This is a genomic window from Gallibacterium salpingitidis, from assembly GCF_001678495.1.
In the GTDB taxonomy this organism is placed as follows: Bacteria; Pseudomonadota; Gammaproteobacteria; order Enterobacterales; family Pasteurellaceae; genus Gallibacterium; species Gallibacterium salpingitidis.
Window position 1 is genome coordinate 1 of sequence record NZ_JTJL01000030.1, and the last position, 57,671, is coordinate 57,671.

At 37.5% G+C, this 57,671-nt stretch carries 57 protein-coding genes (1 of these 57 running past the window's edge); 19 read left to right on the forward strand and 38 right to left on the reverse strand.

Features of this window, described 5'->3' with window-relative positions; all coding sequences use genetic code 11:
• Positions 1 to 61 precede the first annotated feature (61 nt).
• The 12 genes from mnmA to QS62_RS06660 all read right to left on the reverse strand — a co-directional run bounded on the left by mnmA (position 62) and on the right by QS62_RS06660 (position 10,434).
• Positions 62 to 1,216, reverse strand: coding sequence for a tRNA 2-thiouridine(34) synthase MnmA (mnmA, locus tag QS62_RS06605; protein ID WP_066107741.1), 1,155 nt, complete (start codon positions 1,214 to 1,216; stop codon positions 62 to 64).
• 16 nt (positions 1,217 to 1,232) lie between these two features.
• Entirely contained in the window at positions 1,233 to 2,144 is a 912-nt protein-coding gene (locus QS62_RS06610; protein WP_066107744.1) for a DMT family transporter, read from the reverse strand.
• A 3-nt stretch (positions 2,145 to 2,147) separates the two neighbouring features.
• Complete coding sequence (locus QS62_RS06615) at positions 2,148 to 2,507, reverse strand: WG repeat-containing protein (RefSeq protein WP_066107975.1); 360 nt, start codon at positions 2,505 to 2,507, stop codon at positions 2,148 to 2,150.
• A gap of 55 nt (positions 2,508 to 2,562) precedes the next feature.
• A complete protein-coding gene (gene nqrM / locus QS62_RS06620) occupies positions 2,563 to 2,790 on the reverse strand; it encodes a (Na+)-NQR maturation NqrM (protein ID WP_066107747.1) in 228 nt (75 codons plus the stop codon).
• A complete protein-coding gene (locus QS62_RS06625; protein WP_066107750.1) occupies positions 2,790 to 3,845 on the reverse strand; it encodes an FAD:protein FMN transferase in 1,056 nt (351 codons plus the stop codon). The genes nqrM and QS62_RS06625 overlap by 1 nt, the downstream gene beginning before the upstream one ends.
• Positions 3,846 to 3,866: 21 nt before the next feature.
• Complete coding sequence (gene nqrF / locus QS62_RS06630) at positions 3,867 to 5,090, reverse strand: NADH:ubiquinone reductase (Na(+)-transporting) subunit F (RefSeq protein WP_066107753.1); 1,224 nt, start codon at positions 5,088 to 5,090, stop codon at positions 3,867 to 3,869.
• 13 nt (positions 5,091 to 5,103) lie between these two features.
• Positions 5,104 to 5,700 (reverse strand): NADH:ubiquinone reductase (Na(+)-transporting) subunit E, encoded by a 597-nt coding sequence (nqrE, locus tag QS62_RS06635; RefSeq protein WP_066107756.1) that lies wholly within the window; start codon positions 5,698 to 5,700, stop codon positions 5,104 to 5,106.
• A gap of 4 nt (positions 5,701 to 5,704) precedes the next feature.
• Positions 5,705 to 6,334, reverse strand: a complete 630-nt coding sequence (locus QS62_RS06640; protein WP_066107759.1) for an NADH:ubiquinone reductase (Na(+)-transporting) subunit D — start codon at positions 6,332 to 6,334, stop codon at positions 5,705 to 5,707.
• Positions 6,327 to 7,094, reverse strand: a complete 768-nt coding sequence (locus tag QS62_RS06645) for a Na(+)-translocating NADH-quinone reductase subunit C (RefSeq protein ID WP_066107762.1) — start codon at positions 7,092 to 7,094, stop codon at positions 6,327 to 6,329. Before QS62_RS06645 ends, QS62_RS06640 begins: the two co-directional genes overlap by 8 nt.
• The gene (locus tag QS62_RS06650; RefSeq protein ID WP_066107765.1) at positions 7,087 to 8,325 is read right to left on the reverse strand and encodes an NADH:ubiquinone reductase (Na(+)-transporting) subunit B; all 1,239 of its coding nucleotides are present in this window, start codon (positions 8,323 to 8,325) and stop codon (positions 7,087 to 7,089) included. The genes QS62_RS06645 and QS62_RS06650 overlap by 8 nt, the downstream gene beginning before the upstream one ends.
• A gap of 2 nt (positions 8,326 to 8,327) precedes the next feature.
• Entirely contained in the window at positions 8,328 to 9,668 is a 1,341-nt protein-coding gene (locus QS62_RS06655) for a Na(+)-translocating NADH-quinone reductase subunit A (RefSeq protein ID WP_066107977.1), read from the reverse strand.
• Between the two features lie 457 nt (positions 9,669 to 10,125).
• Complete coding sequence (locus QS62_RS06660; RefSeq protein ID WP_066107768.1) at positions 10,126 to 10,434, reverse strand: BolA/IbaG family iron-sulfur metabolism protein; 309 nt, start codon at positions 10,432 to 10,434, stop codon at positions 10,126 to 10,128.
• Positions 10,435 to 10,535: 101 nt separating this feature from the next.
• Here QS62_RS06660 and QS62_RS06665 point away from each other — a divergent pair, with 101 nt between their 5' ends.
• Positions 10,536 to 11,129, forward strand: a complete 594-nt coding sequence (locus tag QS62_RS06665; protein ID WP_066107771.1) for a YajG family lipoprotein — start codon at positions 10,536 to 10,538, stop codon at positions 11,127 to 11,129.
• 59 nt (positions 11,130 to 11,188) lie between these two features.
• Here the strand turns inward: QS62_RS06665 and QS62_RS06670 are convergent, their stop codons facing one another.
• Entirely contained in the window at positions 11,189 to 11,836 is a 648-nt protein-coding gene (locus QS62_RS06670) for a bifunctional 4-hydroxy-2-oxoglutarate aldolase/2-dehydro-3-deoxy-phosphogluconate aldolase (RefSeq protein WP_066107776.1), read from the reverse strand.
• A 350-nt stretch (positions 11,837 to 12,186) separates the two neighbouring features.
• On the opposite strand from QS62_RS06670, the gene QS62_RS06675 reads away from it, so the two are divergent.
• A complete protein-coding gene (locus QS62_RS06675; protein ID WP_066107779.1) occupies positions 12,187 to 14,319 on the forward strand; it encodes a TonB-dependent siderophore receptor in 2,133 nt (710 codons plus the stop codon).
• A 64-nt stretch (positions 14,320 to 14,383) separates the two neighbouring features.
• A complete protein-coding gene (locus QS62_RS06680) occupies positions 14,384 to 16,129 on the forward strand; it encodes an ABC transporter ATP-binding protein/permease (protein WP_066107783.1) in 1,746 nt (581 codons plus the stop codon).
• 43 nt (positions 16,130 to 16,172) lie between these two features.
• Here QS62_RS06680 and QS62_RS06685 read toward each other — a convergent pair whose 3' ends face one another.
• From QS62_RS06685 to QS62_RS06710, 6 genes are all read right to left on the reverse strand, one after another.
• Entirely contained in the window at positions 16,173 to 17,249 is a 1,077-nt protein-coding gene (locus QS62_RS06685; protein ID WP_066107786.1) for a fimbrial protein, read from the reverse strand.
• A gap of 12 nt (positions 17,250 to 17,261) precedes the next feature.
• A complete protein-coding gene (locus QS62_RS06690; RefSeq protein WP_066107789.1) occupies positions 17,262 to 19,766 on the reverse strand; it encodes a fimbria/pilus outer membrane usher protein in 2,505 nt (834 codons plus the stop codon).
• Between the two features lie 21 nt (positions 19,767 to 19,787).
• Positions 19,788 to 20,489 (reverse strand): fimbrial biogenesis chaperone, encoded by a 702-nt coding sequence (locus tag QS62_RS06695; protein ID WP_066107794.1) that lies wholly within the window; start codon positions 20,487 to 20,489, stop codon positions 19,788 to 19,790.
• A gap of 69 nt (positions 20,490 to 20,558) precedes the next feature.
• Positions 20,559 to 21,152, reverse strand: a complete 594-nt coding sequence (locus QS62_RS06700; protein WP_066107797.1) for a fimbrial protein — start codon at positions 21,150 to 21,152, stop codon at positions 20,559 to 20,561.
• Positions 21,153 to 21,419: 267 nt separating this feature from the next.
• A complete protein-coding gene (gene asnA, locus QS62_RS06705) occupies positions 21,420 to 22,412 on the reverse strand; it encodes an aspartate--ammonia ligase (RefSeq protein ID WP_066107800.1) in 993 nt (330 codons plus the stop codon).
• Positions 22,413 to 22,547: 135 nt separating this feature from the next.
• On the reverse strand, positions 22,548 to 22,808 hold the full coding sequence (locus QS62_RS06710) for a YfhL family 4Fe-4S dicluster ferredoxin (protein ID WP_066107802.1): 261 nt from the start codon (positions 22,806 to 22,808) through the stop codon (positions 22,548 to 22,550).
• A 222-nt stretch (positions 22,809 to 23,030) separates the two neighbouring features.
• Here QS62_RS06710 and pgk point away from each other — a divergent pair, with 222 nt between their 5' ends.
• Genes pgk through QS62_RS06725 form a run of 3 tightly spaced genes read left to right on the forward strand, consistent with a single transcriptional unit; the run spans position 23,031 to position 26,592 of the window.
• On the forward strand, positions 23,031 to 24,194 hold the full coding sequence (gene pgk, locus QS62_RS06715; protein ID WP_066107806.1) for a phosphoglycerate kinase: 1,164 nt from the start codon (positions 23,031 to 23,033) through the stop codon (positions 24,192 to 24,194).
• A 58-nt stretch (positions 24,195 to 24,252) separates the two neighbouring features.
• Positions 24,253 to 25,335 carry a class II fructose-bisphosphate aldolase gene (fbaA, locus tag QS62_RS06720; protein ID WP_066107808.1) on the forward strand — a complete coding sequence of 361 codons (1,083 nt, stop codon included), beginning with the start codon at positions 24,253 to 24,255 and terminating at the stop codon, positions 25,333 to 25,335.
• A 57-nt stretch (positions 25,336 to 25,392) separates the two neighbouring features.
• Positions 25,393 to 26,592, forward strand: coding sequence for a sugar efflux transporter (locus QS62_RS06725; protein ID WP_066107811.1), 1,200 nt, complete (start codon positions 25,393 to 25,395; stop codon positions 26,590 to 26,592).
• Between the two features lie 75 nt (positions 26,593 to 26,667).
• On the opposite strand, the gene QS62_RS06730 is transcribed toward QS62_RS06725, so the two are convergent.
• The 4 genes from QS62_RS06730 to QS62_RS06745 all read right to left on the reverse strand — a co-directional run bounded on the left by QS62_RS06730 (position 26,668) and on the right by QS62_RS06745 (position 29,992).
• The gene (locus tag QS62_RS06730; protein ID WP_066107813.1) at positions 26,668 to 27,069 is read right to left on the reverse strand and encodes a type II toxin-antitoxin system HicB family antitoxin; all 402 of its coding nucleotides are present in this window, start codon (positions 27,067 to 27,069) and stop codon (positions 26,668 to 26,670) included.
• 27 nt (positions 27,070 to 27,096) lie between these two features.
• The gene (locus QS62_RS06735) at positions 27,097 to 27,273 is read right to left on the reverse strand and encodes a type II toxin-antitoxin system HicA family toxin (protein WP_066107815.1); all 177 of its coding nucleotides are present in this window, start codon (positions 27,271 to 27,273) and stop codon (positions 27,097 to 27,099) included.
• Positions 27,274 to 27,417: 144 nt separating this feature from the next.
• Positions 27,418 to 28,407, reverse strand: coding sequence for an amidohydrolase family protein (locus QS62_RS06740; protein WP_066107817.1), 990 nt, complete (start codon positions 28,405 to 28,407; stop codon positions 27,418 to 27,420).
• A 256-nt stretch (positions 28,408 to 28,663) separates the two neighbouring features.
• Entirely contained in the window at positions 28,664 to 29,992 is a 1,329-nt protein-coding gene (locus QS62_RS06745) for a sodium-dependent transporter (protein ID WP_066107821.1), read from the reverse strand.
• A gap of 213 nt (positions 29,993 to 30,205) precedes the next feature.
• Here QS62_RS06745 and xerD point away from each other — a divergent pair, with 213 nt between their 5' ends.
• Positions 30,206 to 31,099 (forward strand): site-specific tyrosine recombinase XerD, encoded by an 894-nt coding sequence (gene xerD / locus QS62_RS06750; protein WP_066107823.1) that lies wholly within the window; start codon positions 30,206 to 30,208, stop codon positions 31,097 to 31,099.
• A gap of 45 nt (positions 31,100 to 31,144) precedes the next feature.
• Here xerD and QS62_RS06755 read toward each other — a convergent pair whose 3' ends face one another.
• The 3 genes from QS62_RS06755 to proC all read right to left on the reverse strand — a co-directional run bounded on the left by QS62_RS06755 (position 31,145) and on the right by proC (position 34,393).
• A complete protein-coding gene (locus tag QS62_RS06755) occupies positions 31,145 to 32,305 on the reverse strand; it encodes a globin domain-containing protein (RefSeq protein ID WP_066107826.1) in 1,161 nt (386 codons plus the stop codon).
• Between the two features lie 103 nt (positions 32,306 to 32,408).
• On the reverse strand, positions 32,409 to 33,578 hold the full coding sequence (locus tag QS62_RS06760; protein WP_066107981.1) for a 3-phenylpropionate MFS transporter: 1,170 nt from the start codon (positions 33,576 to 33,578) through the stop codon (positions 32,409 to 32,411).
• The gene (gene proC / locus QS62_RS06765; RefSeq protein WP_066107829.1) at positions 33,578 to 34,393 is read right to left on the reverse strand and encodes a pyrroline-5-carboxylate reductase; all 816 of its coding nucleotides are present in this window, start codon (positions 34,391 to 34,393) and stop codon (positions 33,578 to 33,580) included. The genes QS62_RS06760 and proC overlap by 1 nt, the downstream gene beginning before the upstream one ends.
• A gap of 66 nt (positions 34,394 to 34,459) precedes the next feature.
• On the opposite strand from proC, the gene rdgC reads away from it, so the two are divergent.
• The gene (rdgC, locus tag QS62_RS06770) at positions 34,460 to 35,365 is read left to right on the forward strand and encodes a recombination-associated protein RdgC (RefSeq protein ID WP_066107832.1); all 906 of its coding nucleotides are present in this window, start codon (positions 34,460 to 34,462) and stop codon (positions 35,363 to 35,365) included.
• A 38-nt stretch (positions 35,366 to 35,403) separates the two neighbouring features.
• On the opposite strand, the gene murB is transcribed toward rdgC, so the two are convergent.
• The 7 genes from murB to recO all read right to left on the reverse strand — a co-directional run bounded on the left by murB (position 35,404) and on the right by recO (position 43,848).
• Complete coding sequence (murB, locus tag QS62_RS06775; protein ID WP_066107838.1) at positions 35,404 to 36,438, reverse strand: UDP-N-acetylmuramate dehydrogenase; 1,035 nt, start codon at positions 36,436 to 36,438, stop codon at positions 35,404 to 35,406.
• Between the two features lie 3 nt (positions 36,439 to 36,441).
• On the reverse strand, positions 36,442 to 36,798 hold the full coding sequence (locus QS62_RS06780) for a diacylglycerol kinase (protein ID WP_066107841.1): 357 nt from the start codon (positions 36,796 to 36,798) through the stop codon (positions 36,442 to 36,444).
• Positions 36,799 to 36,809: 11 nt separating this feature from the next.
• Entirely contained in the window at positions 36,810 to 39,035 is a 2,226-nt protein-coding gene (gene relA, locus QS62_RS06785; protein ID WP_066107844.1) for a GTP diphosphokinase, read from the reverse strand.
• 229 nt (positions 39,036 to 39,264) lie between these two features.
• Positions 39,265 to 39,651: a (deoxy)nucleoside triphosphate pyrophosphohydrolase gene (locus QS62_RS06790; protein WP_066107851.1), complete on the reverse strand. Its 387-nt coding sequence runs from the start codon at positions 39,649 to 39,651 to the stop codon at positions 39,265 to 39,267.
• Between the two features lie 3 nt (positions 39,652 to 39,654).
• On the reverse strand, positions 39,655 to 41,694 hold the full coding sequence (locus tag QS62_RS06795; protein WP_066107854.1) for a DNA/RNA helicase domain-containing protein: 2,040 nt from the start codon (positions 41,692 to 41,694) through the stop codon (positions 39,655 to 39,657).
• 108 nt (positions 41,695 to 41,802) lie between these two features.
• On the reverse strand, positions 41,803 to 43,116 hold the full coding sequence (gene rlmD / locus QS62_RS06800) for a 23S rRNA (uracil(1939)-C(5))-methyltransferase RlmD (protein ID WP_066107857.1): 1,314 nt from the start codon (positions 43,114 to 43,116) through the stop codon (positions 41,803 to 41,805).
• Positions 43,117 to 43,128: 12 nt separating this feature from the next.
• Positions 43,129 to 43,848 (reverse strand): DNA repair protein RecO, encoded by a 720-nt coding sequence (gene recO, locus QS62_RS06805; RefSeq protein ID WP_066107860.1) that lies wholly within the window; start codon positions 43,846 to 43,848, stop codon positions 43,129 to 43,131.
• A gap of 138 nt (positions 43,849 to 43,986) precedes the next feature.
• Here recO and QS62_RS06810 point away from each other — a divergent pair, with 138 nt between their 5' ends.
• The 5 genes from QS62_RS06810 to QS62_RS06830 all read left to right on the forward strand — a co-directional run bounded on the left by QS62_RS06810 (position 43,987) and on the right by QS62_RS06830 (position 47,023).
• A complete protein-coding gene (locus QS62_RS06810; protein ID WP_066107862.1) occupies positions 43,987 to 44,241 on the forward strand; it encodes an FAD assembly factor SdhE in 255 nt (84 codons plus the stop codon).
• 122 nt (positions 44,242 to 44,363) lie between these two features.
• Complete coding sequence (gene rpoE / locus QS62_RS06815; RefSeq protein ID WP_066107864.1) at positions 44,364 to 44,939, forward strand: RNA polymerase sigma factor RpoE; 576 nt, start codon at positions 44,364 to 44,366, stop codon at positions 44,937 to 44,939.
• A 25-nt stretch (positions 44,940 to 44,964) separates the two neighbouring features.
• Positions 44,965 to 45,528 carry a sigma-E factor negative regulatory protein gene (locus QS62_RS06820; RefSeq protein WP_066107984.1) on the forward strand — a complete coding sequence of 188 codons (564 nt, stop codon included), beginning with the start codon at positions 44,965 to 44,967 and terminating at the stop codon, positions 45,526 to 45,528.
• A 104-nt stretch (positions 45,529 to 45,632) separates the two neighbouring features.
• Positions 45,633 to 46,592 (forward strand): MucB/RseB C-terminal domain-containing protein, encoded by a 960-nt coding sequence (locus QS62_RS06825; protein WP_066107867.1) that lies wholly within the window; start codon positions 45,633 to 45,635, stop codon positions 46,590 to 46,592.
• Positions 46,589 to 47,023, forward strand: a complete 435-nt coding sequence (locus tag QS62_RS06830) for a SoxR reducing system RseC family protein (protein WP_066107871.1) — start codon at positions 46,589 to 46,591, stop codon at positions 47,021 to 47,023. The genes QS62_RS06825 and QS62_RS06830 overlap by 4 nt, the downstream gene beginning before the upstream one ends.
• On the opposite strand, the gene greB is transcribed toward QS62_RS06830, so the two are convergent.
• The gene (gene greB, locus QS62_RS06835) at positions 47,018 to 47,506 is read right to left on the reverse strand and encodes a transcription elongation factor GreB (protein WP_066107874.1); all 489 of its coding nucleotides are present in this window, start codon (positions 47,504 to 47,506) and stop codon (positions 47,018 to 47,020) included. The two genes, QS62_RS06830 and greB, sit on opposite strands and share 6 nt — an antisense overlap.
• 3 nt (positions 47,507 to 47,509) lie before the next feature.
• Positions 47,510 to 47,920, reverse strand: coding sequence for a ribosome-associated heat shock protein Hsp15 (hslR, locus tag QS62_RS06840; RefSeq protein ID WP_066107877.1), 411 nt, complete (start codon positions 47,918 to 47,920; stop codon positions 47,510 to 47,512).
• A 132-nt stretch (positions 47,921 to 48,052) separates the two neighbouring features.
• On the opposite strand from hslR, the gene nudE reads away from it, so the two are divergent.
• From nudE to gnd, 6 genes are all read left to right on the forward strand, one after another.
• The gene (gene nudE, locus QS62_RS06845; RefSeq protein ID WP_066107880.1) at positions 48,053 to 48,595 is read left to right on the forward strand and encodes an ADP compounds hydrolase NudE; all 543 of its coding nucleotides are present in this window, start codon (positions 48,053 to 48,055) and stop codon (positions 48,593 to 48,595) included.
• A gap of 10 nt (positions 48,596 to 48,605) precedes the next feature.
• Entirely contained in the window at positions 48,606 to 49,415 is an 810-nt protein-coding gene (cysQ, locus tag QS62_RS06850) for a 3'(2'),5'-bisphosphate nucleotidase CysQ (RefSeq protein ID WP_066107882.1), read from the forward strand.
• A 102-nt stretch (positions 49,416 to 49,517) separates the two neighbouring features.
• Complete coding sequence (zwf, locus tag QS62_RS06855) at positions 49,518 to 51,017, forward strand: glucose-6-phosphate dehydrogenase (RefSeq protein WP_066107886.1); 1,500 nt, start codon at positions 49,518 to 49,520, stop codon at positions 51,015 to 51,017.
• A gap of 1 nt (position 51,018) precedes the next feature.
• Positions 51,019 to 51,732: a 6-phosphogluconolactonase gene (gene pgl / locus QS62_RS06860; RefSeq protein WP_066107888.1), complete on the forward strand. Its 714-nt coding sequence runs from the start codon at positions 51,019 to 51,021 to the stop codon at positions 51,730 to 51,732.
• A 4-nt stretch (positions 51,733 to 51,736) separates the two neighbouring features.
• The gene (locus QS62_RS06865) at positions 51,737 to 52,129 is read left to right on the forward strand and encodes a GNAT family N-acetyltransferase (protein WP_066107891.1); all 393 of its coding nucleotides are present in this window, start codon (positions 51,737 to 51,739) and stop codon (positions 52,127 to 52,129) included.
• 61 nt (positions 52,130 to 52,190) lie between these two features.
• Positions 52,191 to 53,645 carry a decarboxylating NADP(+)-dependent phosphogluconate dehydrogenase gene (gnd, locus tag QS62_RS06870; RefSeq protein WP_066107894.1) on the forward strand — a complete coding sequence of 485 codons (1,455 nt, stop codon included), beginning with the start codon at positions 52,191 to 52,193 and terminating at the stop codon, positions 53,643 to 53,645.
• 70 nt (positions 53,646 to 53,715) lie between these two features.
• Here gnd and QS62_RS06875 read toward each other — a convergent pair whose 3' ends face one another.
• The 3 genes from QS62_RS06875 to ispH all read right to left on the reverse strand — a co-directional run.
• Entirely contained in the window at positions 53,716 to 56,232 is a 2,517-nt protein-coding gene (locus tag QS62_RS06875) for an autotransporter family protein (protein WP_156550093.1), read from the reverse strand.
• A 53-nt stretch (positions 56,233 to 56,285) separates the two neighbouring features.
• Entirely contained in the window at positions 56,286 to 56,435 is a 150-nt protein-coding gene (locus tag QS62_RS11870; protein WP_082966150.1) for an ESPR domain-containing protein, read from the reverse strand.
• A gap of 311 nt (positions 56,436 to 56,746) precedes the next feature.
• A protein-coding gene (gene ispH / locus QS62_RS06880) for a 4-hydroxy-3-methylbut-2-enyl diphosphate reductase (RefSeq protein WP_066107899.1) crosses the window boundary here: on the reverse strand, positions 56,747 to 57,671 show its 3' portion. The gene runs 20 nt beyond the window's last position; 925 of the gene's 945 nt are visible here — the last part of the coding sequence; its start codon lies beyond the right edge, outside the window; it ends in the stop codon at positions 56,747 to 56,749.

The following is a 57,671-nucleotide window of genomic DNA, read 5'->3' on the forward strand; positions in this document are numbered from 1 at the left end:
CTTTTGTCTATTAGACCTAGAGAAATAAGCCTTTATAGCGCGCTATAAAGGCTTATCATCATTAGCGAATTTGTTCTTCAATAATCCCGCCACCTAAACAAACTTCTTCTAAATAGAAAACGGCAGATTGTCCTGGTGTTACCGCCATTTGTGGTTCATCAAAACGTACTTCAATTGTTTCATCATTCAATGGAATGATCTCACAAGGTACATCTTGCTGACGATAGCGAGTTTTTACTGTACAACGTAATCTTTGCGTTAATGCCTGACGATTTACCCAATGTAATTGGCTGGCAATTAATCCTTTTGAAAATAAACGAGGATGATCATGCCCTTGTGCCACAATTAATTCATTGTGTTCTAAATCTTTATCTACGACATACCACGCTTCATCGCCAGCATTTTTTAAGCCGCCAATACGTAAACCTTTACGTTGCCCTAGTGTGTGATACATCAATCCATCATGGCGCCCAATAACCTCACCATCTACGGTACGAATATCGCCCGGTTGCGCAGGCAAATAACGTGCTAAGAAATCTTTGAATTTACGCTCACCAATAAAACAAATTCCAGTAGAATCTTTTTTCTTTGCTGTTGCTAAACCCAATTCTTCAGCAATTTGGCGTACTACCGGTTTTTCCAATTCTCCTACTGGGAATAAGCTCTGTCCTACTTGTTTATTGCTTAATGTATAAAGAAAGTAACTTTGATCTTTATTACCATCTAAGCCACGCAACAATTGCGCATTGTTATCTTCACCACGACGACGAACATAATGCCCTGTCGCAATATAATCAGCCCCTAAATCTTCTGCTGCATATTCTAAAAAGGCTTTAAACTTAATCTCTTTATTACACAAAATATCTGGGTTTGGTGTGCGACCCGCTTTATATTCTTGTAAGAAATGTTCAAAAACATTATCCCAATATTCAGCCGCAAAATTGATTTTATGTAGATGAATACCTAAACGATCGCACACTGCTTGTGCATCGGCTAAGTCTGCTGCTGCTGAACAATATTCAGTTCCATCGTCTTCTTCCCAATTCTTCATAAACAGCCCTTCTACTTGATAACCTTGCTGTTGCAAAATATAGGCTGATACAGAAGAATCGACACCACCTGACATCCCTACAATCACTTTTTTCTGTTGATTTTCAGCAAATTGTTCAGGAGTAACAACGATTAAACTGGTGAATGTTTTTGAAATTAATGTCATTTTTCTTCCTTTGTTTTTAATTTATGTTTTTAGATGGCATTTTGTATAACTGATTGATTAGGATAATACCACCTATAATAAAGAATGCACCAATAAAGAAATTCAGCGTTGGTTCTTCTTGCAAAAATAACCAAGCAAGTAACATTGCAAAAATAGGCTCAGCCAGTTCAGTTACCTGCACTTTGGCAGCGCTTAAATAAACTAAAGCTTTTGTTGTACAGTAAAAACCTAATAAAGTGGGTAAAATCGCCAACGCCAATAAATTCAATATAATTACCAAATCCCATTGAATAGATTGATAATTTTGTAAAAATGGAATCATCAAATAGACTGAGCCAAAGAGCATCAGCATTTTTGTTAAAGGCAGACCGCCATTTAGCTTAAATTTTTTCACTAATACGGAAAATAGCCCATAACCACTGCCAGCCAAAATAGCATTCACGATAGCTAACCAATCTCCGCCACCTGACCACGAGATAACAAATATTCCAATAACGGCAATAATTGTGCCAATAATCGCTGAGATCGTGATGGTTTCTGCTAATAACACCCAGCCTCCAATTAATGCGGAAACAGCCGCCGACGCCATTAGCACCACAACCACATTGGCTGCCTGACCGTATTGATAAGCATTGGTTTCAAAGAAAAACAGCACGAAAATACCTAAAAATGCACAAAAAGCGATTTGTAGCCATAATGTTTTGGCTGATAAGTAATTAGTGCGGATACTTTGCTGTTGTTGCTGTTGAGATTGACGGCTTAATAATAAGCTCACTAAAACAAACGCAATTAACGTTTTAATAAAGGCAATAGCTTCAATATTCAAGCCTTTTTCTAACAAAACTTTGCTAAAAATGCCAATACTGCTATTCAACGCAGCAGCAGATAAGGCGAGAAAAATCCCAAGAGCTAAGGAACGATTTTCCACTTGTTACTCCATATTTTTAATATCATTCACTTTATCGCCATTCCTATCTATATAGTACCAATCATCACTCTGGCAATAATGATATTCTCCTTTTGAGTTAGGCACTTCTTTCACTTCTCCATATTCCGTTACTTTGGCTTTACCTGCATTAAAAGGTAAGGCACAAGTAAATCGTGGTTTAATCACTAATTCTCCTCTAGCATTAACATAACCAATACGTCCTTGCTGATCCACAACACGTGACATACCTTCCACTAAATAATCATCGCCATTATCAAACTGATAAGCTCGATACTGTTCTTTAGTAGTACAACTCAATACAAAAAGGATAAATATTAGAGAAGTGTGTAATCTTAATCTCATAAAATTAGGTTTAACTTTGAGGTACATCTTAGCAACATACCTCAAATTAGCCATTTTATAGAATACGTCCTGCTTCTTGTAATTTTGCTTGACGTTCAGCCTCTTTCGCCATCTTGGCTTTACGTTTGTCGCATGGTTCTGGGCAATCGCAAACTTTTTCTAACCCTAAAGAAGAAATACCACCGCAGCTACCACTGATAGTTCTACGTTTAATGATATAGCCAATTGCCATCGCAAAAATCACTACTACAAAAAATCCGAAGGTTACTAAAAATAATTTCATCACTTACTTCCTTCTTTCTTAGTGTCCATCAACTTAGCAAAAGCCTTAGACATCTTCGTTTCAAAACCTTTATCTGTTTTGATAATCAGATAAATCGCAAGATTCTCTTTTTCGGCTACGGCTAATGCTTTCTCTGCACCTAATACAAATAACCCGGTTGCATAACCATCTGCCAACATACAACTTGGATCGATTACAGTAATCGAAGCCAGGTTATGCTGTAATGGGTAACCTGTTTTAGGATCAATTTCATGAGAAAAGCGTTTACCATTCTCTTCAAAATAATTGCGATAATCCCCTGAAGTTGCCATTGATAAATTACTTAAACCAATAATTTGTTCTACTGCACGAGAACCATCGAACTCTGGTTTTTCAATCGCAATTTGCCATGGTTGACCTTTCTCATTCACACCTTTGGTATGAATTTCCCCACCAATTTCTACGAGGTAATCCGTCACACCAATACTTTCTAAATAACTAGCAACTTTATCAACCCCAAAACCTTTTGCAATAGAAGAGAGATCAACATAAAGTTCTGGGATCTTTTTGATTAAGGCTGGCTTACCTTCTGCCTCAGTTACGACTAAATTATCAATACCTGTCCATGCTTTACGAGTTGCAATCTCTTCGGCACTCGGTTCTTTATCCGTACGTTTTTCAGGTCCAAATCCCCATAGATTCACTAATGGACCAACCGTAACATCTAATGCACCTTCTGTCTTCTGATTTAAAGCTATCGCCGCTTGTACGACTTTGGCAAAATCTGCAGACACTGGGAATGGTTTATTAATTTCTTTACTTTGATTAAAACGACTTAATTCAGAATCCTGTTGATAAGTGGACATCTGATTATTCACTTCTTTCAGTGCTTCATCAATTTTTTGATGTGCCATTTCAGGACCAGTCTTAATACCATTATCAAGATATTTGATATGGTATGTCGTCCCCATTGTTTTCCCTGAAAGGGTAACAATCTCCGTTTGCTTACCACAAGCTACAAGAAAAAAGGCTAGTCCTACAAGGACCAGCCAATGAGTTAGTTTTTTTAATAACATAATTAATAAATATTTTATTTATCAACCACCGAAATCATCTAACAAGATGTTTTCGTCTTCTACACCAAGATCCTTCAGCATCTTAATTACTGCTGCATTCATCACTGGAGGTCCACACATATAGTATTCACAATCTTCTGGTGCTTCATGATTTTTCAGATAGTTTTCATAAAGAACATTGTGAATAAAGCCTGTATAACCAGTCCAGTTATCTTCTGGTAAAGGATCTGATAACGCTACATGCCATACGAAGTTATCATTTTCACGTTGTAACATATCGAAATCTTCTACATAGAACATTTCACGTTTAGAACGTGCGCCATACCAGAAAGAGATCTTACGTTTAGAGTGTAAGCGTTTTAATTGGTCAAAGATATGTGAACGCATTGGCGCCATACCTGCACCACCACCGATAAATACCATTTCTGCATCAGTATCTTTCGCAAAGAATTCACCGAATGGACCAGAAATTGTTACTTTATCACCTGGTTTTAATGACCAAATGTAAGATGACATTTGTCCAGGTGGTACATCTGGGTTTCTTGGTGGCGGAGTTGCAATACGCACGTTCAACATAATAATCCCTTTTTCTTCAGGATATGAAGCCATTGAATACGCACGAGTAATATGCTCATCAACTTTAGAAACATAACGGAATAAATTGAATTTTTTCCAATCTTCTTGATATTTTTCAGGAATATCAAAATCGCTATATTTTACAGTATGTGGATCAGCTTCAATTTGAATATAACCACCAGCGCGGAAAGGTACTTCTTCACCTTCTGGAATTGCTAATTTCAACTCTTTAATAAAGGTTGCTTTGTTATCATTAGAGATAACAGTACATTGCCATTTTTTCACCCCAAAAATTTCTTCTGGTAATTCAATATCCATACTATTTTTGACGTTAACTTGGCAAGATAGACGATAACCTTCTGCCGCTTCTCTTTTATTGATGTGTGACAACTCTGTAGGAAGAATATCACCACCACCACTTTTAACTTTTACGCGGCATTGACCACATGAGCCACCACCACCGCAAGCAGATGAAACGAAAATACCTTGACTTGCTAATGCACCTAGTAATTTTCCACCTGCTGGCAATGTAATTGCTTTAGCAGGATCATTATTGATACTAATGGTGATATCACCAGAATTAACTAGCTTTGATTTAGCAAACAGGATTAATACCGCCAATACTAAAATAATGACGGTAAACATCGCTATTCCTAATGTAATTTCCATGCTTTATCCCCTTTTACAACTGGATGCCTGAGAAAGACATGAAACCAAGAGCCATCAAGCCAACAGAAATAAAGGTAATTCCTAAGCCTTTTAACCCTTTTGGTACATCTGAATATTTCATCTTCTCAGTGATACCTGCTAACGCAACGATAGCAAACATCCAACCTAAACCTGCGCCAACACCATACACAACAGACTCACCAAAAGTATAGTCACGTTGTACCATGAAAGATACGCCCCCGAAAATCGCACAGTTTACTGTGATTAACGGTAAGAAGATCCCTAATGCGTTATAGAGCGCTGGGAAGAATTTATCTAACACCATTTCCAAGATTTGCACTAATGCCGCGATTACACCGATAAAAGTGATGAAGTTTAAGAAACTTAAATCAACGCCATCAACTAATGCACCATCTCGTAAAATAAGGTTATAAACTACGTTATTAACAGGAACAGAGATACCTAATACCACTGTTACTGCCACACCAAGTCCAAACGCTGTAGATACTTTTTTAGACACCGCTAAAAAGGTACACATTCCCAAGAAGAAGGAAAGCGCCATATTTTCAATAAATATGGATTTTACAAATAAACTAATATAGTGTTCCATGGTATTAATCCTTCTCTACTTGTTCTGGTTTCCAAGTTCTGAGACCCCAGATGATGAAACCGATAATAAAGAATGCACTTGGTGCTAATAAGAATAAACCATTGGTTTGATACCAACCGCCATCTTGAATAGTTTGGAAAACTGTTACACCAAATAATTTACCTGAACCGATTAATTCACGAATAAATGCCACAACAATTAACATTGCACCATATCCTAAACCGTTACCGATACCATCAAGGAAACTATCAATTGGATTTTCCTTCATCGCAAAGGCTTCAGCACGTCCCATTACGATACAGTTAGTAATAATCAAACCAACGAATACCGATAATTGTTTAGAAATGTTGTAAGCATAAGCTCGCAAAATTTGGTCAACAAGGATAACTAATGACGCAATAATTGCCATTTGCACAATAATACGAATACTGTTCGGAATGTAATTACGAATACAAGAAATAAAGAAACTTGAAAACGCAGTTACTAAACTCACAGAAATTCCCATTACAATCGCAGTTTCAAGCTTAGTTGTTACCGCTAATGCTGAGCAGATCCCAAGAATTTGTAAGGCAATTGGGTTGTTATTAATTACTGGGTTAAGCAATAACCCTTTTTTACTTTGTTTCTCAGCCATTGTTTAATACCCCTTCTTTAAGTTTAGCTAAGAAAGGACCAAAGCCTTTCGGGCCAAACCAGAATTTGAATGTATTGTTTACACCATTGCTGGTCAAAGTTGCTCCTGATAATGCATCAATACCATGTGCTTTATCAGATGAACCACCTTTACTTACATGTAATGCAACTTGGTTTTGTTCATTGAAAATTGTTTTTCCAACGAAAGTTGATTGCCATTTAGGGTTTTCAATCTCACCACCTAATCCCGGAGTTTCCCCTTGATCATAGTAAGTAATACCATCAATTGTGTTGCCATCTGGCTGTACTGCAATAAAGCCGTACATTACAGACCAAAGTCCAGTACCATAAACTGGTAATACGACTTGCTTAACTTTACCGTCATCACCTTTTACAAGATAAACTTCAGCATAATTAGCACGACGACCGATTTTGGCAATATCATCTTCACCTAATACAATACTGGTTGCAGGATCTTTCGCAGCCTTCGCTGCATCGAAATTCGCTTGGTTAGCAACAAAATCACCAGTATTTAAATCCACTAAACGTGGTTCAATATACTTATTAAATGAATCTGTTACATTGCTACCAGCTTTTAATAAACCTGCCACACTAAGAATATTTTTTTGTTTATCTAACAATTTTTGTTCTTGTTGACGTGGTTTTAACGATACCGCAGAACCCGCTACGATAACTGAGCACACTAAACTTACCAACACGACAACAACCAGTGTGCCGATAACACTATCTTTCTTAAACATTACGCGCTCTCCTACGTTTGATATTCGCTTGAACAACAATGTAATCGAACAATGGTGCAAATAAGTTAGCGAATAAAATAGCTAACATCATACCTTCTGGATAAGCTGGGTTTACAACACGAATTAATACACACATTACGCCGATTAATGCGCCATACCACCATTTTCCTTTATTGGTAAATGAAGCTGAAACTGGGTCAGTTGCCATAAACAACATCCCTAAAGCGAAACCACCTAATACTAAGTGCCAGTACCAAGGCATTGAGAACATTGGGTTAGTCGCTGAACCAATTAAATTGAATAGTGAAGAAGTTGCGATCATACCGATCATTACCCCAGCGATAATACGCCAAGAAGCAATACGTGCGAATACGATAACCGCTGCACCGATTAATAGTGCTAATGTTGAAACTTCACCAATAGATCCTGGAATATTTCCTAAGAATGCATCCATCCATTGAATTGGTTGACCAGTAGTAACTTGTTTTAACGCACCTTCACCACCAGCTGCCCATTGAGAAAGCGCTGTTGCTCCAGAGAAGCCGTCCGCTGCCACCCAAACTGAGTCACCTGAAATTTGTGCCGGATAAGCGAAGAATAAGAACGCACGACCCGCTAATGCAGGGTTCATAAAGTTTTTACCTACACCACCAAAAACTTCTTTCGCAACTACAACACCAAAGGTTGTTGCTAATGCTGCTTGCCATAACGGTAAAGTTGGCGGAACAATTAGTGCTAACAAAATAGAAGTAACAAAGAAACCTTCATTAATTTCATGTTTACGCACAGTCGCAAATAAAACTTCCCAGAAACCACCTACAATAAACACAGTAATGTAAATTGGTAGGAAGAAAATCGCACCTAACGCCATTTTTGCTAATACACCTGCATCAGGTGAAACTAGCCCTAACGCATTAGCAAACGCAAAATGCCAATCATGTGCCACATTTTGTGCAAGATTTTGTGCAAAATCACCAACGCTCAACGCTAAGATTGATTGTGCACCTACGTTAAACATTCCATAGAACATTGCTGGAAATAATGCCAACCACACTAACACCATCATACGTTTAGAATCTAACGCATCACGGACATGAGAAGCCTTCCCCGTTACTGTACCTGGTGTATATAAGAATGTCGCCGTTGCTTCATATAAGGCGTACCATTTTTCATATTTACCACCCGGTAAAAATGCAGGTTCCATTTTCTCTAAAAGATGTTTTAAACCCATTTTTAACCTTCCTTCTCGATCTTATCTAAGGCTGCACGCAGCATTGGACCGTATTCGTTTTTACCCGGACAAACAAAGGTACAAAGCGCTAAATCTTCTTCATCCAGCTCTAAACAACCTAATGCTTGGGCGCTGTCTGTATCGCCTGCACTTAAATCACGTAGTAATAATGTCGGGATAATATCTAATGGCATCACACGTTCATAGTTACCAATTGGTACCATCGCACGATGACCACCATTTACTGCAGAAGTAAAGTTAAAGAGTTTCTTACCGAAATGCCCTAATACAGTACGTGTAATAGAGAATTTATTTGCACCTGGTGAAATCCAGCCTAAGAATTCTTTATCACGACCTTCTGCGATCACAGAAACTTGTTGGTGATAACGGCCTAAATAAGCCACTGGACCTTTTGCAATCGCACCGTTTAATACGGAACCAGAAATCACACGATTTTCACCTTCTGCTAACTCACCTGCGGTTAATTGTTCAAGATTTGCCCCTAAGCGAGTACGGATAAGACGAGGATTTTTAACTTGTGGACCAGCTAAAGAAATAACACGTTCTACTGATAATTCGCCAGTGGTAAACAATTTACCAATTGCAATCACATCTTGGTAATTGATATACCAAACAAATTTGTTAATGCTTACTGGATCTAAGAAATGAATGTGAGTACCACTCAAACCTGCTGGATGAGGGCCTGAGAACTCTTCAACGCGTACGTTTGCGGCATTTACTCTTGGTACGTTTGCGCCAGCTGCTTTACACACAAAAAGTGTTCCTTCATGTAAACGGCTTAATACGGTTAAACCATGTTGAAACGCTTCTGCATTTTCTTTAATCACAACTGTAGGATCTGCCGCTAATGGATTGGTATCCATTGCATTGACAAAAATAGAGCTTGGTTTGCTATCTACTGCTGGGATTTTACTAAATGGACGAGTGCGGAACGCTGTCCACAAGCCAGATTCGATCAAGTTTTGTTTGACTTGCTCAGCGGTAAGAGTGGCTAATTGTTCAACGCTATACTTAGCAAAAGTAACTTCAGCATCACCTTCTAGCTTAATCACAACAGATTGTAAAACACGCTTAGCACCACGATTAATCGCAGTTACTGTTCCTGAGGCAGGTGCAGTAAAAACAACACCAGGATTCTTTTTATCTTCAAAAAGTACCTGACCTTTCTTCACCGCATCACCCTCACGCACCTTCATCGAAGGACGCATACCAACATATTCTTCGCCAAGTACGGCAACTTCAGAGATGGTAGCTCCATCGTGGATTACTTGTGCTGGCTTCCCAGCAATAGGAAGATCCAAGCCTTTTTTAATTGTAATCATATCGTTTGCACTACTTTTCGTTGGGTTAAACATAACGATCACTACAATTCGTCATTGCAGTGATCTCTCGTTTGAGTAGTTTCCAGCGAATCATTAGTCTTAACGTTATCTTTTTTGTTAGAGAACCCACAACTTCTCTTTGAAAAACAAGGCGATAATCTCTTCACAAATCGTTAAGTTAACGATTGCACTGTCCACTTAATTTTAAAACTCAAATCTGTACAAATCCTTGTTCAGGTTAAAAATATTAACCAAAACAATGAATTAAATAATTAATAATAATAATTACAAGGGGTGAACAAGGATATATAAAACGGTTTATTCTAACCAAAACCACCCCATTAATTCTAGTCAATGAACGTCGTTTTTGAAAAAAATGTGAAAAATTTGATATTTTTCAATAAAATTACCTAAAAATTCTCTCGGAAAATCAAACAAATACTACTTTAGAAGTATATTACTGACCATGTCCCATACAGTTAGGTGAAGCTGGAACTTCTTGTAAATTTTGCCATTCTTCTGGTGTATAGAGATGTAACGCCAATGCATGCACTCCAGCAGCTAACTGATCAGCAAGCAATTGATAAATTAAACGATGACGAGCAACCGCACGCATACCAACAAAACGTTCCGATGCCAAAATAACTTTAAAATGAGATTCAGCCCCTTTGCCAGAACTGTGCATATGGCTTTCATTAATGATTTCTAGATGGAGTGGAGAAAATTCTTGTTGTAATAAGAGGGTAATTTGTTGCTGTTTATTCATAATTTCTTTTGACTAATGCTGTAATTTATATAAATATTCGCTATTTTATACGATGTATTAAAACTCTTAAACCTCACAATGAATAAATAGGAAAACTCATTATGTACAAGACATTAAAACGCTTATCTCTTGCCAGTGTTTTGCTTGCAAGCTTTGCACTTGCTGGTTGTCAAAATCAACCAAATACCATTACCTTCACTCCACCTGCTGCAGTAGGCCCATTTAACGCACAAAACCAAACTGCAAGCGTGAGTGTTGCTGCTCGTGATCTACGTGCTAATCAATCGATTTCACAATATGTGAATAATGGCCAACTCTATCCAATTTATGCACAACCTTCCGTTGCAGAACTATTCCAACAATCTTTACAACAAGATTTAAATAGTAAAGGCTTCCGAATTTTACCAGGAAATGCGCCAACCAATGTTACTGTCAATGTTAAACAATTCTATGCGAATGTGAACCAAGGTAACGTGCGTTACAAAGTAGATGCTTCTGTACAATTAACCATCCAAGTACAAAGCGCAAAAGGTGAATACAGTAAGAATATTGAAACTCGCCGTTCACAAGAAGGCGCTTTCAACGCGAAAACTGAAGAAATTCAAAAAGTGTTAGGACAAGCATTTGATGATGCAGTGAAAGAACTCCATCAAGATCAAGAAGTATCAAACGCAATTCTTCGTTTATCTCATTAATATAAAAATTCCCTCGTATCAACATACGAGGGAATCTTATTCTATATCAATTAGTTAAATTAGCCACGTAAGCTTTTCACTAATGCTACTGCTTCAGCAGTTAATTGCTCTACTTTCGCCCAATCGCCAGCTTCTACCGCATCACTAGGAATCATCCAAGAACCACCGATAGTCTTCACGCATTTTACCGCAAGATAACTTGCGACATTTTTCGGTGATACACCACCAGTTGGACAGAAACTTAATTGTGGTAATGCTGCTGAAATCGCTTTTAATGCTGCAGCACCGCCATTAATTTCTGCGGGGAAGAATTTAAGATGATCATAACCAAGTTCTAATGCCTGCATCATTTCTGATGGTGTTGCTGTACCAGGAATTAATGCGACATCACTTGCAGCTGCATGTTTTAATAACGCCGGTGTTGCTCCCGGAGAAATAACGAATTTTGCTCCTGCCGCTACTGCTTGATCAAATTGTTCTGCTGATAATACCGTACCAGCGCCTACTAACGCATCCGGCACTTCTTTACTTAATAATTTAATTGCATCTAATGCTACTGAACTACGTAAGGTAATTTCAAAAACATTAATTCCGCCTGCTTGCAACGCTTTCGCCATTGGTAAAGCATCTTCCAATTTTTTAATTACCATCACAGGTACCACAGGTGAAGCGCTAAAAACTTCTGCTGGCTGTAACTTCCACTTCATGATCATTTCCTTTTATCTATGATTAACTAAACACAAAACGGCTTTAACGTTAGCATAAGAAATTCGAATTTAATATAGGAAATACAGATTTTTTCCACTGAGATCAAAAAAAGCATAGTTCACACTCCATTTAAAGTATTTCCTACTAATAACGTTTTTATTTTACTTTGTATCAACTTACCAAAAATGCTATTCACTCTTGCTACAGGAGGAATTAACTCTCTTTTTTCTCTTTTATTTTACAAATAAAAATTATTATCAACTATTATTGCAATTGAGAATTACTTCTATTATACTCCGCGCATTTTTTAATCATTACTAATAAATTTTTTACCTTAGGAGCTATCTCAATGAAACATAAATTAACACTAATTTATCTTTCGCTTTTCGCCTCTATTCCGGTTGCTGCGCTTGCAGTAACTGAACAAACAGAAAAAGATCTGGATGAAATTACTGTCGCTACTGATGCTTTTGATTCCGGTTTACATCAAAACGGCTATCAAGTAACTGGAACCTCAATTATGTCAAAAGCTAATGTTCCTATTATTGATACGCCTACTACAGTAAACGTAGTTTCTAAACAATTATTACAAGATCGCCAACCAACCGAATTAATTGATGCCCTTTCCAGCGTCAGTGGCGTAAGCCAAGCCAACACATTAGGTGGTATTTTTGACTCGATCCAAAAACGTGGCTTTGGCGGCAATCGCGACAATTCAATTATGCGCAATGGCTTACAAGCTGGACCATCACACAATTTTGGACCAACCACTGACACCGTTGAAGTGCTAAAAGGACCTGCATCTGTTTTATATGGTATTCAAGATCCCGGCGGAGTGATCAATGTCATTACCAAAAAACCGTTAAATCAACCACACTACACTTTAGGCACTACCGTTGGTACTCACAATATGTGGGGAACACAAGTGGATTTAACTGGCCCGCTAGGTAACGGCTTTGCTTATCGTTTTATCTATGACAAAAACGAAAAAGATTACTGGCGCAATTTCGGTAACTTTAAAAACACCACTTATGCACCATCTATCTCTTGGGAAGATAAAGACACCAAAGTTTTGGTTGCTTATGAACATTTAGATTACAAACAACCTTTTGATCGTGGAACAAACCTATTAACGAAAACAGGAGAATTACCGGATATTCCAATCACACGTCGTTTAGATGAACCTTATGATATTACCAGTGGTAAAACCGATAATTTCCAATTAAAAATCGAACGCCGTTTAAATGATCAATGGAAATTAAATCTAGCTTATAGTTATGCGCGCGCAATTTATGATTACGATCAAGCACGAATCACCAAAATTGATACGACTACTCGTAAAGCAACTCGCAGTTTAGAAGCTATCCGTAATGCTGACCAACGTGTACATACCGGTTCGATCAATGCTGTTGGTGAATTTGCTATTGGCGATATTGCTAACCGCGTTGTTGTAGGTGTTGACGCTAGTCGTAACTATCGCAATTTAGAACGTTATCCAAAAGCAACGGTTAACAGTACACTCAATATTGATCACCCTGTTTATACTAATCCGGCAATTGCTTTCACTCCGGCAAGCAATACTAATCAAACCAATAATGTCAAAACAGTAGGAGTTTATTTACAAGATACTGCTTATTTAACCGACAAATTGATCGTAACTGGTGGTATTCGCTATGAATATTTCGATCAACTTGCTGGGCGCGGTTTACCGTTTAAAGTAAATACCGATCAACATGATGGCAAATTGCTTTATCAATTAGGTTCTGTGTATAAATTCACACCTCACTGGACAAGCTATGCCAATTATGCAGAATCATTCCGTCCACAAATGAGTATCGCCGCTTCAGTTAATCCAAATCTAGCTCCTGAAGAAGGAAAATCATTTGAAGTAGGTACGAAATATGAAAACAACGCTTTAAGTGCCACCTTAGCACTCTTTAATATCGACAAAAAGAATGTTGGTGAAACAGTCGATAACGCGTTAGTGATTGTAGGTAAACAACGTTCACGTGGCGTGGAATTAGATATTGATGGCCAATTAACTGATAAATTAAGTATGTCATTAAGCTACACCTATACTCGTGCCAAAACCGTTCATAATGACACCTATCCATTGGCTGAAAACCGTCAAATTTCCGGTGTACCAGAACATCAAGCGGCGCTGTTCTTAGGCTATGATATTGGTAAATTTAGCTTTGGTGATATCCGTATCGGCGGTGGTGCACGCTATCTTGGCAGTTGGTACGCTTATACTAGCGACTATACTAAGGCGTATAAAATTCCTGGTGCAGTTGTCGCTGATGCCTTTATCAATTACTCCACCAAAATTTCAGGTAAAAAGGTAAGTTTCCAACTTAACGGTAAAAACTTATTTAATAAAACCTATTATCCATCTACTGCTGGGGACGCAACGGATAATGTAATTCCAGTTGCTTTAGGCTATCAACGTGAAGTCTTCCTTAATGCAAAAATTGAATTTTAATTCTGATTACACTTATTGTTCATAAAGGGCAGATTTCTGCCCTTTTCACGTTAGATAAATCATTATGAATTGGCAAACCGAACTAAATACCAGCGCTTTTTGGCTAATCTCTTCACTCTTTTGGGTTTCTCTTAGCCTAGTTATTACAGCCAAATTATTAAGTTATACCCATTTCGGTAAACAGTTTTGGCTGATTACCAAACCTTGCATTACGCAAAGCAATCGTTACAAGATGCTTTTCCTTATTATTATCTTAATTAGCTTTATTTTGTTAGAGGTGCGGATCAGCGTTCTTAATACCTTCTTTTATAATGGCTTATATAGTTCGTTGCAAAATCGTGATGCACATGCCTTTTGGTTCTTCGCCACCATCAACGCACTATTAGTTGGTGTCAATATTATTCGTTCCATTATTAATGATTTAATGCGCCAAGTGTTTGAAATTCGCTGGTTAGAACAATTAAATGCAGTTATGCTTGATCGCTGGTTAGCTAATAAAAATTACTATCGCCTTAAATATGAAAGAGATCTGCCCGATAATATTGATCAACGGATCGAACAAGATGCCAGAGAATTTATTACTACCACTGTCGATATGATTCGCGGTGTTATTAATTCCGTTATTTCTATTATTGAATTTACTTTAATTCTTTGGGGGTTATCCGGCTTACTTTCACTATTTGGCTTAGAAATTCCTAAAGGTGTGGTCTTTTTTATCTACATTTTTATTATTACCGCTACTGCCCTTTCTGTCTGGATCGGTCACCCACTAATCAAACTCAATTTTAATAAAGAAAAACTCAATGGTAACTACCGTTATTCCCTGATTCGTGTGCGTGATAATGCGGAGAGTATTGCGTTTTATCATGGCGAACAACAAGAACACACTTTTTTAAAACAGAAATTTAATGCCATTATCAAAAACCGCTGGCAAATTGTGTTAAAAATGTTGGGATTAGACGGTTTTAATACTGGGATTTCGGAAGTGGCAAAACTATTACCGCTAATGTTGCAAGCGCCACGTTTTTTTGCTGGGCAATTAACTTTAGGTGATATGCATCAAACAGTGCAATCCTTTAATCGCCTAATGCGCGCACTATCTTTTTTCCGCCTATTCTATGAGCAATTTACCCAATATCAGGCGCGTTTAAATCGTCTAGCTGGTTTCTTTAACAAATTAGATTATTTGGATAATCAACCGTTGTCGCAACAGATCAATCACACACCGCAAGTAAAACTTAGTGAATTCTCGATTAAAGATCAGCGCGGTAATACATTATTATCTAATATCAATTTACAACTTAGCGCTGGCGAATCACTATTAATTCAAGGTCCATCTGGCAGCGGAAAAACCAGCTTATTAAAAGCTATCGCAGGAATTTATGCTTTTGAAACTAGCGGCTATTTAGAAACACCAAAACATTTCTTATTTTTGCCGCAACGCCCTTATATGCCACAAGGAACGCTGTATCAAGCTATTTGTTATCCCAATATTGAAGCGACTATTGAACAGGTCTGTCGTGCAATGAAAGTGTGTAAATTAGAAAAATACCTTTCCCATTTACAGCAAGAATTAGATTGGCAAACCATTCTATCGCCAGGTGAATTGCAGCGTGTAGCGTTTATTCGTATTTTACTTACTAAACCTGAAGCGATTTTCCTTGATGAAACCACTTCAGCGCTCGATGAACCAACAGAACAATGGTTATATCAATTAATAAAAACTAAGTTGCCTAATACGATTATGATTAGTATTGGCCACCGCACTACTTTGCAGCAATTTCATCAACAGGTATTAAAGTTGATATAAAAAATGTCGGGGAGTACCCGACATTTTTTATACAGAACAACCACTAATTATAATATAAATTATAAAAAAGTTTTGCTTTTACAGTACCTGCAGTAAGTTCTTCCTTGTTATTCTTTATATAATAGGCTGTGTACCTTTTATTTATCATTCCAGAATTGAGAATGTTGCCATTAAATAAAGTAATATTACTATCACTAGGATTCGCAAATGGTAATGATGGAAGTTGACCATATTTTAATATCTTTCCATCGTCATTCTCTATTTGAATTCCTACTCCTTTAGCTGCTCCATTTCCAGATTCAGTGGTTAAGATCTCAGTAGAATTTGTTGGATTTAATGCATCTGAAACCCCAATATAAGCGTGTTTGACCTGTGCTCCAAGACAATTTAACGAAATAGTAAAATCATTACCTTTAACCTTCCCTTCTTGATTCAAAGTAGATAAATTAACAGGATTTAACAATACCTGCTGAACCCGACTCTTTTCATCTAAAATACAGGTTCGGTCAAAAGTGACAGTGGCATCATTTTGCGACTTTACAGTAAAAATATTAAATTGCCTTTGCTTCTGCCGCTCATCCCGATAACCTTCATCATTCGATAATCTTTTAGCACATAACATTGTCATTACTATCAGAGGAGTATCTTTCGGTATAGTTATAGACTCTGCTGTATATAAAAACTCTGGCCTCAACGTAAATTCCAGTTTTAAGTCAATATTTTCATTTTTGCTTGCTTTTATATACTGATATGCCTCATACCCATTTACATTTTGTCCTTTTACAGTAAATATATGACTAAAATAATTCGCAAGAGCCCCCGTTAGGCTTTCATGAAACTTAGGCTCTATCCAATAATAATCTTCTTCTTTTGTACCACAGTAATCACTATTAATAGTTATTCTCTTTGTATAAGTTATTCTTTTATTTTGTGTCCCTACAGAAGCTAATGCAAAATCTTCAAATTTTCTTACATTGTTAACTGTACCTGGAGGTATTGTTATATCAATATTACCAACTGTTTCACACATGTATGGTGCACACGGTTTCAATTCAGCTTTGATTGGCATAGAGATAATAAATAAAATTAGTGCTCCAATATAATATAATTTATTTTTCATTCTAACCTCTTACTAAAATCTACACTGCACTGGCACAATTAACGGCTGTCCATTATCTTCTGTTTCCGGAATCTGGTAATCTGCCTGACATTGCTTATCGCCCCAACTGATATGCAATTGTCCATTTTTAGCGATACCTCTGGTATAAATCTTACCGCCTTGTGCTACTACCCCAATTGATTGATTGTTTTGATCAAATACTTCTGTACCTAATGGCGGTAAAGTCTCTGTACCAGTAATTTCAAAGAACACCACTGAACCTACTGTAGTGGCAAAATCAACAAAAATCGCCTGATTAGCTCTTGGAATCACTTGTTGTTCCGTTGCCGATAATTCCACTGAATCTGGAAGATTATTACTATCTAAGCCAACGTAATTCACACTATAAGGTTCGATATAAGGCACAATCCCATTACCAAAATAGTCAATCTCATTACCGATCGAACCATTGATTAAAGCGCCCTTGGCTCCTTCTGCATGAATAATCGCGAAACTATCGCCTAAATCATTAGATAATGTAATTCCTTTAGGGTGTGCGACTACTGCACCAGACATACCTAATGACATTTGTTGATTACTTTGATTATCACGGCTCCAAGAAGCATTAACACGCGCTAACGAACCAGAATAACTATTACTAAATGAGATATTGCTGCCGCCATTTTGCTGCTTACTCGCTGACACACTATAGCTATAACGGCGTTGTTCACCTAACGAACCAGAAATAGAGGTATAACCGGAATAACCGCCATTTTTGTTATAGTTCAAGCTTTGTGAAATATATGCCGAACTGATATCGTCACCCAATGGCAGCGACAGGCTGAGATAAATACGGCGATCATCTTCACCAAAACTGTTCTTCGATTGCGAAAAAGAGAGACTATAACTTAAACGCTTATAACTATTACTATAACCAATTTGGTACTCATTTTGTTTTTCATCTGTTCCCCAATAGGCATAAGTGCTCCCCGTCAAATACAATGAACCCCAGTCCTCTTTTAGATTTTGATTAATCGACACTTGGAACTGATTTTTCGGACGATAATTATTAATTGGCAGACTGATCTCTTTCTCATCAATAAAATCACGATAATTCGCTAACATAACATCTTGCAAACTATAGTAATCGCGTGAAAGATAGCGATAAGCAGCTAAAGTAACATTAGTATCCGTTGGCTCTACACGAGTGTTATAGCTAGCGTACAAACTATAACCTTTATATTTTTGTTCAGCCGCAGTGAATTTCGCATTAGAAAAAGTCGCATTTGCCATAAATGCACCAATTGGCGTATTAAAGGAAAAACCAACTAATTCCGCATGATAATCTTTAGCAAAAGTGCCACCCAAGTTAAAGGTAATATTGTTGGTTAAACCATATTGCCAGGTCGCTTGCGCTACATTGGCATCAAACACCTCATTGGCATAACGATAACGCCCACCAGCAATTTGGTAACGGCTATATCCCGGACGAATTAATTGCGCAGCAGCAGTATAAGGAATAGTGAGAGAACGTTTTTCACCATTGGCTTCTAATATTTCAACTTGTAGATCACCGCCATATCCTGTTGGATAAAGGTCATCAATTTCAAATGGCCCCGCTGGTACAGTCACTTCACGCAATAAATTACCATTTTGTCGAATGCTCACTTTAGCATTACTATTCGCTACGCCACGAATAATTGGTGCATAACCGCGCAATGAACTCGCCAACATTCGATCGTCCGAAGCTAATTGCATGCCACGAATGGCAATACTATCCATTAATGAACCCCTGGTATAAAAATCACCAATGGTAAATTGACCACGCAAAGCTGCGACATCATGTTGAGCATAGGTTGAGATACTTTGATAAGGTAATCGTTGCTGTTGATCCCAACTTTGTGAACCACGATGACGAAATGCCCAGCCGAATAAATTTATCCCTGCTTCAATTCCTAAATAAGTTTGTTTAGAGTCAAAATCTGCATATTGTGAGCGATAATAGGAAGCATCATAACGAACAAATGCTACTGGTACGCCGTCTTGCCATTGTGCTGGTGAAATATAACCACGCGGGCGCTGAGTAATAAAAGCCTGTGGTAAATCAACATCTAAACGCAACTCCGACATATCAAAATTCACTTTGGCGGCTGGAACTTGTGCGGCAAAAAATTGACATGTTGCCTGTTCAGCCGTATCCGATCCAGTGAAAGCTTCATCTTTTAAATCTAATACTGCTAATAAATCCTCATTAGCACATAACCCTGTATTATTTTTATTAGGGATTTCAGCAAATTGTAGATTAATGCGTCCACGTAATTGATTATTAAGATAGACATCAGCAACATAATTCCCTGCCGGAATTGGATTACCATAACTAAAGCGGCTAATATCAATCGCTTCTTTATCTTTACCACCAAGTAAAAAACCGGCATCGAATTCAGCATACTCTTCCGCATAGGCCATATTGGGGATTAAACTGCCCAACAAGGCTAAATAGATCGTATTAAAAGTAAATTTATGCAACTGCTTTCTCATTATTTCTCACCTTAAATCTAATTAATGCAATGGTGTCGTTCCTGTTGAATCCGCACCATAGTCATTAATCGTAGTCCAATTAACACTGCCTGAACCCGCGGATACTGGAGAAGCTAAATTGAAAGTCACTTGTGAAAAAGGCGCCACCATATCAGCATCTTTAACTTTTATAAGATGTTTTCCTTGAGCCACACTGACATCACTATAAGTAATGAAATAAGGAGTTGGATTATTAGCAATTAGCTGTTTGCCTTGTACTCTCCATTCCACTTGTTTAAAAGCCTCCGCTTGTGATATTTTTAAATCTACTGGACGGAAAAACAGTTTAATCCGGCTACGGATTGCAATTTGTAGATAATTCTTAGATTTATCTTTTGGGTTTGGTGGAATATCCAATACATTTAGATAGAAAATAGATTCACGATCAGTTGGTAACGGTTCACCAGTATAGGTTAAACGCAATGTCTGCCCTTTATTAGCATCAACTCGAGAAATTGGCGGCGTAATTACAAAAGGGGTTTTTATCTGTTCCGGCGCTGCATTAGGATCACCATTATCAATCCACGCTTGCACCAACGCCGGTTGATCGCCAACATTAGTAAGTTGCACACTGACATTTTTCTGATTCGCTGGATAGATAACTCTTGTACCCGTAATCACAATATTGGCATAACTAGTAGAAACCCATAAACCACAGGCAATCAATAATAGTTTTTTTAACATACAGAAACCTTAGCTAAACAGAGAAATAGGGCAGTAAAAACTGCCCTTTAATACAGAATAAAAAATAGATTATTTATACGCTAAGGTATATTTGACTTTTGCTAATACATCTCCAGCTTCTGCAGCACCTGTTGCATAATAACGGGCACCGTAAGTCAATTTTGCTTTTCCTTTAGGATTTGGTGTAGTTCCATCACTTTCGATAGTTACGTAATTTGCGTCAGCATCGTTATTACTATTTGTAATAACATTAATTGGTTGTGCATTTTTATCTGTTAATTCAATCACAACATATTTTGCTCCACTAGCATTTAGATTTTTTAATCTACCATTCGCATCTACATACTGATTAGTATTTTCGAAATGAGCTAACACTTTGCTAGAACCTTCTCCAGACGTCCATTCACATCCAGTAATCTCTAAATCAAAAGATTTATAACCTGCTGTTTTTCCAGCTTCATTTAAAGCTGATGTTGGTACTGTAACTAAAGAAACTTCACGTACACCTGTTTTATCTTCTGTTATAACACAGGTATTGCTTACTACTTTTCCTGTAAAATGCACTTCACCTTGTCCAGTGCTAGCTGGAGCTGCAGCCAAAGTACCTTGTGCCGCCATACCCAATCCAGCAGCAATTAATGTTGTTAAAACTAATTTCTTCATTTGTAAATTTCCTTTAGTAAGTTAATCGGGGCGCAAAGTATATAAAATTTCCGGGGGGGGGGGGCAAGCTTATTTCAACGAAAAATTTGTGATATTTCTCACAATAATTTAATAAAATCTCTTATAAATACACATATATACTTATAAATCAGATGTTTATAAGTATTAAAATAACCTTGCATTACTAATAAATTACTTACTAAAGAAAAACCGCCTAATAATGCAATATTATTAGGCGGTTTAACTGATAAATTTAATCAAAATGAGTTATAAAATGTTAGCAAATTCCTCTAACACTTGTTGCGGCCATACGCTAGATTGTACTTCGCCGATATGTTTCTTATGTAATAAGAACATCACCATACGAGATTGACCGATACCGCCGCCGATAGTTTGCGGTAATTTGCCGTTGATTAAATCTTGATGCCAAGCAAATTGTAAGCGGTCTTCATCACCAGTAATGGCTAATTGACGCCGTAATGCCGCTTCATCAACACGAATACCCATTGAAGAGAGTTCAAACGCTGAACCCAACTCTTCATTCCACACCAAAATATCACCATTTAAGCCTTTATATTCGCCTTCAGAAACAGTGGTCCAGTCATCGTAGTCTGGTGCACGCACATCGTGCGGTTTACCATCAGATAATTTACCGCCAATACCGATTAAGAATACTGCACCATACTCTTTACAAATAGCACTTTCACGCTCTTTATCCGTCATATTCGGGAAACGTTTCACTAAATCTTCTGAATGCACAAAAGTAATCTCTTTCGGTAAAGTCGCTGCAATATGGAAATGTTTTTCCACTAACGCTTCTGTTTCACGAATTGCACGATAAATAGAACGAACGGTATCTTTTAAATAATCCAAAGTACGCAATCCTTCAGGAATTACACGTTCCCAATCCCACTGATCAACATAAACAGAGTGAGTGCGATCTAAAGAATCTTCATCAGGACGCAATGCTTTCATATGCACAAATAAACCTTCGCCAGGTTTAAAATCAAAACGCCCTAAAGTATGGCGTTTCCATTTTGCCAATGAATGCACAACTTCAAACACTGCACCTTCAATTTGTTTTACTTTAACTTGTACTGCTTTTTCTTTTCCAGAAAGGTTATCTTGAATGCCATTACCTACTTGGCTGATGATTGGCCCTTGAACTTCAACTAACCCCAAATGTTCTGCTAATTTTGCAGTAAAAGTATTTTTAACAAAGCTAATTTCTTGTTGTTGTAAGATAAATGATTTTTTCATAATAAATTCTCTTCCAAAAAAGTAACGGCGCTTATTATTCAATAAAGCAGTTGCTTTTCAAATACTTTTTCGGATTATCTTCGTAATCATTAGAATTTATCTAAAAAAGAAATATTATTTTTAGCTTTTTTCTAATTACAGTTTCTCAGAATGGTGAATCAGAACAAATTTTTCCCACAATTCGTCTTGGCTTTCATTATGTTGTGGATCTTTGGTAATACAGTTGGTGATTGGACAAACTTTTTGACAAGTCGGCGTTTCATAATGACCAACACATTCTGTACATAACGCAGGATCAATCACATAGATCTCATCACCCATTGAGATCGCTTGATTAGGACACTCTGGTTCGCACATATCACAGTTGGTACATTTATCAGTTATCAATAACGCCATAAGTTATAAATTATTCAGTAAGAAAAAGAGCGCTTATTTTACCTACTTCTCTCTATTTTTCTAACCGCTTTTTTCAACAATTTATTTTATCTATTGAAATAAATCAGAAACTAGTCAAAATAAATTTGATCTAAACCACGCTTTTATTGCAATGAGCTGTTATAATGACCTCATTCTTTGAATCTAAAAATCACTCCTATTTAACTTTTAAGAGGGCTTAAAATGTCAGTAATTAAAATGACCGATCTTGATCTTGCAGGTAAACGTGTTCTTATTCGTGCAGACCTTAATGTTCCTGTTAAAGATGGCAAAATCACCTCAGATGCACGTATCAAAGCATCTCTTCCAACAATCAAATTAGCATTAGAGCAAGGCGCAAAAGTGATGGTAACATCTCACTTTGGTCGTCCAACTGAAGGCGAATATAACGCTGAATTCTCATTACAACCTGTTGTTGATTACTTAAACGATCTTTTAGATGTTCCAGTTCGTTTAGCAAAAGATTATCTTGATGGTGTTGAAGTTGCTCCAAATGAATTAGTGGTATTGGAAAACGTACGCTTCAATAAAGGTGAGAAAAAAGACGCTGACGATTTAGCACAAAAATATGCTGCACTTTGTGATGTATTCGTAATGGATGCTTTCGGTACAGCTCACCGCGCGCAAGCTTCTACTCATGGTGTGGCTAAATTTGCTACTGTTGCTTGTGCTGGCCCATTACTTTCTAACGAGTTAGAAGCATTAGGTAAAGCATTAAAAAATCCACAACGTCCAATGGTTGCGGTAGTTGGTGGTTCAAAAGTATCTACTAAATTAACTGTTTTAGATTCTCTTGCGAAAATCGCTGACAAACTTGTTGTAGGCGGTGGTATTTCTAATACTTTCGTTGCAGCACAAGGCAACAATGTTGGTCAATCTCTTTATGAAAAAGACTTAATCCCTGAAGCACAACGCTTAATGGCAACTTGCGATATTCCAGTAGCGACCGATGTTCGTGTTGGTAAAGAGTTCTCTGAAACTGCACCTGCAACAGTGAAAAAAGCAACTGAAGTATTAGATGATGAAGAAATTATGGACTTAGGTGATGAATCTGCAGAAGCAATCGCAGAAATCATTCGCGGCGCTAAAACTATCCTTTGGAATGGTCCAGTAGGTGTATTCGAATTCCCTAACTTCCGTAAAGGTACTGAAATTGTTGCACGCGCTATCGCAGAAAGTGATGCGTTCTCTATCGCGGGTGGTGGTGACACATTAGCAGCAATCGATCTTTTCGGTATTGCCGATAAAATCTCTTACATCTCAACTGGTGGCGGTGCATTCCTTGAGTTCGTTGAAGGTAAAGTATTACCAGCAGTAGAAATTCTTGAACAAAGAGCTAAAGGTTAATTATCTTTCTTTGAGAAGGGAGCAATCCCTTCTCCTCCACTTAAAATAGGAAAATACTATGTCTAAAATTTTCGATTTCGTAAAACCAGGTGTTTTAACTGGTGATGAAGTACAAAAAGTTTTCGCTATTGCAAAAGAAAATAACTTTGCGATTCCAGCTGTAAACTGCGTAAACTCAGACTCTGTTAATGCGGTATTAGAAACAGCAGCTCGTGTAAAAGCACCAGTTATTATTCAATTCTCAAATGGTGGTGCATCATTCTATGCAGGTAAAGGCATTAAATTACCTGAAGGACAACGTGCTGATGTATTAGGTGCAATCGCTGGTGCAAAACACGTTCACGCATTAGCTGAACACTATGGCGTTCCAGTTATCCTTCATACTGACCACGCTGCGAAAAAATTATTACCATGGATCGATGGTTTATTAGCAGCTGGTGAAAAACATTTCGCTGAAACTGGCAAACCTTTATTCTCTTCTCATATGCTTGACCTTTCTGAAGAACCATTAGAAGAAAATGTTGAAATTTGTAAACAATATCTTGCTCGTATGGACAAGATCGGTATGACTTTAGAAATGGAATTAGGTATCACTGGTGGTGAAGAAGACGGTGTTGACAACTCAGACCGCGACCCAATGGATCTTTACTCTAAACCAGAAGAAATCGACTATGTTTATACTGAATTATCAAAAATCAGCTCACGTTTCACTATCGCAGCTGCATTCGGTAACGTACATGGTGTTTACAAACCAGGTAATGTGAAATTAACTCCAGTTATCCTTAAAAAAGGACAAGACTACATTAAAGCAAAACATAATTTAACTACTGATAAACCAGTTTCTTATGTTTTCCATGGTGGTTCAGGTTCAACTCACGCAGAAATCCAAGAAGCAGTGTCTTACGGTGTGGTTAAGATGAACATTGATACTGATACTCAATGGGCAACTTGGAATGGTATTTTACAATACTACAAGAAAAATGAAGCATACCTACAAGGTCAATTAGGTAACCCTGAAGGTCCTGATGCACCAAACAAAAAATACTACGATCCACGCGTATGGTTACGTAAAGGTGAAGAGTCAATGGTTGCTCGTTTAGTAGAAGCATACAACGACTTAAACTGCCACGATGTTCTATAATTTATAGAACACCTTAATCTTATTAATTTGCCCCTGTTTTGCAGGGGCGATTTTATTATGACTCCAGAACAAACGACTTTAACCAAAGAATCTTCTTCACGCTCTTTAAAACGCGTAACTTTTGCCTTTTTGTTTATGGCATTTCTCACTGGTATTGGTTCAGCATTCCAATTGCCAGTAATGAGTCTATTTTTAGCGAAAGAAGTTCAAGTTTCTTCTTTTGCTGTTGGTACATTTTTTGCAGTAAATGCTTTAGTCGGTATTGTATTAGGGCAAATTATTGGTTATTTCTCCGATCGTCTTACTGATCGGCGTTGGTTAATCTTATTGTGTTGCATTATGGCTGCTGGTGGTTATGTAATTTTTGCTTACAGCCGTAATTATTGGGTGTTATTAACCTTAGCCGTAACATTATTTGGCTTAGGCTCTTCCTCCAATCCACAAATTTTTGCTTTTGCGCGTGAATATGCTGATCGAAAACAACGACAAGCGGTAATGTTTATGTCCATTATGCGCGCACAAATTTCACTTGCCTGGATTATCGGGCCACCATTAGCATTCTGGTTAGCCATCAATAAAGGTTTTACTTTTCTTTTTCTGATCGGTGCAGCAACTTTCTTATTAAGCGGCGTATGTGGCCGTTGTTTATTACCTGATCTCGGTGAAAATAAGAAAACCGTCAAAACGACAATGACACCAGCAACTCCACAACAAAATAAAATATCGGTTATTTACCTTTCTGCTGCATTAGTAATTATCTTTAGCTGCAACAGTATGTATTTAATCAATATGCCGTTATACATTACTACGCAATTGCATCTACCCGAAAATCTTGCCGGTTTCTTAATGGGAACTGCAGCTGGACTAGAAATTCCAGTGATGCTGATTGCTGGCTGGCTAAGCAAATTTGTCGCTAAAAAGACTTTAATGTTTATCGCACTAATTTGTGGAGTTTTATTTTATCCACTGTTGTTAATTGTTTCTTCAACTTGGGGATTACTGAGTTTGCAGATTCTCAATGCCATTCTAATTGGGATTGTTGCTTCTATTGGGATGACCTATTTCCAAGATTTAATGCCTGCACAATTAGGATCAGCAACAACATTATTTACTAATAGTGCAAAAAGCAGCTGGATTATCGGCGGCCCGATCGCTGGTTTGATTGGTGGGATTTATAGTTATTACGACACTTTTTATTTTTGTTCTGTTTTAATCTTGCTTGCGCTTTTCTGTCTATGGAAAGTTAAAAGTGTTTAAACTTTATGGTTTCACTGAGTGATTCTTATAAATAAAGCATATTACATAGTTAATAATATGCTTTATTTACCTCAATTAAACCGCATAAACCTTGTCCATCGCAACTTTTGTTAAGAATTGACTACGATTTTTATATTCTGGATGCGTCGCCACAAAACTATCAATTTTTCTTAATAAATGAGAAGGTACGGTAATATTAATTTTTTCTGCCTTACCTAATAAGTGTGAAATATCAATATCAACTACAGCGAAAATAAAATCTTTATATTCGACATTTTTAGTATGTTCTTCTAACTCTGACGCAACAGGTATATCTTCACCATCTTCTATGAGTCCCTCAAGATGGCATAGTATTGCTTCTTTTACATTATCTAAGGCTTCTTCTAATGTATTCCCCGCTGAAAAACATCCTGCAATATCGGGTACAGAAACAACATATCCATCACTCACTTTTTCAAAACAAATTGGATACAACATAAGCATCTCCTTTTAATATTATGGTTTTTATAACCCTGCTTGTTTTTTAATACTTTTTTCTAAATGACCTAAATCTTTCCTTGGATGTGGTATTGTTACCCTACCTTTCTTAATTGGGTGTTTATACTGATGGTGACTACCAACAATATTTACTAGATACCAGCCATCTGCTTCTATCAATTTAATTATTGTTTTACTATCCACCCCTCATAACCCCCTAATTATTCCAATGGTAGTTATCATACCCACAATTAAATACGAAGCAAGTATTTTATATGGATAATAACCACTTTTTTCTCTCTATAAAAAAACCGCTTTTCAGCGGTTTCTCAATCAATTATTAAATTATCAATAAGGATCCAATCCTAATACTTTACGCCCATTAACACTGGCAATATCCACCATTGCTTCCAGATGCGGGAAACGACAACCAGCTGATAATAAGCTTAACTCTTGCCACATATCTCCCTCACACAATGGCACCATATAGTCACAAATATTATCTGTACCAATCGCTACTGTAATACCTTCAGGGATCATTTCATCAGCTGGTGTTAATGCATTATGGAATGGCATTAGATCCTCTTTACGATTACTATCAATCCACGCCATTGGGCAAGCGATCATCATCATCTTCGCTTTACGCATTTTTTCATATAACTTATAACGATATTCACGAGAATGTGCACCAATTGAAATACCATGAATAGCAACGACTCTACCTTCCATACCATGTTCGATTGATTTATCACAAAGCTGTTCAGTTTCCTTTTCTCTTGGTGTATTAAATTGGTCAACGTGAACGTGAAGCATTTTCCCGAGCGACTTGGCTTTATCCATTAAAATATCCATTGCTTCTAAACCTTTACCATAATCTAATTCATCACGATAAGGCAGACCACCAATAATATCGACCATTTCTGAACCTAAATCGAACCAATATTTAGCGACCGGATCTATTACCCCTTTTAGCGTCTGATTAGCGAATTTCAGCACAATATCATTTTTATATACTTCTCTCGCCTTATGCGCTGCAATAATGGCACGATCTTCACAAATCGGGTCAATATCAACGAAAGTACCAAATGCAGTCACACCTTGCGAAATCATTAATTCAATCGCTTGACTAAAACGTGCATAATAATCTTCCACTGAAGAATTACGTTTCACCTCATCGACCAAATCCCATTTTTGCTGCAAATTACTATTATGATAAATATGCATCTTTTCTGGTGTCATCGTAAACGCGCGGTCAGCGTGAGCATGAGAATTTACCCAGCCGCCTTTTTTAATGATTTCATCACGCACATAGGCTTTAAAAGTACGAATATGGTTCATTGATAATTGCTCCAGTTTTCAGTTATCACTAATCAACACGCTGGAAGGTAAATCGCAGGCAAAAAAAAATCCTCAATAATGAGGATTTTTAAAAATAAAAAACAAACAATAATGGATTTAATTTTTCCATCTGTAATTCAGCTGTTTTTACCAAATTGTTTGTTGTGTAATCTTGCATTTTCTCTTTCCAGTGTCAGCACTGGGAGGGCAGTATAAAGAGTATTCTGCGAAAACTCAACCGTTTTATCAGAATTATTTACCCTAGAATCCCTTGTAAAAAGATCACAAAAATAATCACTGGAATTACTACGCCTAAAGCAAAGCGCAAAAATGATAGCCATACAGAATCATTGCCACCACAAAGTTGCACTTTGATCTTATCCCAACGCCACCAAGCAACAAACAAGGTTAATAAGATCTCACCTAACGGCATCAAAATGTTTTGTGTTAATTTGTCCAACATATCGAAAATGTTGTAGCCGAATAAGGTATAACTACTCCAAGCGCCTAATGATAACGAAGCAGCAATACCTAGTAAGAAGAACAACACAAAAGCAATAATCCCAGCTTTCAAACGATGAACTTTAAATTCATCAATTAAAAAACTCACTAATACTTCCAATAACGAAATTGAAGATGTTAATGCCGCCACTAACAATAATGCAAAAAATAATGCTGCCAATAGGTGTCCAAATGGCATACTCGCAAATACAGCCGGCATCGTGATAAAGGTCAATCCCGGCCCAGCACCCGGTTCAAAACCAAAGGCAAACACAGCTGGCAGCACCATTAACCCTGATAAGAAGCACGTTAATAATGTTAATAAAATTACCCATGCTGCCGAGCTGACCAATTTAGCTTCTGGTCCAACATAAGAGCCATAGGTAATCATAATGCCAATACCTAATGATAAAGAGAAGAACGCCAGCCCTAATGCTTCCAACCATGTTGCACCAGTAATTTTGCTGAAATCCGGCAATAAGAAGAATTTTAATCCTTCCACTGCACCAGGTAATGAAACTGCTCGTCCAATTAAGATCAACATTAAAATTAATAGAATCGGCATCAAGTATTTTGAAATACGCTCAATCCCTTTTTCAACGCCCGACACTACAGTGAACAGAGTCAAGAAACCAAAAATAAAATGATAAATAAGCGGTTGTAATGGATCAGTAATAAAATCTGTAAAGAGATTACCATTTGTTGTTGGATCAGTTGAATTTGCAATGCCGCCAGTTATCGCCTTTCCTAAATAAGCAACAGTCCAACCACCAACAACGCTATAAAATGACAGGATTAAAAAGGCAACTAATACGCCCATAATCCCGATTCCAGCCCATTTTTTATTACCTAACTTACGAAATGCACCAATTGGGCCTAGATGTGTTGCACGTCCAATCGCCATTTCCGTTGCCATTAAAATTAAACCTAAGGTTAGACAAATAAAAAGATAAATTAATAAAAATGCGCCTCCACCTTGAGTTGCAGTAACATATGGAAACTTCCATACCGCACCCAAGCCAATTGCTGAACCCGCCGAAGCCAAAATAAAGCCCAAGCGCGATCCCCATTGTGAACGAGCCATAAAATAATCCTCAAATGTAGAAATTTAAAAATCTAAAAATAAGCCATTATGAAAAATAAAGCTGCATAAAGGCTATGCGGCAAATGATATTGATTGCTTACAAAAATATTCCTCTTGCCTTGCAGGAGAGAGATAATCGCGATAGAGTTTAGCTTTTGCCGACAAATTGCGGCACATTATACCCGATAACCATCTAATTGAAATAAAAGAACAATGAAAGATAGTACTCTGATCAACCTTTTTCTTGATGATCTTTGGTTAAGTAAAAACTTATCGCAAAATACCATTGCTAGTTACCGTTCCGATTTAAAATTTTTTAGCCAATGGTTAGAACAACATCAATTAGATCTATTACAAGTACAATATTTAGATTTACAATCTTTTTTAGGTGAACGGCTAGAACAAGGTTATAAAACCACCAGTTATGCCAGAATGCTCAGTTCACTCCGCAAACTGTTTCAATATTTATATCAAGAGAAATATCGTCCAGATAATCCTTGTGCGTTGTTATCATCACCAAAATTACCTGCACGCTTACCAAAATATTTGAGCGAAAGCCAAGTAACCGATCTATTAAATGCACCTGCAACTGAAGATCCACTGGAATTACGTGATAAAGCAATGTTGGAATTACTGTATGCCACAGGTTTACGTGTTACTGAATTAGTCACGCTCACCACTAACAATATCAGTTTGCAACAAGGTGTTGTGAGGGTAATTGGGAAAGCGGATAAAGAGCGATTAGTTCCTATGGGCGAAGAGGCAAATTACTGGATTCAGCAATTTATGCTATATGCACGTTCCGTATTGTTGGATGGGCAAAGTAGTGATGTGCTATTTCCAAGCCGTCGTGGACAAGCAATGACAAGGCAGACCTTTTGGTATCGCATTAAACATTATGCTACCCGCGCTAATATTGATACTAATAAATTATCTCCGCACGTATTACGCCACGCCTTTGCTACACATTTGGTCAATCATGGTGCGGATTTACGTGTTGTGCAAATGTTGCTTGGACATAGTGATCTTTCTACAACACAAATTTATACGCACGTTGCCAAAGAACGTTTAAAGCAATTACACGCCCATTATCATCCACGTGGATAAAAAATTGGGAGATATTGCTATCTCCCAACGTTAAACGTTATCACATCAAACTTTGATTAAGCTCATCTTCGGACCGAAAGGTTCAAAATGCACTGTTTGTTGTGGACGATTTAAGCCCTCTAATAAAGCGATCATTCCTTCCATAAATCTTACTGAACCACAAAGATAAATATCAGCATTTTCTGGTAAGTGTTGTGCTAAATAGTCAGCAGTGATACGTTGCTGCTCTTCACTATATAAGGTCGCAGCGTGCATCACATTTGCTTTTGCCAAATATTGCGCAACTTCATCTTTAAATGCTTCTGTCTCTTTATTTTTTGTTGCATTAATCCACACCAATGGACGTTGTGGATTAGTTGTCACTTGTGCATCTAACATTGCCAAAATCGGGGTAATACCTACACCACCGCTTAGCAACACTACTGGACGTTCATTTTGTTGTAATAAGAAATCTCCAGCCGGTGCAGAAAGATTAATATGATCACCAACATTCACTACATCGTGCAGATAATTAGATACTACACCCGGAATACCATCTGTTGTTTCGCGTTTTACGGCAAATTTCAAACCAGATGTAACATCTACAGAACAAATAGAGTAATGTCTTAGTGCAAGATTATCATCTTCTTTCGGTTGTACTTGCACTGTAATATATTGCCCAGCCTGAACGACTAACTTCGGCAAAATTTCATCATTTTTTACTGTAAATTCAATAATATCATTGCTGACATAACGTTTATTCACAACTTCAAACGGTTGGAAATCCTGCCAGGCAGCTTCGTCATACATTTTTTGTTCCACTTGAATAAACGCGTCTGCAATCACTTGATACGCTTTTGCCCATGCATCAATAATTTCTGGAGTAGCGGCATCTTGTAAAACTTCTTTAATCGCAATTAATAAATGCTTACCCACAATAGCATAATGTTCTGGCTTAATTTGTAAGGCGCGATGTTTATGTCCAATTTGCACCACGTGATCAATAATTGCCCCTAAATTATCGATATGTTTAGCTGCTGCTAATACAGTGGTTGCTAACGCAGTTGGTTGTTTTCCTTGTTTTTGGTTAGTTTTATTAAAAATATTCAATAATTCAGGGTGATCATTGAACATATTTTTATAGAATGTTTTGGTGATTGTAGTGCCATGTACCTCTAACGCAGGCACAGTTGCTTTAATCACATCAATCGTTTGTTGATCTAACATAATTACTCCATTTAACTTATATAAAAGAAATATATTAAATATATATTTATATGGTAGATAAATCTAAACGGTGATACAAGCAAATCAGGGCAAATTACCCGTTTTAACGGGCAATTTGCTCAATTCGAGGTAGGGATTTTGGTAAAAATAGGAATGCTAATGCAACAATTATCGCCATTCCCCAGAAAGCATAATCAGGTGCATAACTATATAATGTTCCCGATAATGCAGTTAATAATGCTACTGCAATACAGCTGCTTAAACCATTATAGAGCGCCTGTAATTTCGCAATATGTGTATCAGGTTGTGAGGAGATATAGCGTACTGTCGCAAAATGAGCGACCGCATAAGTTAAGGCGTGGAAAGTCTGCAATAGCGCCAATGGTATAAAACCTGTCATTATTGGGAAACAAAGCCAACGGATAATCGCTGCACTAATACTTAACACAAAGAGTGCTGTAATATTCCAGTTTTTAAATAACTTAGAAGCAAAGAAAAACAGCGCTACTTCCGCAATAACTGAAATACCCCATAACCAACTCGTCGTTTGAATACTTATTCCTTGTGATACCCAATAGATTGTGCTGTAAGCATAATAAGCACCATGTGATCCTTGGATCAAAGAAACAGCAATCATCAAACGCAATGTATTCGATTCTCGCAATAAATCTAGATAACTTACGGAAGTTTGTTCAGTTTGTGTCATCGTAGATTTCGGCAACACCGTCGGTGTTGGCGTGTTCAACAAGGTATATAAGATTAATAATGCCCCTAATACCCAAATAATCGCTTCATTACCCAAATAGCTAATTAAGCCACCAAAACAAATTACACCAACGACGAAGCCTAACGAGCCAGTAAGACGCACTCGTCCGTAATCCAAGCCAATTTGTTGATTCCAAATACTTGCCAAACTATCTTGGAGCGGCATTCCTGCGCCATTCAACACACTAAATAAAGCAAATAAGATAAAAATCAGAATAAACGAGTGCCAATGTAAAGCACTAAGCCCCATCGCTAAAATGACTAATGCCGAACCCAAAGCTAGATTACGCAATATTACCGGTAAATGAGCTGTATCTTTAATGCGACCAGAAAAAAAGATACCGCCCAAAAAGCGAAATACATAAGCAAACGCTAGCAATAATGCAATATTTTCATCGGAATAAGATTGTGTTTGCAGCCATACTGGAATCAATGGCACAAATACGCCATAAGCACAAAAATAACCAAGATAATTCAGAACCAGCCAATACTCTGAACGAACTTTGATCAAAATAATTTCTCCATTTCTTCAGCACGATCGATTGCAGCTTGCATCGCTTGTTTAATATTTTCTTCTAAATGTTGTTGTTGAAAGACATTAATCGCCGCAGCAGTTGTACCGCCTTTTGAGGTTACTTGTTGTCTTAATGTTTCGATTGAAGTATGAGGGTTAGCCACCACCATTTCTGCCGCACCTAACGCAGATTGCTGCACTAATAAACGTGCTTGTTGTTCAGTTAATCCCATCTCAATCAACGTTTTTTGCATTCCTTCCATAAATAAGAAGAAATACGCAGGGCTGCTGCCTGATGCTGCAATAATCGTATTAATATCAGACTCTTTTTCTACCCAGCACGCTTTACCCACTGCTTCAAATAATCCTGTCGCATAATTTTTAAATTCTGTGGTCACTGCTGGAGTTGCAAACAAACCTGACATCCCTTTTGAAATTAATGCCGGTGTATTTGGCATCACACGTACAAACTGTTGCGCACTTGGTAAGAAACGTTGTAAAGCACTCACAGAAATTCCTGCTGCAATTGAGATAATCCATTTATTTTGCAAATCTAATTGTTGAAAAGCCTCACACGCTTCTTGCATATTTTGTGGTTTTACTGCCAATAACACCACATCTGCTTGTTTTACGGCATCTATTGCTGACAAGGTTGTAAACACGCCTCTTTCATTAAAGCCATGATGTTTATCTGGATTGTGTTCACAAACAATAATATTTTCTGCTACATATCCTTTTGCCAATAAACCAAACACAATGGCGCTCGCCATATTACCGCCGCCAATAAACGCAATCTTCTTCTGTTGCATAGGATTTTCTCCCTTAATCAAGTTACAATAAGCGCAATATAATAATATAAATCAAAGGAAACACCTATGTATTGGTTCAAAAATATTCTTGTCTATCGTCTTACCAAAAAACTAGATTGGTCGTCAGAAGCATTACAAAATAGTCTTGCACAACAAGAATTTACCCCTTGTGGTTCAAGCGATCATAGTAAATTTGGCTGGCAGCCGCCATTAAGCACCAGTGACCAACTTTACTTTACTGCCGGCGGGCATTTTCTTTTAGTTGCTCATCGTGAAGAAAAAATCTTACCAACCCCAGTCATCAAAGAAACTTTAGATAATCGCATTCAAAAACTGGAAGAAGCTCAACAACGTAAACTGAAAAAAACAGAAAAACAGGCATTAAAAGATGATGTTATTGCTACTTTACTGCCTCGTGCTTTTAGTCGTCATCAACGTACTGCACTATGGATTGATACCACCAATGATCTAATTTATGTCGATGCCGCTTCTAGTAAGCGAGCAGAAGATGTGTTGGCGTTACTACGTAAATCATTAGGTTCTTTGCCTGTTATTCCTTTCTCTTTTGCTGAAGAATTATCTATGGCAATGACCGACTGGTTATTAAAAGATCAATTACCTCAATGGCTAACCTGTTTAGAAGAAGGGGAATTTAAAGATCTCAATACCGGCTCAAGTATTCGCTGCAAAAACCAAGATCTTTATGAACAAGATATTCAAGGTCATTTAGCTGCTGGTAAAGTTGTGACAAAACTAGCATTAGACTGGGAAAATCACTTTTCTTTTGTGCTATATGAAGACGCTTCATTAAAACGAATCAAATTTGCCGATATGGTCAAAGAGAAAAACGATGACATTCTCAAGGAAGATGTAGCACAACGCTTTGATGCCGATTTTGTCTTGATGACTGGTGAAGTATCTTTATTAATGCAAAATTTAATTGAGTTGTTAGGTGAGAAACAGCTTGCTTGATAAGTAAAAGACCGAACGTTTAAGTGTTCGGTCTTTGCTTATTTAACCTCATCAAATGCGACTTCACCACTCTTACCAATAAATCTTACTTCTGGGGATAATTGAATCGAAAACCGCTCTGCCACTTGCTGGCAGATATACTTCGCTAATGCTGCAACTTCTCTTCCTGTTGCATTATCTTTATTAATTAATACCAAAGCTTGCTTATCATGTACCGCTGCACCACCTAATTGATACCCTTTTAAACCGCATTGATCAATTAACCAACCCGCAGCTAATTTCACTGAGCCGTCAGCTTGTGGGTAATGTGGCATAGTTGGATAGCGCTGGTAAAGTTGGTTAAATTGCTCACTACTCACCACAGGATTTTTAAAAAAACTACCTGCACTACCAATCAATTTAGGATCAGGTAATTTGCTTTTGCGGGTTAAACAAACTTGTTCAAAAACTTGTTTAGGAGTAACAGATTTTGTATCTAAGTCAGCAAGATTGCCATAACTTAACACTGGCTGCCAATTTTTTGCCAATTTAAAATGCACTGCAATAACTGCATACCCTTGTGAATATTGGTGTTTAAAAACACTCTCACGATAAGCGAATTGGCATTGTTGATTACTAAGAGAAAATTGTTTTCCAGTGGCTAATTCAACTACATCAACAGATTCGCAAACATCTTTTAACTCAACACCATAAGCACCAATATTTTGTACTGGTGATGAACCGACACAACCGGGAATCAAAGCTAAATTTTCTAAACCACCAATATTGCGTTCAACACAATATTCGACAAATTGATGCCAATTTTCGCCGGCATTAACGCTTAAATAGTGGTAGTTTTCATCTTGGTGGTACTCAATCCCTTTGATACGATTCAGTAATACAACACCTGCAAAATCTTCAATAAACAAAACATTACTGCCCTCACCAAGCAATAAGATTGGTACTTGCTGTTGCTGATACTGTTGCCATACTTGGCATAGTTCTTCTTTGGTTTCAATTTGCAAAATCTGCTGCGCTTGTGCCTTAATGCCAAAAGTATGATAAGGCTGCAAATTAGTCCCAAGATTTTGCATAATTTATCCTAATAAAATAATCAACCACACTAAACCACAAGTTACCATAGCAATGAATACAGCTGCTGAGCCGAGATCTTTTGCTCTACCGGAGAGTTCGTGGTATTCCTTACCAACACGATCCACTATTGCTTCTAAACCGCTGTTTAATAACTCAACCGCAAAAACCATCAATACTGAAGCTACCATTAGAGCAATTTCAATTTTGGTTTTTCCTAACCAAAATGCTAATGGCAACAAAATAATTGCCGCACCAACTTCATGGCGAAAAGCAGCTTCGTGTTTGAACGCCGCTTTTAATCCTTGCATTGAATATTTGGCTGCCTTAAAGAAATGCGTCAGACCAGTATATTTTTCCATAATAATCCTTGTTAATTGGTAATACGTTTAGCTTCGATCACATCATCTAATTTCGCTAAACGCGATAAAATCTTACTTAACATTTGCACATTATTGAGCTCAATCTGCATATCAATCGTGGCAATCTGCCGTTTAGTGTCGCTTCTGCTGCTTACGCCCAATACGCTCACTTTCTCATTAGCCAATACCGTTGTAATATCACGTAATAGACCATTACGATCGCTAGAAATGATACGAATACCAACGTGTACGCCACAAGAATAACTATCTCCCCATAACGCTTCCACCACACGTTCAGGGTTTGCCGCTTGTAATTCTGCTAATTGTTCGCAATCTGAACGGTGAATAGAGATACCACGCCCTTGGGTGATATAACCGACAATATCATCTCCTGGAATTGGCTGACAGCAGCGCGCGATATGATGCATTAAATTGCCCACGCCTTCAACGACAACATGACCTTTTTTCTTCTCTTTTTGTTGTTGGCTATTATTGGCAGATTTATTGGAAATATGTTTGAGAATCTCTTCATCAATTTCTTCAACTGATGGCTTTAATAACTTACTTTGTAAAAAGTTAATCAATTGATTTAATTTGATATCGCCACCACCAATACCAGCATACAGATCTTCCATATTGCGTAGGTTATAACGCGGTAATGCATACTGTTCGATCTGTTTTTGGGTTAAACCAATGCGGTTCATTTCACTTTCCAACATTTCACGTCCAGCAGGCACATTTTTATCGCGATCCAATTTCTTAAACCAAGCGTGAATTTTTGCTCTGGCACGTGCAGTATGTACGAAACCTAAATTTGGATTCAACCAATCACGACTTGGGTTTGGATTTTTTTGTGTAATCACTTCAATTTGATCACCCATTTGCAGTTGGTAGGTGAAAGGTACAATGCGTCCAGCAACCTTCGCACCAATACAGCGATGCCCAATTTCACTGTGAATAGCATAAGCAAAATCTAATGGTGTAGAACCGGTTGGTAAATCAATTACTTCGCCTTTCGGTGTAAACACATAAACCCGATCATCGAACACCTGACTACGCATTTCTGCCAACACTTCGCCAGAATCAGCCAAATCATCTTGCCATGCTAATAATTTACGTAACCAAGCGATTTTTTCTTCATAACCGCTGCGCCCTGCTGTTGCACCTTCCTTATATTTCCAATGCGCTGCAACACCAAGCTCAGCATCATCATGCATTTTTTGTGTACGAATTTGTACTTCTATTGGCTTACCACCTTGCCCTAACACTACGGTATGAATAGATTGGTAGCCATTTGGTTTCGGATTGGCAATATAATCATCAAACTCTTTCGGTAAATGTTTAAAGTGGGTGTGTACAATCCCTAATGCAGCATAACAGTCTTGTAATTTTTGTACGATTACCCGTACCGCTCGCACATCATATAGATCGCCAAATGCCAAATTTTTCTTCTGCATTTTGCGCCAAATGCTATAAATATGTTTTGGACGACCATACACCTCAACATCACTAATACTTTCTTTCAAATAACCAGTCAGTTCTTTAACAAAATCTTGGATATATTGTTCTCGATCCAAACGACGCTCATGTAATTGATTAGCGATATGACGATATTGGGCTGGATGCAAATAGCGAAAACAGTAATCTTCCAACTCCCATTTGAGTTGACCGATACCAAGACGATTAGCTAATGGTGCATAAATATTTGAACACTCTTTCGCCGCTAGCACTTTATCTTCTTCACTAACTCGACTATCTGCGGTACGTAGAAAGGTAATACGTTCCGCTAATTTAATTACTACACAGCGGAAATCTTCCACCATTGCTAATAACATACGGCGAATATTGTCGATTTGCACACTATCTGCGCCACGATTAGTATTGAGTTGGCGGATGTTATCCATTTCAAACACACCACGCACTAAACGTTCAATCGTTTTACCAAATTCAAGCTGCAAATCTTCTAATGAAATAATTTTATTTTCGACTAATGGGAAAAATAGCGCCGCGACTAACGTACTATCATCCATATTTAATTCAGTAAGGATCGACACCATTTCAATACTGCTAGACAAAATATCTTTACCGTATTCATTTTGCGCTATTTTCGGTTCAAGATATTGCCAAGCTTGGGTCAAGGCTGTTTTTGTTCGTGGCGTGATTGCTAGATTATTTAACCATTCATCAAAAACAAAACTCTTTAAATTCGTTAAATGTGTTTCTCTTACTGCAACCATCTTTCCGTTCCTGTATTTGATTATATGTCTAAATTTTCAGCAAAATTCACGCTTTTTAATTCTTTTCAAGAAAATTGCTGCCCTATCTTAGATCTCTCTTAATCACTCAAAAAATGATTAAATTATTTTCTTAAAATATATCAATTCCTTTGTTGAATCTATGTTTTTTATGAATAATCTTCACTTCAAGAAAAACTCCAAATGATGTTTATATTTTATACAAATCCACTTATAAAACCTTCTTAATTTTATCAATCAATAAAATATCCGCCGGTAACCACGTAACTGAATCTAAATCCACTTTTGACAACCATTTAGCCGCTTGCGCCTCTTTCAGTTCTAATTGTCCATTAATGATGGTGGCCCAAAAACAATCCATAGATAGATGAAATGTTGCATAATCATATTCGATCGTATCAATGCACTCTCCGACCGCAATATCGACATTAAGTTCTTCTTTTATTTCACGAATTAAGGCTTGTTGTGGTGTCTCACTTTCTTCAATTTTGCCACCTGGAAATTCCCATTGCCCACAAAACTCTCCGTACCCTCTAGCAGTCGCAAAAACCTGATCCTCTCGACGAATAACTGCGGCAACGACTCGTACTACTTTCATTTTTTATCCCAACAAAATATTCTGTAAATAATCGCTTGTTTCCTGATCTTCCACATAAATATAGGTGGCAATTCTCGCCCGCGTCAGTAAGACGCGATAACAATTTCTGATAAAAGTCTCTTGTATCTGTTCTTGATTAAACTTTAATACCGATTCCAGTTGTGGATACTTAGTTTTTAACACCTTGAGTTGATTACAATAGTTGTCAATAGCATTTACTTTCTCATTTGAAAAAATCCATTTATTATCTCGACGTAGTATTTTTCTACCCCATACGACAATTGCATAATCAAGCTCTAAACCTTGACAATTAAATTGGCTAGCAAACGTCGAAAGGTTATTGCATAACTTATCAAGATAAAATGATTTCAACTGATCATTGCTAATATTCAAAATCTCCTGTCCAGCCAATTTAAGATACGAAACGGGACAATTTCTACCATATTGATTCTTTTCCCAACGGACTAATGTATCAAAACCATTTGCAACAATCCCAACCGAAAAAGCACCTGTATTCACCTCAGTGACTGCACCCAACAAAGCTGAATAATCATTAAAAACATAAAATGCATCTTTCACAGAAGCATCTAATTTAGGTAATTTATTCTCAACAATGGCATTAACAAATTCGATAGCAGTTTCACTGTTAATATTTCTTTTGTTCTTATTCAACAATAATCCCGGTTCCACATAACAACTATGTCCTAACGGTGTATACTCTTTTTGCATTTCTTCGGTAGGTACATAAATATTGATATGAATCTCTTTAGATAATGGTAATCCTTTTAAATGCGCTATCGCTTTCTTAATATATTTTTCACCATCTTCTTCACCCAAATAGATCTCTTGTCCAGAACCCAATAAGAAAACAATAGTACGACTAAGATTGTCTTTATGAACCGCCCCACACACCGCTCTTAGCACTAACATAGCCTCCGAGACTTCTTTCTCGATAATAAAGGCTTTTTGTTCGTCATTTAGATGATTCTTTTTTGCTAACGCAATTTGCAATGGATTCCATACACGTTGTGCTTCATCAATAATTAAGAGTTTATTTTTACTCAAGGCTAGATTTTCTTTGCTATTACCATTTTGATACTTAGCACAAAATTTTTGTACGTCATATAAGTTATGCAACGATCCCACTGCGGCTGCTTCAGTACCAACAATATGGTCTTCACGTATCATTTGGCTAAAAATGGCGGATAAATTACCATTACCTGTAACATACTTAGCGCCATCACTAAGGTATTTCTCTAATAAACTAAATGCTGTACCCGTTTTGCCGGCTCCTGGCGCGCCTTTAATAAAAATAAGATTAAGATTTCTCTCTGCTATCTGAGTTTGTATGTCATCAACAATTCGTGCACAAGCCATCACATTATCATCTTGAACATACATTTCACTCAAAATTTTCTGATTCAGGATATCTCTCATCACGCCTGTCGTTGTTATATCAAGCTCAACAACAAAATCTAATAATTGTGCAACTCTATCATCATCTGCTGCAGCTGTTATCGCTGCTAATACATCAATAAACTCATCAGTAACTTTAATATACTCCAATCGTTCTAATTTCTCGCTCATCGCCGGATTTGTATATACAAGATATTTTTCAACAGTGAATTGCGGATTTTTCTTTAACTCTTCCCAAATAACACGATTACAACGAGTAATTTTATTGTAGTAACCTAACAGCTGTGATCTATGTGAAATTAAAGTCTCATAGCGACAATCGTTACCGCTTTTGAATTCCAAAATAATCAATTTATTATGACAAACGATCAGAGCATCAATCCAAGTACCATCAAAAATATTGTATTCAAAACAGATCGGTACTTGAGCAATATTAGTAAGTAGAGGATATTCAGATAAAACTCTTTTAAAAAAGTATAAACAATCACGCCACGAGTTAATTTTATCCTCATCGTCAAGTGATCTTTCAGATAAAGTTTTACGTTCTGTATGCCAAAATAAAGTAGTAAGGAATTCGTTTTCTGTTACTTGTAAAAGTTCTGCAACACTATATTTCACATATCTCATCAATGCATCCTCACCACGTTAAGTACAAACTGTAAGTACAATATATCTCTCTTTGCAGACAAGATTAAAACCTTACATTAGCAAATTTGCCCTTTTATTACTTATCGGCTATTTCACCAGTAATACCATGCTTTCCATATGGCCTGTTTGTGGAAACATATCTATCATCGCCGCTTTCACTAGACGATAGCCATGCTCTACTAAAATCTGAATATCACGTACTAATGTTGCTGGATTACAGGAAACATATAATATTCTTTCCGGTTGCAATTCAACAATATGATTCAAGGCAAACAAAGCGCCAGCTCGAGGTGGATCTAATAACACTTTATTAAACTTTTCCGCTGCCCACGCTTTATCAGCAAATGAAGCTGAGAGATCTGTTTGATAAAATGCCACATTCCTCATCTGATTCCTTGCTGCATTTGCGCTAGCTTTGCTAACCATATCTGCTACACCTTCTATGCCAACGACATATTCAGCATACTGTGCTAAAGGCAAACTAAAATTTCCCATACCACAAAATAAGTCTAAGACACGATCTTTAGCAGATAATTCCAACCACGCTAATGCAGTTTGCACCATACGTTGATTAATGATTGGATTAACTTGGATAAAATCACGAACATCGAACTGTAACTGCAGCTGCTCTAATTGATAATAAGGGTGTTGTTCCGTCCAAGCAGAAACTTGATTATCAGTTTCGCTCACAAACAACATTAACTGATGTTGTGTTGCAAACTGCCGTAAATTTTGTTCATCAGTAGCAGATAACGATCCAAGATGACGCAACAATAAAGCTACACCATTATCCGCCGCCACTAACTCAATATGCCCTAATTTTTTTGGTTGTTGCCATAATTGAAACAACTCCCTTAATGGAGATAAGAGTTGTGAAAGTTGTGGTACTAGAATCGGACAATCTGTCACTGCAACTAACTGATTACTTTGCTGTTGACGAAAACCAAACTCTACTGATTTCGTTACAGTTGAATATTGCAAGCTAAATTTTGCGCGACGGCGATAGTGCCATTCATCATCTGCAATCATCAGTTCCATTTGCAAATCCGGTGCAATTTTCCGCAATTGATGAAGTAAAGCACGCTGCTTGGTTTGTCGTTGTGCCTCAATCACGATATGTTGCATCTGGCAACCGCCACATTGTCCATAAAATGAACATAATGGCTCTCGTCTTATTGGCGATTTATTTTGCCACTTTACTGCTTTACCAATACCATATTGTCGTTTCTCTTCGCTTACGACAAACTGCACATTTTCTTCAGGCAAACCATTCTCTATAAACCATGTTTTTCCTGCGACTTTGGCAACACCTAACCCTTGATAATCAAGGTTAATGATGGTAGCTGTTTGTGTTTTTTTTCTTTGAGATGTTTTTGTCGGTGCGTTATAAAATAGGACCATAATTAAAATGAATCAGTTAGGATATAAAATGTTCAAATGTTGTTGGAATAATTCTCGACTTTTTAATGGTTTACCACCTAGGTAAGGCTTCAAAGCTAATCGAGTAAAACGCTTAGCCGCTTGCAATGTTTCTTTTTCTGTAAACTCCAATTTTGCAAAAGCTCGCAAATCACGCCCATAAAAAGTCAAATTATCCTGCAATAATGAGGCAATAAAACCTTTTTCTTCACGATATTGATAAGTCATATTATCGGATACAATTTCACCACTACCCGCACAATGTTCAAAATCAACACCATAGCCTAATGATTTCAACAGGATAAACTCAAAACGACGTAAAATTGCTTCAACTTCATCTCCATGTGCAGCCAATCCCATTAAACAGCGTAAATACTCTTCAAATAAATCAGGATAAGCTGTTTCATGTTCTAATGTTCTGGTAATAAGTTCATTGACATAAAAACCACTATATAGAGCTACCGTTTTCATTGGTAAAGTGACTGAAATCGCTTCCGTTTTCGTTAACACTTTTAGCTGTCCTCGACCGCTCCAACGCAATAATAATGGTGTAAAAGGCTGCAATAAGCTTTTAAGTGGAGAACGCTTCGCTCTTGCACCTTTAGCAAGCAGCGTAATACAGCCAACATTTTCAGTAAATACATCTACTAATAGGCTTGTTTCGCTATATTCTCTGCGGTGTAATACAAATCCGCGCTGCCAACTTTCGATAATTCACCTCGGTTTTGATCTTGTGGAATTAGATCCCTATTTTAACAAACAATCATAATTCTCTACTAATTCTTCTTCATTATCCTTAGCAAAAATTGCTAATATAACGTCCTAGTAATTCAAACAGTGAAAATAAAGAAAATGAAACAATATAATAAATTACGAATTGAGTGGGACTGTCGGCGCGGTATGTTGGAGTTAGATAAAATGATCATGCCATTTTATAAAAATGTTTTTGATCAACTGTCTGATGAACAAAAAGATATTTTTATTGAATTACTTACCTATACTGATCCTCAGTTATTTCGTTGGTTAATGAACCAAGAAAAAGCACCTACTCAACCCTTACAAGAGATGGTTGACTTGATAAAGCAAAAACTACCTACATTTTCATAAGCCAAAAATTATTAAAAATTTTTGAACTTTTATCAAAAATCGAACTCTAACGCTTCGATGCACTGCTTGCTGTAACAACACGGAAGCTGTTAGATTAATGAAGGAATGGAGATTTCACTTACATGAGTGAAGAACTAACAGATCAAATTTTAGTTGAAAAAGCACAGCAAGGTGATAAAAAAGCGTTTAATTTGTTGGTTGCCCGTTATCAAAACAAAGTTGCTGGATTGTTAACGCGTTATGTATCAGCAAACGATATCCCAGATGTTGTTCAAGAAACTTTTATTAAAGTCTATCGATCTTTAGAATCGTTTCGTGGAGAAAGCGCTTTTTATACTTGGGTTTATCGCATTGCAGTCAATACCGCTAAAAATTACTTAATGACGCAAGGAAGACGTCCTCCAACAGAAGATCTTTTAGCGGAAGATGCAGAAAGTTATGAAATAGGCTCAAGATTGCGTAATATTGATACGCCAGAAAATTTGACATTATCGGATGAATTAAAAGATATTGTGTTCAAAACAATTGATTCTCTTCCTGATGAGTTAAAAACAGCTATCACATTACGTGAACTTGAAGGCATGAGTTATGAAGAGATTGCCGAAATAATGGATTGTCCTGTTGGAACTGTGCGTTCTAGAATTTTTAGAGCACGAGAATTCATTGAAAACCAATTAGCACCGTTAATAAAACACTAGGATTTGAATGAAAGGGCGGAAAATTATGCAACACAAAGAACAACTTTCAGCTTATATGGATGGTGAGGAAGTCAGACGTGACTTCGTTGAAGATCTTTGCCAAGACCAAGAATTGCAAAAAACATGGACAACTTTGCATATTGCTCGTGCAGTAATGCGTAATGAAAGTAACATCATTCTTGATGCATCTTTCACTGAAAAAATGGCAAAACTCATTGAAGATGAGCCAGTAATTCAGTTAAAAGAACAACCAACTCCAGAACAGGTTATCATTCCAAAACAATCTTTCTTCGCCAAAACAAGAAAATATTTTGCACCAATTTTACAAACTGCAGTGGCAGCAAGTGTTTGTTTGATTGCTGTATTTAGTATTCAAAATCTAAATAAAGATAAAAATAGTGATGTCACTATTTCACCAGCATTACAAACTTTGCCTTTCACCCAATCAGTGCAAGAAGTAAGTTATAATGTTTCGCACAAAAATGTGCCAAGTAAAGAACAACTTGAACAACAAAATAAACGACTTAATGAAATCCTGCAAAATTATCAATTACAACGTCGTTTATATTCTGATTCAAAAGCAGAATAATTTATCCGCCCAATCCAAATACATCACCACCTTTTGGTGGTGATGTTGTTTTTATAATACAATCTGTTTAAATAAACATTATTGTAGAAAATCATAGGTTCAATATGTTTCAGAAGTTACGTCAAACCAGCATCTTGTTGGTGATTAATGGTCTATTATCTTTCAGTGTTTCCGCTGCTACAGAGATCGATCAACCAATTGAGCGTTTAATGCAAATGAAAAACGCTTTTCAGCAACAAAACTATTCTTTAACGTTTACCTATGGTGAAGAAAACGATAATTATGCATTAAGTTATCGTCATGCTTATGATCAACAAACCAACTATTCACAACTGCTTTATTTAGATGGTCCAAGAACAGAAATTTGGCAAAAAGGCAATACTATCAGCTATTTTTCTGCTAATTACGCTCCTTTTAGTATTCGTAGCGAAAATATGATTGATTCATTACCAAGCGTTGTGTATAGCGACTTTAAACAACTCGCTCAATATTATGATTTTATTCCATTCGGTAAAGATCGTATTGCTAATAGAATTGCCAATGTTATTAAATTAATGCCCAAGGATGAGTTTCGTTACGCTTATACTATCTGGATTGATGAAGAATCACATTTACCGTTGAAAGGTGAAGTTGTGGATCGTAGCGGCACCACCTTATCGCAATTTAAAGTGATCACTCTCGATGAATTATCTGAGCCACAAACATTAATTGATACCGCCAAACAACTCAAACAACCGCCAGCAATCACTATTTATAGCCCAAATACAACCGACTATAACTGGCAGCCTTCTTGGTTACCCAAAGGCTTTAAATTAATCAAATTTCACTCTGACGGTTTATCGCCATCAATTCAAACTCAACTATATAGTGACGGCTTATTCTCCTTCTCACTCTATCTATTAGAGAAAAACGATATGCCAATCAATGAAGCGTGGCGACAAGGAATTGATACCCTTTATGCTGAAGTAGTTAATAACAAAACCGTCGTATTAGTAGGACAAATTCCATTAACGACAGCACGCCGTATCGTACAAGATGTAAAATTTAAGGAGAGTGCTAAATGATCACTGAAAAAGCTACTGTGATTGCCTATCAAGACGGTGTAGTTACTGTTGAATGCCAAGCTAATCAAGGTTGTGGTGGTTGCTCCGCCAAAGCAAGTTGTGGTACAGCTGCACTTACAGAACTCACTGGAAAATCAACCAGATACCAATTTACATTTCCTTGTTCTCGTCCAATGAAAATCGGTGAAATGGTCGAAATTGGTTTGCCAGAACAATCTTTACTACGACTCGCCTTCATTGCCTACACTATCCCATTAACAGTATTAATCCTTAGTGTATTACTAGGCAATTATTGGTTTAACCAAGAGTGGCAAAATATTCTCTTTACTCTTATCACCACCACCCTAGCCTTTTTAGGAGTGAAATTGATTAACCAACATTTAAAAAACCAGAAAAAATATCAGCCTATTTTGATCGAGCGGATCTTATAATCCGCTCCCTTTTTCATACCAAATCCGATTAATGTATAACAATACTTTTCCTGCTGGCGTTTCAACAGTTACTTCATCGTCAACCGCTTTACCAATCAACGCTCTCGCTACAGGAGAATCAATCGAAATCCAATTCTTCGCAGGATCAAATTCATCACAACCCACAATACGATATTGCTTAATCTCTCCAGTTTCGTTTTCTAACTCAACCCAAGCACCGAAAAAGACTTTTCCCTCTTGTCGCGGATGATAGTCCACAATTTGTAACACTTCTAAACGCTTAGTTAAAAAACGTACGCGACGATCGATCTCGCGTAAACGCCGTTTACCATAAATGTATTCCGCATTTTCACTACGATCGCCCAACGCTGCGGCATCTGATACAGCTTGGGTAACTTGCGGTCGCTCCACTTTCCATAAATATTTAAGTTCTTGATCTAATGTGTTCCAACCTGTACGGGTAATATAATTTGATTTTGCCATAAGTTATTGTTGGTATTTAAATTTAAGGAGATCTCGACGTTCCTTTTTATTTGGTCGCCGTTCTGGATTCGGCATAGATAACGCATTAGCTTTTCTTGCCCACGCAATTTGTTCACGTTTTTTAATGCTTTCTTCTGTTTCACGATAAAGTTGTTGGGCAATCGGAGCAGCTTTACGTTGATTTGACAAGCCAAGCACTTCAATCTCTTTTTCTTCATTGCCTTGTCTAAGTTTAATCATCGCGCCAATTTCAACTTCTTTACTCGGTTTAGCGCGTTGTCCGTTATAGTGAACCTTTCCACCATCCACCATTTCTCGTGCTAACGTACGTGTTTTATAGAAACGTGCCGCCCATAACCATTTATCTAAACGGTAGGCCTCTTGTTCTTCCTGTTGTTGTTTCTCTTTTCTCATCCGCTCTCTCACAAATTTACCGACTAAGCATTCGAATAATTGGAGTAATTATGGTATCGTTACTCTCGTTTTTTGTAAAACAAAGCACATCAATTATCACAACAAAAAAATCGTGCGGAGGTGGAATTTTTTATGAAAAAACCGGATATTTTAGCGATTCGTCTTGCAGCTAAGTCACGTCTTTTTGAGATCCAAGCGGTTGATCTGCGCTTTTCAAATGGAGAACTACGCACCTATGAACGTTTTAAACCAGCAAGCCGCAGCGCAGTTATGATTCTTGCCATTGACGATCAACAAAATTTGTTATTAACCTACGAATATGCTGTTGGTACTGAACAATATGAGTTAGGTTTCCCAAAAGGATTAATGGAAATTGGGGAAACACCTGAACAAAGTGCTAATCGAGAATTACAAGAAGAAATTGGTTTCGGTGCTCACAAATTTACTTTACTAAGAACCCTAATCAGTTCGCCTGGTTATATGAACAATCCTATGCATATTTTATTGGCTGAGTCGCTTTATCCTAGCCGCTTACAGGGAGATGAACCAGAAGCGCTACAATTAGTGCGTCATCCATTAACTAAAATTGATGAATTACTGGATGATCCTAATTTTAATGAAGCACGTAATCTTTCCGCACTGTTCTTGTTGAAAAAACATTTGGCTCAACGTTAATGAGGTAACTATGCAACCATTATCAGTTCTGCTTGAACACGCTTTAAACATTGCCTATCAATCAGGTGAACAATTAAAGATGTTTTATCAGCATAAAGTTGCTATCAAAATTAAAGAGGATAAAACGCCTGTTACTGAGGCAGATTTAGCTGTCAGTCGTTATTTAATGCAAGCATTACAAGAGATTGACCCTACTATTCCAGTGCTTTCTGAAGAAAATTGTGCAATTTCACTAGAAGAGCGTAAACAATGGCAACGTTATTGGTTAATTGATCCATTAGATGGTACTCAGCAATTTATCAATAGAACTGATCAATTTTCCGTATTAATTGCATTAATAGAAAACCAACGTCCAGTCATCGGTATCATCCATGCGCCTGAATTAAAACAGACTTTCTACGCCATTAAAGGACAGGGAGCATTTTTTATACAAGATCAGGAACGTTCTCGCTTAGATAGTCGCCATCCGTTTAATCCTAAACAACCAATAACCATTGCAGTTGGTAAAAGCACAAATCAACAAAAAGTACTCGCAACGCTAAATCCTAAATTTAATTATCAATTTATTACTTATGGTTCTAGCGGCTTAAAAAGTACACTAGTTGCACGACAACAATGTGACTGCTATATTCGTTTGGGTGATACGGGCGAATGGGATACCGCAGCAGCAGAACTGATCTTACAAGAAAGCGGCGGTGACGTTTTCACGCTTTCACAGCAACCACTCACATATAATCAACGCGAAACCTTTGTGAATCCACATTTCATTATGGTTGGCGATCGCCAATGGGATTGGCAGCAAATTTTATTACAACAATAGTTATCACTACTTTAGATAAAACCAATTAGCGTTAATGCGATTTATCCGTAAGATGATAACACTAAAGGAAGTTACAGCAGTTATAAGTAGGAACTTAAGAATATGCAAAAACCAGAAAATAATAGCATTGTTATTTTTGGTGCGTCAGGCGATCTTACTCATCGTAAATTAATCCCTGCACTGTACCAACTTTTTGAAAATGAACAACTTTCCGACGACTTTGCCATTCTTGGTGTCAGTCGAACTGAATACAGCGATACCGCTTTCCGCGATAAATTACGTCAAAGTCTAATTGAAAATGAAAAAGTCAATGAAGGGATTTTAGAAGCCTTTTTACAACATATCTATTATCAAGCCATTGATACACAAAATGTGAATGATTATGCAAAAATTAAAAATAGACTTGTCGAAATTAATTTCCGTCATAATTGCCAGCATAATGTGCTTTACTATTTATCAACACCACCAAGCTTATATGGCGTTATTCCGGAATGTTTAGCTGCACATCAACTCAATGACGAATCAGAAGGGTGGAAACGTTTAATTGTCGAAAAACCTTTTGGTTATGATTTACAATCATCTATCGAGCTAGACGATAAAATTCACCAATCTTTTGCAGAACATCAAATCTACCGTATTGACCATTATCTTGGTAAAGAAACGGTACAAAATCTATTAGTATTGCGTTTCTCTAATGGTCTATTCGAGCCATTATGGAACAGAAACTATATTGACTATGTAGAAATCACCGGTGCTGAAGCATTAGGCGTTGAAGAACGTGGTGGTTATTACGATGGTTCAGGGGCAATGCGTGATATGTTCCAAAACCATTTACTACAAGTTTTAGCATTAGTTGCAATGGAAAGCCCTGCCGTCATCAACGCAAAATCAATGCGTGACGAAGTGGTGAAAGTGCTACAAAGTTTACACCCATTAACACCAGAAAATCTGGAAGAAAATCTCGTATTAGGGCAATACACTCGCTCTAAAGTGCGAGGTGTCGAATTACCTGGTTATCGTGAAGAAAAAGGCGTTGATCCACAATCTCGCACTGAAACTTATGTTGCGCTGCGCTTAACCATTGATAACTGGCGTTGGAGTGGTGTGCCTTTCTATGTACGTAGTGGTAAACGAATGCCAACTCGTGTTACTGAAATTGTTATTCATTTCAAGAAAACACCACATCCTGTCTTTAATATGAATGCACCAGAAAATAAATTGATTATTCGCATTCAACCTGATGAAGGTATTGTGATGAGCTTTGGCTTAAAACAACCTGGTTCTGGTTTTAAAGCAAAAGAAGTAGCAATGGATTTCCACTATGATTCAATTGCTGAAGGACACCTCTTCTCGGCTTATGAACGTTTATTGCTTGATGCACTAAATGGCGATGCCACCTTATTCACTCGTAGCGATGCGGTACAAGCTGCATGGAAATTTGTACAACCAATCTTAGATTACAAAGCTGGTACACCTAAAATTCATGGTTATGCTTGCGGTACTTGGGGACCAGAAGCCGCAAATAAATTAATGAGCAATAGCCAACGTGAATGGCGTTTTCCATGTAAAAATCTAACTGATACTAACTATTGTGAACTTTAATATGAATTATCAAATTTTTGCGACTGCTCAAGCAGCAGTCGAGCATATTGCAGCAGAATTTAAGCGTTATAGTGAATTAGGTTATCCAGTCCACATTTCACTATCTGGTGGCAGCACACCAAAATTGCTATTCCAAACGTTAGCAAAAGCGCCTTATAACACCGAAATCCAATGGCAAAACTTACATTTTTGGTGGGGAGATGAACGTTGCGTGCCGCCAACAGATCCAGAAAGCAATTACGGTGAAGTACAACGTTTACTGTTTGATCATATTGCCATTCCAGCGGCAAATATTCATCGTATCTATGGTGAAGAAACACCAGAAGTCGCGCTGACTCGCTTCACAGCAGATCTAAAACAGATACAAAACGTAGCGAATAATCTACCTGTTTTTGATTGGATTATCCTAGGTATGGGAACTGATGGGCATACTGCGTCATTATTCCCACACCATACTAACTTTATTGATCCAAATTTAGCAGTCATTGCGCAACATCCGGAAAGTGGGCAATATCGTATTTCAAAAACAGCACGTTTAATTGAAAATGCTAAACGCATCACTTATCTTGTCACTGGTGAAAGTAAAGCGAAAATCCTTAAAGAGATTCAATCTACTGCCGCAGAACAGTTACCTTACCCTGCTGCGAAAATTGTTTCTAAACAAGGAGCAACTGAGTGGTATTTAGACCAACAAGCGGCTGCATTGCTAAGGTAAAACAATGATCGTTTATAAAACAAATGTCAAAATCTCAGCATCACAATATATTGAGCTATTAAAACAGACTACTTTAGGTCCGCGCCGTCCAATTGACGACATTGAGCGAATAGAAAAAATGTTAGCGCATACCGATCTTTTAATTACAGCTTGGGATGGTGATGTTTTAGTTGGTGCGGCAAGAGCAGTTACCGATTTTGCATATTGTTGTTATTTAAGCGATCTTGCCGTCAGTGAGCAATGGCAAAAACAAGGCATCGGACGGCAATTAATTCAAGAATTACAAAACAATGTGGATCCTGGGTGCAAACTAATTCTGATGTCAGCACCGCAGGCAATACATTATTATCCTCATATTGGGTTTACCCAACACCCTAGTGCATGGGTAAAAGAATAGCAATAAACACAGCTATGACATATAGCTAATTTAACTATTAAGAAAATACAGGAGCAGAAACATGAGCCAAAAAGGTGATATTGGAGTTATCGGTTTAGCGGTAATGGGACAAAATTTAATCCTCAATATGAATGATCATGGATTTAAGGTTGTTGCTTACAACCGTACTACTTCTAAAGTTGATGAATTTTTAGAGGGTGCTGCAAAAGGGACTAACATTATTGGCGCTTACTCATTACAAGATTTAGTCGATAAACTCGAAAAACCACGCAAAGTGATGTTAATGGTGCGTGCTGGTGAAGTTGTAGATAAGTTTATTGAAAGCCTCGTACCTTATCTTGAAGAAGGCGATATTATCATTGATGGCGGTAACTCAAATTATCCTGATACTAACCGTCGCGTTGCTGCATTAAAAGAAAAAGGCATTCGCTTTATTGGTACTGGTGTTTCAGGTGGTGAAGAAGGTGCACGTCGTGGCCCATCAATTATGCCTGGCGGAAATGAAGAAGCTTGGCCATACGTTAAACCTATTTTACAAGCTATTTCAGCGAAAACACCTGCTGGTGAACCTTGCTGTGACTGGGTTGGTAAAGATGGTGCTGGTCACTTTGTAAAAATGGTACATAACGGTATCGAATATGGTGATATGCAATTAATCTGCGAAGCTTACCATTTCTTAAAAGAAGGATTAGGCCTCAGCTATGATGAAATGCACACTATCTTCAGTGACTGGAAAAAAACAGAATTAAGCAGTTATTTGATTGATATTACTGCAGATATTCTTGCTTACAAAGACAGCGACGGTGAACCACTAGTGGAAAAAATCTTAGATACCGCAGGACAAAAAGGAACTGGTAAATGGACTGGTATCAACGCATTAGATCTTGGTATTCCACTCACATTGATCAGTGAAGCCGTATTCGCTCGTTGTGTGTCTTCTTTCAAAGAACAACGTTTAGCTGCAGCAAAACTATTTGATGATAATATTCAAGCTGTTAGTGGCGACAAAAAAGAGTGGATCGAAGCTGTTCGTAAAGCATTACTCGCTTCAAAAATTATCTCTTATGCTCAAGGATTTATGCTTATTCGTGAAGCATCTGAAACCTATCAATGGGATCTTAACTATGGTAATACTGCGCTATTATGGCGTGAAGGTTGTATCATCCGTAGTGCATTCTTAGGCAATATTCGTGATGCTTATACCGCTAACCCAGATTTAGTCTTCTTAGGCTCAGATCCTTATTTTAACGGTATCTTAAAAGATTGCTTAAGTGCATGGCGTAAAGTAGTAGCGAAAGCAATTGAGATCGGTTTACCAATGCCATGTATGGCATCTGCCTTAACTTTCCTTGATGGTTATACCACAGCGCGTTTACCAGCTAACTTACTCCAAGCACAACGTGACTACTTCGGTGCACATACCTATGAACGTACCGATAAACCTCGCGGTGAATTCTTCCACACTAACTGGACAGGTCATGGTGGTAATACCGCATCAACCACTTATGATGTTTAATTATTAATTAATCAATCAAAAACCTCGCTCAAGCGAGGTTTTTGCTCTAAACCAATGTTGATTGATCAAATCAGAACTGAATCGATAAATTCACATTTCCTGCAACCGAGTTAAACCCTTTGGCAAAGGTGGATTGTACGCCAGCCCCCAATGCAACATTTTGGCTGATTTGGTATTTCGCACCTATATCAAGTTCTCCTCTCACGCGAGATGGGTCACAATCTTCCAACATAAAGCGGTATTTTGGATAATTCACAAACCCAGCACGTAAATAGTTACCTCGATAGCTCATATCGTATCCCACTGCCGCTTTTGCTTGTAAACTTAAACGCTCATTCACTTGGAAATCCCCTTTAATACCGAGTTTTGCCATAAAGGCTTCGGTGCTTTGTTTATCAACAGCGAAATTAAAGTCTTTTGCTCCTTTCTCAATATAGTCTTCAACCTCAACTCGTTGATAATCTAAGCCGATAAATGGGGTGACTTTTGCCTGTGGATTCACTTGGAAGGTTCGATTTAGCGTGATGCCAGTACGGAAATGGTTCGCTTTCATCTCACTTTCCGCAGTACGGCCTAAGAAACTAAGATGACGTTTACCATCTAAATAGGCTTGTCCAATACCAGCATAAAAATCAATATCCCATTGTGGCGTTAATGCAGTATTACCATATACCCCAACCTGCCAAGTATCCGCTTTTAAGTTATGATTAGCAGCGGAATCATAACTATCTGCATCGGTTTTAAGATAGCCAGCCGTTAAGCCCAATTTAGTGTTTTCGGTGACACAACGTTCACTGCCGACGGCAATGCCACTATGGGTGGCTTGATAGCCAGATAATCCAGATGAACCCTCTCGTTCATTCCATTCCCCTAACACTTTTGCCCAGACTTGATTTTCTCCGGCATTAGCAACACAACGTCCTGTTGGTATCGCTTTGGTTAAGGTATCAGTAGCTTCCATTATCACTCGGCTGGTACGAATACCTAATAGTGGTTGGATTTGCTCTACTGCATTGACTACGTCTTTTTCACTGGTTAATGGCATTAAGCCTAAAGCAATATCATTTTGAGCTGAGGCTTGAATAATCTTATCTAGACTGGCTGCTATTGGAACTAAACAATCATCACAAGCATCTTTCACCAAATGTTCGATTAAGCCTCGAGTTGGCTCTGGTTCCGGAGCAGGAACTGCTTTAGCATTTAAATGCATCGCTTGTGGGTCATATAACGCAGTAAAATCAAATAAAATACTGTCATCTTCTATTTTCGGATTAAAACGACCTGTTAATTTGCCATCTGTCGTTAATACATTCCAAAAAGTATCATCGCCACCACGCAGTTTATCCGCATACACATAAAGTTTGCTGCCTTCTTCAATCACAATATCTTTTGTACTATGTAATTGGCTGTAATCATTATGGCTATTCACATCGACTTGATAAGTCCCTTTAATCACTAATGAATCAACCTGTTGTTTACCTCCCACTTGGGAATGCAAAATACCATTTGGATTCACCACCATATCCGTATGCACAATCGTATTTGGTGCTAACGCAATAGTTCCTTCATTAATGGATAAGCCCGGATGTTGTACACCATTTTCATCGGTATAACCTGTGATAATATTGCTATCTAAAGTTCCTGAAAGCGTCCAAGTTCCTGTACCGGTCTTTTCGATAGTGTCAAAGGCAAAGAATTTTTTACCGGGAACAGAAGTTACTGATAAACCATGTGCATCATTTATCTTGATATCATCATTAATATTACCAAACTCATCTAAGTGTAGAGATAAACTATTTTCACCTGATAACATTAGAGTATGAGTATTCAACAGAAGGTGAGTATTGGATGGATTCATATCAGTTATTGAAAATACAATGCCTTCAATTCCATCTGGACTTCGCATTAGATTAAGAGTTTGTCGTTGATATTGATCATCGCGTCCTTCCAACTCTAAAAAGGAAAAAACAACAGCACCAACAGATTCAAATCTTGGGCTAGATATAGCTGTCACAGTAGCATTTCCACCAATAGTAGTTATGCCTCCTCTCATTCCATTCATTAGTAAAAGTCCAGTAGTACCTCTGACATTGCCTCCCGTCATAGTGAGATTTCCTCCCTCTATTTTGAATACTCCAGCCGCTCTACTTGAAACAATCGATCCTCCTGTAATAGTAATAGATTCAGCATCTATTAAAAGAAGATCGCTTTTAATCTCCCCACCGGCAATGACAATATTTCTTATTCCTTTATCATCTATATCAAATCTATTAATGGTACCACCTAACATTGTAAAATCAGTATGTTCATCTATTCGAATAAATCCAATATTACCACTCTCTAAAATAAAGTGATTTTTCACTGAGGTATATCTATCACTATATACACTAACAGAATCCAAGTTAATATCTCCACGTAACGTAACTTGTGATCCCTCTATAACGCCAAGCCTATTAATTTGTCCTTTCCCATCTAATATAACACCAGATGTTCCTTCAACACGTATATATCCACAAGTATCTCCAGCTAAAGGATAGGTTCCTGAAGAAGTAATTGTAGTCTGTGGACATTCCGCAAAAACCGGCAATGAAAAACAAGTTAATAGTGTTATAGCAATGAGATTAAAAGAAAATTTTTTGGTTAGATAATGAGTTGATGAAGGGGGGGGGTAATTTGATTATTGGCAGCAGTTTTTACTGAGCCGTTTTTGCCTTTTGTCCGAGTATTTTCTGACGCACACTGCCATAACTGCCTAACAGCATTCCAAACTAAACGATAGGTGTGATTCATAATGAGTTCCTTGGTTGCTAAGTGAATTGTGAGTAAATAACAGCAACATCACTGCTATACAGAAACGTTATTTAAAAATAACTCATTATTAGCATATACTTCTTTTTCACTTTTGTCAGTTTTTTTAAATACAAAGGGTTATTTTTTGAATATTTGTGAGATGACACACATTTTATCTACAAACAGGTACCAATATTAAAGATAAATGTAAGGAAAAATGCAATTATTCTATAAGAAAGTACAATTTTGAAATTAGAAAATAAATGCCTTTTCTTTATTTCATAAAAGAAAAGGCAATGGAAAATTTAATTTTAGTTAACCTCTGTTATTCGTAGCTCTTTCGGTACTTCAAACACCGTATTTTCTTCACAACCTTCGAGTTCTTCTACGGTTGTAGCACCCAATTCTAATAGACGACTTACGACTGATTGTACCAATACTTCTGGTGCAGAAGCTCCCGCAGTAATACCGACAACATTAACACCATCAAGCCAACTTGCATCAATATCCGCGGCATCATCAATTAATTTAGACGGCACTCCCATTCGAGAAGCTAACTCAGCCAAACGATTAGAATTAGATGAATTCTTCGAACCAACAACGATCACTAAATCAGATTGTACCGCTAACTCTTTTACTGCATGCTGGCGATTGGTTGTTGCGTAGCAAATATCATTTTTGCGAGGGCCTTGAATGGCTGGATATTTTGCCTTTAACGCTTCGATGACTTCCACTGTATCATCAATCGACAATGTGGTTTGCGTCATAAAAGTTAAATCATCTTGATTGGATACCGGTAGTTTTAAGATATCTTCCACATCTTCAACTAAATAAATACCACCATCTTGATTATCGTATTGCCCCATAGTTCCTTCTACTTCTGGGTGGCCTTTATGCCCAATCAAAATCGCTTTGGTTCCTTTTCGACTCGCACGAGCAACTTGCATATGCACTTTTGTTACCAATGGACAAGTCGCATCAAACACTTTTAATCCACGATCTTTTGCCTCTTGACGAACCGCTTGCGAAACACCATGTGCCGAGAAAATTACAATCGAGCCATCAGGAACTTCACTCAATTCCTCAACAAAAATAGCCCCGCGCTGACGTAATCCTTCCACGACAAAACGATTATGTACAACTTCGTGACGTACATAAATTGGCGCACCATGGATCTCTAACGCTAACTCAACAATACTGATAGCACGATCAACACCAGCACAAAAACCACGTGGA

Bases quoted from the DNA above. Each gene is read 5' to 3' on its own strand.
- mnmA (WP_066107741.1), bottom strand. From the start codon at position 1,216: ATGACATTAATTTCAAAAACATTCACCAGTTTAATCGTTGTTACTCCT.
- QS62_RS06615 (WP_066107975.1), bottom strand. From the start codon at position 2,507: ATGAGATTAAGATTACACACTTCTCTAATATTTATCCTTTTTGTATTG.
- nqrM (WP_066107747.1), bottom strand. From the start codon at position 2,790: ATGAAATTATTTTTAGTAACCTTCGGATTTTTTGTAGTAGTGATTTTT.
- QS62_RS06625 (WP_066107750.1), bottom strand. From the start codon at position 3,845: ATGTTATTAAAAAAACTAACTCATTGGCTGGTCCTTGTAGGACTAGCC.
- nqrF (WP_066107753.1), bottom strand. From the start codon at position 5,090: ATGGAAATTACATTAGGAATAGCGATGTTTACCGTCATTATTTTAGTA.
- nqrE (WP_066107756.1), bottom strand. From the start codon at position 5,700: ATGGAACACTATATTAGTTTATTTGTAAAATCCATATTTATTGAAAAT.
- QS62_RS06640 (WP_066107759.1), bottom strand. From the start codon at position 6,334: ATGGCTGAGAAACAAAGTAAAAAAGGGTTATTGCTTAACCCAGTAATT.
- QS62_RS06645 (WP_066107762.1), bottom strand. From the start codon at position 7,094: ATGTTTAAGAAAGATAGTGTTATCGGCACACTGGTTGTTGTCGTGTTG.
- QS62_RS06650 (WP_066107765.1), bottom strand. From the start codon at position 8,325: ATGGGTTTAAAACATCTTTTAGAGAAAATGGAACCTGCATTTTTACCG.
- QS62_RS06655 (WP_066107977.1), bottom strand. From the start codon at position 9,668: ATGATTACAATTAAAAAAGGCTTGGATCTTCCTATTGCTGGGAAGCCA.
- QS62_RS06660 (WP_066107768.1), bottom strand. From the start codon at position 10,434: ATGAATAAACAGCAACAAATTACCCTCTTATTACAACAAGAATTTTCT.
- QS62_RS06665 (WP_066107771.1), top strand. From the start codon at position 10,536: ATGTACAAGACATTAAAACGCTTATCTCTTGCCAGTGTTTTGCTTGCA.
- QS62_RS06670 (WP_066107776.1), bottom strand. From the start codon at position 11,836: ATGAAGTGGAAGTTACAGCCAGCAGAAGTTTTTAGCGCTTCACCTGTG.
- QS62_RS06675 (WP_066107779.1), top strand. From the start codon at position 12,187: ATGAAACATAAATTAACACTAATTTATCTTTCGCTTTTCGCCTCTATT.
- QS62_RS06680 (WP_066107783.1), top strand. From the start codon at position 14,384: ATGAATTGGCAAACCGAACTAAATACCAGCGCTTTTTGGCTAATCTCT.
- QS62_RS06685 (WP_066107786.1), bottom strand. From the start codon at position 17,249: ATGAAAAATAAATTATATTATATTGGAGCACTAATTTTATTTATTATC.
- QS62_RS06690 (WP_066107789.1), bottom strand. From the start codon at position 19,766: ATGAGAAAGCAGTTGCATAAATTTACTTTTAATACGATCTATTTAGCC.
- QS62_RS06695 (WP_066107794.1), bottom strand. From the start codon at position 20,489: ATGTTAAAAAAACTATTATTGATTGCCTGTGGTTTATGGGTTTCTACT.
- QS62_RS06700 (WP_066107797.1), bottom strand. From the start codon at position 21,152: ATGAAGAAATTAGTTTTAACAACATTAATTGCTGCTGGATTGGGTATG.
- asnA (WP_066107800.1), bottom strand. From the start codon at position 22,412: ATGAAAAAATCATTTATCTTACAACAACAAGAAATTAGCTTTGTTAAA.
- QS62_RS06710 (WP_066107802.1), bottom strand. From the start codon at position 22,808: ATGGCGTTATTGATAACTGATAAATGTACCAACTGTGATATGTGCGAA.
- pgk (WP_066107806.1), top strand. From the start codon at position 23,031: ATGTCAGTAATTAAAATGACCGATCTTGATCTTGCAGGTAAACGTGTT.
- fbaA (WP_066107808.1), top strand. From the start codon at position 24,253: ATGTCTAAAATTTTCGATTTCGTAAAACCAGGTGTTTTAACTGGTGAT.
- QS62_RS06725 (WP_066107811.1), top strand. From the start codon at position 25,393: ATGACTCCAGAACAAACGACTTTAACCAAAGAATCTTCTTCACGCTCT.
- QS62_RS06730 (WP_066107813.1), bottom strand. From the start codon at position 27,069: ATGTTGTATCCAATTTGTTTTGAAAAAGTGAGTGATGGATATGTTGTT.
- QS62_RS06740 (WP_066107817.1), bottom strand. From the start codon at position 28,407: ATGAACCATATTCGTACTTTTAAAGCCTATGTGCGTGATGAAATCATT.
- QS62_RS06745 (WP_066107821.1), bottom strand. From the start codon at position 29,992: ATGGCTCGTTCACAATGGGGATCGCGCTTGGGCTTTATTTTGGCTTCG.
- xerD (WP_066107823.1), top strand. From the start codon at position 30,206: ATGAAAGATAGTACTCTGATCAACCTTTTTCTTGATGATCTTTGGTTA.
- QS62_RS06755 (WP_066107826.1), bottom strand. From the start codon at position 32,305: ATGTTAGATCAACAAACGATTGATGTGATTAAAGCAACTGTGCCTGCG.
- proC (WP_066107829.1), bottom strand. From the start codon at position 34,393: ATGCAACAGAAGAAGATTGCGTTTATTGGCGGCGGTAATATGGCGAGC.
- rdgC (WP_066107832.1), top strand. From the start codon at position 34,460: ATGTATTGGTTCAAAAATATTCTTGTCTATCGTCTTACCAAAAAACTA.
- murB (WP_066107838.1), bottom strand. From the start codon at position 36,438: ATGCAAAATCTTGGGACTAATTTGCAGCCTTATCATACTTTTGGCATT.
- QS62_RS06780 (WP_066107841.1), bottom strand. From the start codon at position 36,798: ATGGAAAAATATACTGGTCTGACGCATTTCTTTAAGGCAGCCAAATAT.
- relA (WP_066107844.1), bottom strand. From the start codon at position 39,035: ATGGTTGCAGTAAGAGAAACACATTTAACGAATTTAAAGAGTTTTGTT.
- QS62_RS06790 (WP_066107851.1), bottom strand. From the start codon at position 39,651: ATGAAAGTAGTACGAGTCGTTGCCGCAGTTATTCGTCGAGAGGATCAG.
- QS62_RS06795 (WP_066107854.1), bottom strand. From the start codon at position 41,694: ATGAGATATGTGAAATATAGTGTTGCAGAACTTTTACAAGTAACAGAA.
- rlmD (WP_066107857.1), bottom strand. From the start codon at position 43,116: ATGGTCCTATTTTATAACGCACCGACAAAAACATCTCAAAGAAAAAAA.
- QS62_RS06810 (WP_066107862.1), top strand. From the start codon at position 43,987: ATGAAACAATATAATAAATTACGAATTGAGTGGGACTGTCGGCGCGGT.
- rpoE (WP_066107864.1), top strand. From the start codon at position 44,364: ATGAGTGAAGAACTAACAGATCAAATTTTAGTTGAAAAAGCACAGCAA.
- QS62_RS06820 (WP_066107984.1), top strand. From the start codon at position 44,965: ATGCAACACAAAGAACAACTTTCAGCTTATATGGATGGTGAGGAAGTC.
- QS62_RS06825 (WP_066107867.1), top strand. From the start codon at position 45,633: ATGTTTCAGAAGTTACGTCAAACCAGCATCTTGTTGGTGATTAATGGT.
- QS62_RS06830 (WP_066107871.1), top strand. From the start codon at position 46,589: ATGATCACTGAAAAAGCTACTGTGATTGCCTATCAAGACGGTGTAGTT.
- greB (WP_066107874.1), bottom strand. From the start codon at position 47,506: ATGGCAAAATCAAATTATATTACCCGTACAGGTTGGAACACATTAGAT.
- hslR (WP_066107877.1), bottom strand. From the start codon at position 47,920: ATGAGAAAAGAGAAACAACAACAGGAAGAACAAGAGGCCTACCGTTTA.
- nudE (WP_066107880.1), top strand. From the start codon at position 48,053: ATGAAAAAACCGGATATTTTAGCGATTCGTCTTGCAGCTAAGTCACGT.
- cysQ (WP_066107882.1), top strand. From the start codon at position 48,606: ATGCAACCATTATCAGTTCTGCTTGAACACGCTTTAAACATTGCCTAT.
- zwf (WP_066107886.1), top strand. From the start codon at position 49,518: ATGCAAAAACCAGAAAATAATAGCATTGTTATTTTTGGTGCGTCAGGC.
- pgl (WP_066107888.1), top strand. From the start codon at position 51,019: ATGAATTATCAAATTTTTGCGACTGCTCAAGCAGCAGTCGAGCATATT.
- QS62_RS06865 (WP_066107891.1), top strand. From the start codon at position 51,737: ATGATCGTTTATAAAACAAATGTCAAAATCTCAGCATCACAATATATT.
- gnd (WP_066107894.1), top strand. From the start codon at position 52,191: ATGAGCCAAAAAGGTGATATTGGAGTTATCGGTTTAGCGGTAATGGGA.
- QS62_RS11870 (WP_082966150.1), bottom strand. From the start codon at position 56,435: ATGAATCACACCTATCGTTTAGTTTGGAATGCTGTTAGGCAGTTATGG.